The sequence below is a fragment of the Kurthia massiliensis genome, from assembly GCF_000285555.1.
Classification (GTDB): Bacteria; Bacillota; Bacilli; order Bacillales_A; family Planococcaceae; genus Kurthia; species Kurthia massiliensis.
This window is the reverse complement of the sequence record NZ_HE610998.1, coordinates 222392-277545: the sequence shown is the minus strand read 5'-3', so window position 1 is coordinate 277545 and position 55154 is coordinate 222392. Positions and strand designations below refer to the sequence as shown.

At 38.8% G+C, this 55154-nt stretch carries 67 protein-coding genes, 1 tRNA gene and 2 riboswitches; of the genes, 24 read left to right on the top strand and 44 right to left on the bottom strand.

The genetic code is table 11. The annotated features are described in order from the left end of the window. Positions 1-288: 288 nt before the first annotated feature. Positions 289-954: a hypothetical protein gene (locus KMHG_RS09085; protein ID WP_010288888.1), complete on the top strand. Its 666-nt coding sequence runs from the start codon at positions 289-291 to the stop codon at positions 952-954. Positions 955-985: 31 nt separating this feature from the next. On the opposite strand, the gene KMHG_RS09080 is transcribed toward KMHG_RS09085, so the two are convergent. Beyond that, on the bottom strand, positions 986-1372 hold the full coding sequence (locus KMHG_RS09080) for a hypothetical protein (protein ID WP_010288887.1): 387 nt from the start codon (positions 1370-1372) through the stop codon (positions 986-988). A gap of 236 nt (positions 1373-1608) precedes the next feature. Between KMHG_RS09080 and KMHG_RS09075 the strand changes: the two genes are divergently transcribed. After that, positions 1609-2424: a YitT family protein gene (locus tag KMHG_RS09075; RefSeq protein ID WP_010288886.1), complete on the top strand. Its 816-nt coding sequence runs from the start codon at positions 1609-1611 to the stop codon at positions 2422-2424. An 18-nt stretch (positions 2425-2442) separates the two neighbouring features. Here the strand turns inward: KMHG_RS09075 and KMHG_RS09070 are convergent, their stop codons facing one another. The 9 genes from KMHG_RS09070 to KMHG_RS09030 all read right to left on the bottom strand — a co-directional run bounded on the left by KMHG_RS09070 (position 2443) and on the right by KMHG_RS09030 (position 12886). Further along, positions 2443-3465, bottom strand: coding sequence for a 5-methylcytosine restriction system specificity protein McrC (locus KMHG_RS09070; RefSeq protein WP_010288884.1), 1023 nt, complete (start codon positions 3463-3465; stop codon positions 2443-2445). Beyond that, positions 3452-4798, bottom strand: coding sequence for an AAA family ATPase (locus tag KMHG_RS19075; RefSeq protein ID WP_010288882.1), 1347 nt, complete (start codon positions 4796-4798; stop codon positions 3452-3454). The genes KMHG_RS09070 and KMHG_RS19075 overlap by 14 nt, the downstream gene beginning before the upstream one ends. Positions 4799-4846: 48 nt before the next feature. After that, entirely contained in the window at positions 4847-5566 is a 720-nt protein-coding gene (locus KMHG_RS09060; protein ID WP_010288880.1) for a TspO-related membrane protein, read from the bottom strand. An 81-nt stretch (positions 5567-5647) separates the two neighbouring features. Further along, entirely contained in the window at positions 5648-6403 is a 756-nt protein-coding gene (gene sigB / locus KMHG_RS09055) for an RNA polymerase sigma factor SigB (protein WP_010288878.1), read from the bottom strand. Between the two features lie 242 nt (positions 6404-6645). Then, positions 6646-7791 carry an iron-containing alcohol dehydrogenase family protein gene (locus KMHG_RS09050; RefSeq protein WP_010288877.1) on the bottom strand — a complete coding sequence of 382 codons (1146 nt, stop codon included), beginning with the start codon at positions 7789-7791 and terminating at the stop codon, positions 6646-6648. 43 nt (positions 7792-7834) lie between these two features. Next, on the bottom strand, positions 7835-8893 hold the full coding sequence (locus tag KMHG_RS09045; RefSeq protein WP_010288876.1) for an LLM class flavin-dependent oxidoreductase: 1059 nt from the start codon (positions 8891-8893) through the stop codon (positions 7835-7837). Between the two features lie 243 nt (positions 8894-9136). Beyond that, entirely contained in the window at positions 9137-10534 is a 1398-nt protein-coding gene (locus tag KMHG_RS18385; RefSeq protein WP_010288875.1) for a GGDEF domain-containing protein, read from the bottom strand. Positions 10535-10538: 4 nt separating this feature from the next. Further along, positions 10539-11891, bottom strand: coding sequence for a GGDEF domain-containing protein (locus KMHG_RS18380; protein ID WP_010288872.1), 1353 nt, complete (start codon positions 11889-11891; stop codon positions 10539-10541). 95 nt (positions 11892-11986) lie between these two features. Continuing rightward, the gene (locus KMHG_RS09030; protein WP_010288870.1) at positions 11987-12886 is read right to left on the bottom strand and encodes a DMT family transporter; all 900 of its coding nucleotides are present in this window, start codon (positions 12884-12886) and stop codon (positions 11987-11989) included. Between the two features lie 121 nt (positions 12887-13007). Between KMHG_RS09030 and KMHG_RS09025 the strand changes: the two genes are divergently transcribed. Beyond that, complete coding sequence (locus KMHG_RS09025; RefSeq protein ID WP_010288868.1) at positions 13008-13898, top strand: LysR family transcriptional regulator; 891 nt, start codon at positions 13008-13010, stop codon at positions 13896-13898. Between the two features lie 115 nt (positions 13899-14013). Here the strand turns inward: KMHG_RS09025 and KMHG_RS09020 are convergent, their stop codons facing one another. Both KMHG_RS09020 and KMHG_RS09015 read right to left on the bottom strand, forming a co-directional pair. Further along, complete coding sequence (locus KMHG_RS09020; RefSeq protein WP_010288866.1) at positions 14014-14298, bottom strand: hypothetical protein; 285 nt, start codon at positions 14296-14298, stop codon at positions 14014-14016. A gap of 40 nt (positions 14299-14338) precedes the next feature. After that, entirely contained in the window at positions 14339-14617 is a 279-nt protein-coding gene (locus tag KMHG_RS09015; RefSeq protein WP_010288865.1) for a DUF3784 domain-containing protein, read from the bottom strand. Between the two features lie 47 nt (positions 14618-14664). Between KMHG_RS09015 and KMHG_RS09010 the strand changes: the two genes are divergently transcribed. After that, positions 14665-14880: a helix-turn-helix domain-containing protein gene (locus KMHG_RS09010; protein ID WP_010288864.1), complete on the top strand. Its 216-nt coding sequence runs from the start codon at positions 14665-14667 to the stop codon at positions 14878-14880. A 7-nt stretch (positions 14881-14887) separates the two neighbouring features. Here the strand turns inward: KMHG_RS09010 and KMHG_RS09005 are convergent, their stop codons facing one another. Beyond that, positions 14888-15247: a hypothetical protein gene (locus KMHG_RS09005; protein ID WP_154647368.1), complete on the bottom strand. Its 360-nt coding sequence runs from the start codon at positions 15245-15247 to the stop codon at positions 14888-14890. Positions 15248-15467: 220 nt separating this feature from the next. On the opposite strand from KMHG_RS09005, the gene KMHG_RS09000 reads away from it, so the two are divergent. Next, positions 15468-15656 (top strand): hypothetical protein, encoded by a 189-nt coding sequence (locus KMHG_RS09000; RefSeq protein ID WP_026022053.1) that lies wholly within the window; start codon positions 15468-15470, stop codon positions 15654-15656. A 339-nt stretch (positions 15657-15995) separates the two neighbouring features. Then, complete coding sequence (locus tag KMHG_RS08995) at positions 15996-16520, top strand: hypothetical protein (RefSeq protein WP_010288854.1); 525 nt, start codon at positions 15996-15998, stop codon at positions 16518-16520. Positions 16521-16735: 215 nt separating this feature from the next. Here KMHG_RS08995 and KMHG_RS17600 read toward each other — a convergent pair whose 3' ends face one another. From KMHG_RS17600 to KMHG_RS08980, 3 genes are all read right to left on the bottom strand, one after another. Continuing rightward, the gene (locus tag KMHG_RS17600; protein ID WP_010288846.1) at positions 16736-17185 is read right to left on the bottom strand and encodes a hypothetical protein; all 450 of its coding nucleotides are present in this window, start codon (positions 17183-17185) and stop codon (positions 16736-16738) included. Between the two features lie 67 nt (positions 17186-17252). Then, complete coding sequence (locus KMHG_RS08985; RefSeq protein ID WP_010288844.1) at positions 17253-17507, bottom strand: hypothetical protein; 255 nt, start codon at positions 17505-17507, stop codon at positions 17253-17255. Between the two features lie 52 nt (positions 17508-17559). Continuing rightward, complete coding sequence (locus tag KMHG_RS08980) at positions 17560-18315, bottom strand: M23 family metallopeptidase (protein ID WP_010288843.1); 756 nt, start codon at positions 18313-18315, stop codon at positions 17560-17562. Positions 18316-18433: 118 nt separating this feature from the next. Here KMHG_RS08980 and KMHG_RS08975 point away from each other — a divergent pair, with 118 nt between their 5' ends. Beyond that, positions 18434-18694: a hypothetical protein gene (locus KMHG_RS08975; RefSeq protein WP_010288841.1), complete on the top strand. Its 261-nt coding sequence runs from the start codon at positions 18434-18436 to the stop codon at positions 18692-18694. Here the strand turns inward: KMHG_RS08975 and KMHG_RS08970 are convergent. The 4 genes from KMHG_RS08970 to KMHG_RS08955 form a co-directional block, all read right to left on the bottom strand. Further along, a complete protein-coding gene (locus tag KMHG_RS08970; RefSeq protein WP_010288840.1) occupies positions 18691-19377 on the bottom strand; it encodes a DNA alkylation repair protein in 687 nt (228 codons plus the stop codon). The two genes, KMHG_RS08975 and KMHG_RS08970, sit on opposite strands and share 4 nt — an antisense overlap. A gap of 78 nt (positions 19378-19455) precedes the next feature. Then, positions 19456-19740 (bottom strand): YjcQ family protein, encoded by a 285-nt coding sequence (locus KMHG_RS08965; RefSeq protein WP_010288839.1) that lies wholly within the window; start codon positions 19738-19740, stop codon positions 19456-19458. Between the two features lie 148 nt (positions 19741-19888). After that, a complete protein-coding gene (locus tag KMHG_RS08960; RefSeq protein WP_147608142.1) occupies positions 19889-20179 on the bottom strand; it encodes a hypothetical protein in 291 nt (96 codons plus the stop codon). An 819-nt stretch (positions 20180-20998) separates the two neighbouring features. Next, positions 20999-21072: transfer RNA gene (locus tag KMHG_RS08955), tRNA-Arg, on the bottom strand. 232 nt (positions 21073-21304) lie between these two features. Here KMHG_RS08955 and KMHG_RS08950 point away from each other — a divergent pair. Beyond that, on the top strand, positions 21305-21742 hold the full coding sequence (locus KMHG_RS08950; RefSeq protein WP_010288837.1) for a MarR family winged helix-turn-helix transcriptional regulator: 438 nt from the start codon (positions 21305-21307) through the stop codon (positions 21740-21742). Next, positions 21739-22941, top strand: a complete 1203-nt coding sequence (locus KMHG_RS08945; protein ID WP_010288836.1) for an MFS transporter — start codon at positions 21739-21741, stop codon at positions 22939-22941. Before KMHG_RS08950 ends, KMHG_RS08945 begins: the two co-directional genes overlap by 4 nt. A 40-nt stretch (positions 22942-22981) precedes the next feature. Here the strand turns inward: KMHG_RS08945 and KMHG_RS08940 are convergent, their stop codons facing one another. Together KMHG_RS08940 and KMHG_RS08935 are read right to left on the bottom strand one after the other, a co-directional pair. Continuing rightward, on the bottom strand, positions 22982-23173 hold the full coding sequence (locus KMHG_RS08940) for a DUF4017 family protein (protein ID WP_010288834.1): 192 nt from the start codon (positions 23171-23173) through the stop codon (positions 22982-22984). Positions 23174-23189: 16 nt separating this feature from the next. Continuing rightward, entirely contained in the window at positions 23190-24683 is a 1494-nt protein-coding gene (locus KMHG_RS08935) for a class I adenylate-forming enzyme family protein (RefSeq protein ID WP_010288832.1), read from the bottom strand. A 107-nt stretch (positions 24684-24790) separates the two neighbouring features. Here KMHG_RS08935 and KMHG_RS08930 point away from each other — a divergent pair, with 107 nt between their 5' ends. Beyond that, positions 24791-25294, top strand: a complete 504-nt coding sequence (locus KMHG_RS08930; RefSeq protein ID WP_010288830.1) for a GNAT family N-acetyltransferase — start codon at positions 24791-24793, stop codon at positions 25292-25294. A gap of 34 nt (positions 25295-25328) precedes the next feature. Here the strand turns inward: KMHG_RS08930 and KMHG_RS08925 are convergent, their stop codons facing one another. From KMHG_RS08925 to KMHG_RS08905, 4 genes are all read right to left on the bottom strand, one after another. Then, positions 25329-25817 (bottom strand): LURP-one-related/scramblase family protein, encoded by a 489-nt coding sequence (locus KMHG_RS08925; protein ID WP_010288828.1) that lies wholly within the window; start codon positions 25815-25817, stop codon positions 25329-25331. Positions 25818-26471: 654 nt separating this feature from the next. Continuing rightward, entirely contained in the window at positions 26472-26756 is a 285-nt protein-coding gene (locus tag KMHG_RS08915) for a hypothetical protein (protein WP_010288826.1), read from the bottom strand. 12 nt (positions 26757-26768) lie between these two features. Further along, the gene (locus KMHG_RS08910; protein WP_010288824.1) at positions 26769-27398 is read right to left on the bottom strand and encodes a FusB/FusC family EF-G-binding protein; all 630 of its coding nucleotides are present in this window, start codon (positions 27396-27398) and stop codon (positions 26769-26771) included. Positions 27399-27472: 74 nt separating this feature from the next. Further along, on the bottom strand, positions 27473-27850 hold the full coding sequence (locus tag KMHG_RS08905; protein ID WP_010288823.1) for a hypothetical protein: 378 nt from the start codon (positions 27848-27850) through the stop codon (positions 27473-27475). Positions 27851-27995: 145 nt separating this feature from the next. Between KMHG_RS08905 and KMHG_RS08900 the strand changes: the two genes are divergently transcribed. After that, a complete protein-coding gene (locus KMHG_RS08900) occupies positions 27996-28367 on the top strand; it encodes a DMT family transporter (RefSeq protein ID WP_010288822.1) in 372 nt (123 codons plus the stop codon). A gap of 30 nt (positions 28368-28397) precedes the next feature. Here KMHG_RS08900 and ribH read toward each other — a convergent pair whose 3' ends face one another. The 5 genes from ribH to KMHG_RS17590 all read right to left on the bottom strand — a co-directional run bounded on the left by ribH (position 28398) and on the right by KMHG_RS17590 (position 32553). Next, positions 28398-28865, bottom strand: coding sequence for a 6,7-dimethyl-8-ribityllumazine synthase (ribH, locus tag KMHG_RS08895; protein ID WP_010288820.1), 468 nt, complete (start codon positions 28863-28865; stop codon positions 28398-28400). Further along, positions 28858-29481, bottom strand: a complete 624-nt coding sequence (ribB, locus tag KMHG_RS17595; protein WP_010288819.1) for a 3,4-dihydroxy-2-butanone-4-phosphate synthase — start codon at positions 29479-29481, stop codon at positions 28858-28860. The genes ribH and ribB overlap by 8 nt, the downstream gene beginning before the upstream one ends. Before the next feature lie 12 nt (positions 29482-29493). After that, positions 29494-30123 carry a riboflavin synthase gene (gene ribE, locus KMHG_RS08885; protein ID WP_010288818.1) on the bottom strand — a complete coding sequence of 210 codons (630 nt, stop codon included), beginning with the start codon at positions 30121-30123 and terminating at the stop codon, positions 29494-29496. Between the two features lie 158 nt (positions 30124-30281). Continuing rightward, positions 30282-30397: riboswitch (FMN riboswitch) on the bottom strand. Positions 30398-30525: 128 nt separating this feature from the next. Beyond that, a riboswitch (FMN riboswitch) is annotated at positions 30526-30643 on the bottom strand. A gap of 340 nt (positions 30644-30983) precedes the next feature. Further along, positions 30984-31487: a GNAT family N-acetyltransferase gene (locus tag KMHG_RS08880; protein ID WP_010288817.1), complete on the bottom strand. Its 504-nt coding sequence runs from the start codon at positions 31485-31487 to the stop codon at positions 30984-30986. A 223-nt stretch (positions 31488-31710) separates the two neighbouring features. Then, positions 31711-32553: a C39 family peptidase gene (locus KMHG_RS17590; RefSeq protein ID WP_010288816.1), complete on the bottom strand. Its 843-nt coding sequence runs from the start codon at positions 32551-32553 to the stop codon at positions 31711-31713. Between the two features lie 174 nt (positions 32554-32727). On the opposite strand from KMHG_RS17590, the gene KMHG_RS08870 reads away from it, so the two are divergent. The 3 genes from KMHG_RS08870 (at position 32728) to KMHG_RS19690 (ending at position 35566) form a co-directional block, all read left to right on the top strand. After that, entirely contained in the window at positions 32728-32988 is a 261-nt protein-coding gene (locus tag KMHG_RS08870; protein ID WP_010288815.1) for a GlsB/YeaQ/YmgE family stress response membrane protein, read from the top strand. A gap of 135 nt (positions 32989-33123) precedes the next feature. Continuing rightward, a complete protein-coding gene (locus tag KMHG_RS08865; RefSeq protein ID WP_010288814.1) occupies positions 33124-34566 on the top strand; it encodes an NAD-dependent succinate-semialdehyde dehydrogenase in 1443 nt (480 codons plus the stop codon). A gap of 253 nt (positions 34567-34819) precedes the next feature. Then, positions 34820-35566 carry a C40 family peptidase gene (locus KMHG_RS19690; protein WP_010288812.1) on the top strand — a complete coding sequence of 249 codons (747 nt, stop codon included), beginning with the start codon at positions 34820-34822 and terminating at the stop codon, positions 35564-35566. A gap of 218 nt (positions 35567-35784) precedes the next feature. On the opposite strand, the gene KMHG_RS08855 is transcribed toward KMHG_RS19690, so the two are convergent. After that, positions 35785-36411, bottom strand: a complete 627-nt coding sequence (locus KMHG_RS08855) for a PepSY domain-containing protein (RefSeq protein ID WP_010288811.1) — start codon at positions 36409-36411, stop codon at positions 35785-35787. A gap of 229 nt (positions 36412-36640) precedes the next feature. On the opposite strand from KMHG_RS08855, the gene KMHG_RS08850 reads away from it, so the two are divergent. Beyond that, on the top strand, positions 36641-37345 hold the full coding sequence (locus KMHG_RS08850; RefSeq protein ID WP_238984684.1) for a YwaF family protein: 705 nt from the start codon (positions 36641-36643) through the stop codon (positions 37343-37345). A gap of 93 nt (positions 37346-37438) precedes the next feature. Here KMHG_RS08850 and KMHG_RS08845 read toward each other — a convergent pair whose 3' ends face one another. Beyond that, positions 37439-37933, bottom strand: a complete 495-nt coding sequence (locus tag KMHG_RS08845; protein WP_010288809.1) for a GerMN domain-containing protein — start codon at positions 37931-37933, stop codon at positions 37439-37441. A gap of 88 nt (positions 37934-38021) precedes the next feature. On the opposite strand from KMHG_RS08845, the gene KMHG_RS08840 reads away from it, so the two are divergent. Beyond that, positions 38022-38651 carry a hypothetical protein gene (locus tag KMHG_RS08840; RefSeq protein WP_010288808.1) on the top strand — a complete coding sequence of 210 codons (630 nt, stop codon included), beginning with the start codon at positions 38022-38024 and terminating at the stop codon, positions 38649-38651. Positions 38652-38685: 34 nt separating this feature from the next. Here KMHG_RS08840 and KMHG_RS08835 read toward each other — a convergent pair whose 3' ends face one another. Then, positions 38686-39573 (bottom strand): substrate-binding domain-containing protein, encoded by an 888-nt coding sequence (locus tag KMHG_RS08835; RefSeq protein WP_010288807.1) that lies wholly within the window; start codon positions 39571-39573, stop codon positions 38686-38688. 101 nt (positions 39574-39674) lie between these two features. Here KMHG_RS08835 and modA point away from each other — a divergent pair, with 101 nt between their 5' ends. Both modA and modB read left to right on the top strand, forming a co-directional pair. Further along, positions 39675-40466, top strand: coding sequence for a molybdate ABC transporter substrate-binding protein (modA, locus tag KMHG_RS08830; RefSeq protein WP_010288806.1), 792 nt, complete (start codon positions 39675-39677; stop codon positions 40464-40466). Continuing rightward, positions 40467-41132, top strand: coding sequence for a molybdate ABC transporter permease subunit (modB, locus tag KMHG_RS08825; RefSeq protein WP_010288805.1), 666 nt, complete (start codon positions 40467-40469; stop codon positions 41130-41132). Positions 41133-41185: 53 nt separating this feature from the next. On the opposite strand, the gene moaD is transcribed toward modB, so the two are convergent. Genes moaD through KMHG_RS08800 form a run of 5 tightly spaced genes read right to left on the bottom strand, consistent with a single transcriptional unit; the run spans position 41186 to position 44675 of the window. Continuing rightward, on the bottom strand, positions 41186-41419 hold the full coding sequence (moaD, locus tag KMHG_RS08820; RefSeq protein WP_010288803.1) for a molybdopterin converting factor subunit 1: 234 nt from the start codon (positions 41417-41419) through the stop codon (positions 41186-41188). After that, a complete protein-coding gene (locus KMHG_RS08815; RefSeq protein WP_010288802.1) occupies positions 41412-41879 on the bottom strand; it encodes a molybdenum cofactor biosynthesis protein MoaE in 468 nt (155 codons plus the stop codon). Before KMHG_RS08815 ends, moaD begins: the two co-directional genes overlap by 8 nt. Positions 41880-41881: 2 nt before the next feature. Then, the gene (mobB, locus tag KMHG_RS08810; protein WP_390618907.1) at positions 41882-42394 is read right to left on the bottom strand and encodes a molybdopterin-guanine dinucleotide biosynthesis protein B; all 513 of its coding nucleotides are present in this window, start codon (positions 42392-42394) and stop codon (positions 41882-41884) included. Beyond that, on the bottom strand, positions 42358-43647 hold the full coding sequence (locus tag KMHG_RS08805) for a molybdopterin molybdotransferase MoeA (protein ID WP_010288795.1): 1290 nt from the start codon (positions 43645-43647) through the stop codon (positions 42358-42360). The genes mobB and KMHG_RS08805 overlap by 37 nt, the downstream gene beginning before the upstream one ends. A gap of 11 nt (positions 43648-43658) precedes the next feature. Beyond that, complete coding sequence (locus tag KMHG_RS08800; protein ID WP_010288794.1) at positions 43659-44675, bottom strand: thiazole biosynthesis adenylyltransferase ThiF; 1017 nt, start codon at positions 44673-44675, stop codon at positions 43659-43661. Between the two features lie 152 nt (positions 44676-44827). On the opposite strand from KMHG_RS08800, the gene KMHG_RS08795 reads away from it, so the two are divergent. From KMHG_RS08795 to moaC, 3 genes are read left to right on the top strand one after another with little or no spacing between them, the layout of a single operon-like run. Beyond that, positions 44828-45322 (top strand): MogA/MoaB family molybdenum cofactor biosynthesis protein, encoded by a 495-nt coding sequence (locus KMHG_RS08795; RefSeq protein WP_010288793.1) that lies wholly within the window; start codon positions 44828-44830, stop codon positions 45320-45322. Further along, complete coding sequence (gene mobA / locus KMHG_RS08790) at positions 45319-45885, top strand: molybdenum cofactor guanylyltransferase (RefSeq protein WP_010288791.1); 567 nt, start codon at positions 45319-45321, stop codon at positions 45883-45885. The genes KMHG_RS08795 and mobA overlap by 4 nt, the downstream gene beginning before the upstream one ends. After that, complete coding sequence (gene moaC, locus KMHG_RS08785) at positions 45885-46373, top strand: cyclic pyranopterin monophosphate synthase MoaC (RefSeq protein ID WP_010288789.1); 489 nt, start codon at positions 45885-45887, stop codon at positions 46371-46373. The genes mobA and moaC overlap by 1 nt, the downstream gene beginning before the upstream one ends. Before the next feature lie 102 nt (positions 46374-46475). On the opposite strand, the gene KMHG_RS08780 is transcribed toward moaC, so the two are convergent. The 4 genes from KMHG_RS08780 to KMHG_RS08765 are packed head-to-tail and all read right to left on the bottom strand — an operon-like array spanning position 46476 to position 49485. Then, positions 46476-47252, bottom strand: a complete 777-nt coding sequence (locus KMHG_RS08780) for a formate/nitrite transporter family protein (RefSeq protein ID WP_010288788.1) — start codon at positions 47250-47252, stop codon at positions 46476-46478. 43 nt (positions 47253-47295) lie between these two features. Further along, complete coding sequence (moaA, locus tag KMHG_RS08775) at positions 47296-48309, bottom strand: GTP 3',8-cyclase MoaA (RefSeq protein ID WP_010288787.1); 1014 nt, start codon at positions 48307-48309, stop codon at positions 47296-47298. 26 nt (positions 48310-48335) lie between these two features. Beyond that, positions 48336-49127 carry a formate dehydrogenase accessory sulfurtransferase FdhD gene (gene fdhD, locus KMHG_RS08770; RefSeq protein WP_010288786.1) on the bottom strand — a complete coding sequence of 264 codons (792 nt, stop codon included), beginning with the start codon at positions 49125-49127 and terminating at the stop codon, positions 48336-48338. A 10-nt stretch (positions 49128-49137) separates the two neighbouring features. After that, on the bottom strand, positions 49138-49485 hold the full coding sequence (locus KMHG_RS08765) for a Na-translocating system protein MpsC family protein (RefSeq protein ID WP_010288785.1): 348 nt from the start codon (positions 49483-49485) through the stop codon (positions 49138-49140). A 587-nt stretch (positions 49486-50072) separates the two neighbouring features. On the opposite strand from KMHG_RS08765, the gene fdhF reads away from it, so the two are divergent. From fdhF to KMHG_RS08750, 3 genes are read left to right on the top strand one after another with little or no spacing between them, the layout of a single operon-like run. Next, complete coding sequence (gene fdhF / locus KMHG_RS08760) at positions 50073-53012, top strand: formate dehydrogenase subunit alpha (RefSeq protein ID WP_010288784.1); 2940 nt, start codon at positions 50073-50075, stop codon at positions 53010-53012. A 5-nt stretch (positions 53013-53017) separates the two neighbouring features. Continuing rightward, positions 53018-53497 (top strand): helical membrane plugin domain-containing protein, encoded by a 480-nt coding sequence (locus KMHG_RS08755; protein WP_010288783.1) that lies wholly within the window; start codon positions 53018-53020, stop codon positions 53495-53497. A gap of 12 nt (positions 53498-53509) precedes the next feature. Beyond that, positions 53510-54556 (top strand): Mrp/NBP35 family ATP-binding protein, encoded by a 1047-nt coding sequence (locus KMHG_RS08750; protein ID WP_010288780.1) that lies wholly within the window; start codon positions 53510-53512, stop codon positions 54554-54556. A gap of 130 nt (positions 54557-54686) precedes the next feature. On the opposite strand, the gene KMHG_RS08745 is transcribed toward KMHG_RS08750, so the two are convergent. Continuing rightward, complete coding sequence (locus KMHG_RS08745) at positions 54687-54974, bottom strand: hypothetical protein (RefSeq protein WP_010288779.1); 288 nt, start codon at positions 54972-54974, stop codon at positions 54687-54689. Positions 54975-55154 lie beyond the last annotated feature (180 nt).

The following is a 55154-nucleotide window of genomic DNA, read 5'->3' as shown; positions in this document are numbered from 1 at the left end:
ATCAAAGGTCTCTATCTTTTTACGAAGATAGGGACTTTTTTACTTACTAAAACTTTTAATATACAATGCGCATATTTATTCATTCTTTATTAACAATTATTTCTCATTCATACATATATACGCTGTCATAGGCTATTTTTTCATATTACGTAATCCCTGATTAAACGACATTGTGTCGTCTTTTCACTCTTAAATTAGTAAAAATAACCTTTTTTATGATGTTTTATATATTGCGACGAAAGTTTCATATATAATGAACTGAATATTTAGAAAAATAGAGGTGAAGAAATGAAAAGTATCAAACAAAAGGTTTTAGTCGTATTACTGAGCGTGACCGTTGCATTTACGTTATTAACGGGATTTTCAATGTATATATTGAATAGCATTACCGATTCTTACAATGAAGTGATCGATCAACAAGGCAAAGCGCGCAACAACGTCCAAGTCGTCGTGAGCGAGAGTGTGAAACAATCGCTCGCTGTACGCGGATTAATCGTGTCAACAAAGCTAGAAAATGAAAAGCAATTTAACACATCGAAAGAAGAAATCGATAAACGTTTAAATGAAACATTAACACTCATATCAACGAGCAGTGACCAACAAACGTTACAAAAACTTTTAGCACTCAACATGTCATTTAAAGAGCAGTTCGATAAGATGAATACCGTTGCTAAAAATGGCGGGACATCTGAAGAACTGATGAATATTTGGCAAAATGATGTTTACGCTGTTGGGCAAGAAATGATGAAAACAGCGCAAACATTTTCGACGCAATTAGATGAAAAAATGACCGAAACGTCGGCTGCGAATAAAGCATCTGCGCATCGTGCATTTACGTTTATGGCGATTATTTCAGCAATTTTAATTGTCATTGTAGTACTCGTAAGTTTAAAATTTAATACATTGAAAAAAGCAGAGATCCTATATAGGGTTGAACTGCCCCCCAATTGTTAGACACAATCTAACAATTGGAGGTGTGGTTTTTTTATAACTCATCGGTCCAACCGATATGTTTAATATTCGCAAAACAGCGTATATGAAAAATATCTTCCGCGCGAATATGTTGTAGTTTCATCCCTTTTTCCGTCGGCCATGTTCGTACAAACAACATTTTCCCTGGAATGTCCATCTGCGCACCATTCGTCAATGTAATGGACCATATTGGCAAACATTTTCGATATGCAGCGACTTCGTCTACTAAAATAACGATTTCTTCACTATAATAAATAACTGCATAACGATTGGCTTTTAATACGCGACAAATTTCTCCACGTAACGCTTCCGTATCACCTCGGTTTATTATCAATATTTTTTGATAAGTCGGTTGCGCGTCATAACAACAATTTACTTCATACATTTTAATATGTGCCACATTGAACACCACTTTCAGTTTTTTATTTATCACATGTAATTTAAGTAACTATTTTTTTATTTTTATACACATATAGTATAATTTTCATTATATGAAAAAAATTCATGCAAATTAAACCTTTTAATTATACATTTGTACACTTTTTTTTATAAAATAGGAATAAGAAAATATATCGAAAAAGGAGAACTTATGTCAGAAAAAAAGAAAAAAAATTCCGACCACTTTTTAACGGCTTTATGGTCGTGCTCGGTGCGTTAATTGCAGCATACGGCTTAGAAGCGATTTTAATTCCGAATAACGTATCCGATGGTGGCGTTACCGGCATTAGCATCGTCATCTCACAACTATTTGGTTTACCACTTGGTGTGTTAATCGCCATTATTAACATTCCGTTCATTTGGCTCGGTTATAAACAAATTGGTAAAAGTTTCGCCATCTATTCTATTCTCGGTATCGCTGCTTTAGCAATTGGTACAATGACTCTACACCATGTACATACAATTATCGAAGGTGATACACTACTTATTACAGTAGTCGGTGGTATTATTTTAGGTTTTGGTATGGGTCTTGCCCTTCGTAACGGTGGTGCGTTAGACGGTATCGATATGCTAGCTGTATTGTTAGCGCGTAAATTACCATTCGGTACGAGTGACTTAATTTTATTTTTAAATATGTTCGTCTTCATTCTCGTATCGACAGTATTCGGTTTAGAAGGTGCGATCCTTTCTGGTTTAGCATACTTCATCGCTTCGAAAGTGATTCATATCGTTGAAGAAGGTTTAAGCGGTTCTAAAACGTACAAAATTATTACGAAAGATCCGGAAACGCTCGTTGAAACGATTCGTGATCGTCTCGGTCGTAGTGCAACACTTGCAGACGTATACGGTGGTTATTCAAACGAAAAATTCCGTGAAGTCACTTGTGTCATTAACCGTTTAGAAGATACAAAAATTAAAACAATTATTTTTGAAATTGACCCGAAAGCATTCGTAACTGTGTACGATACAGCCGAAGTTAAAGGCGGGAATTTTACAAAAAAAGATATTCACTAATCAAAAAATGGATCGTGCTTATGCACGGTCCATTTTTTCGTGAAATAACGTGAGTAATCGGTTTTCAATTGATGTCCAATGCGCAGCTAAATCAACCGTCGCAATCGTTATATCATAATCGTCTATTTGAAGCTTAAGCGTTAACGGTTCTGTCACTTGTGGATACAACAGCATACCACACATGATCGGACGTTTTTGCGCATTTGATAAATAACTATACAATTGATACAAATGCGGCGAACGAATTTTATCTACAGAAAAGTTTTGTTGAAACGTCTGCTCATAATATTTCGTATCGATAATCATTTTCATGTCATCGTTCGTAATTGACATATCCGTATACATCTTCGGCATTAGCGATGCATTACCTTCGTATACTTCTTTTACATTCCAACGAATATACTCGCGAGAAACGTGATAACGTTTTAAATGAAGTTTATAAAAATTTCGGACAAAACTTTCAAATAGTGCGTGCATTTGCGTGCGCTCAAAATCGATAAATTGCAATTTTCCACTACGTTCATCGATCATCGCGTACGTACAAATGAGCTGACAAATCGATAGCGCTGTGCGATAGCGTTCATTGTATTTATGAAAATGTAGCTGTTGAAAATGCTGTGGCGTCACGTCAATTCGTTGTACTTGACGAAAATAACGCATATACCCTTTTAGCCGTTGTACCGTATCAGGCGATAACGTCGCATCTTGAATGAGCCGATGCAAGGTATATCGAATAATTTGGTTATACAATTGATCAATCGAAAATTCATCATATGCGCTAACGACAGTTGGTTTCCCTGCGTAACGCATCGTTTCTTTCATCTGAATGCGTCCATGCGGCATCGACGTTGCTTCGACATTCGATACGTACGTTTTATAAAGTCCTCGTTTCGTAATCGGTTTTAACGCACGCGCTAACGCTCTAGCAAACCATTCAACTAACGTCGTACGCCCCGATAAATGGACTCGTTTCTCCCCAATCGGTGGTAACACCCCGACACTATAGCTCAACATATAATAAATGTTTTCAATCGGAATCATGCGACACCTCATACATGAGCTTTGAGATTTCAGTTTCAGCGAGCATTGGCTCATCGTACCAATATTCTTTCAATAGCGGGGCAATTTCAAACTGAATTACGCGCGTATACCACTTCACCGGATCCCCTATCGGCTGCGTAAAATAACTATGGCCGATTAAAAAGCCGGTACCTAAGTTTGGATCTTCCGCGATCACTGCATTTAATGTCGTCATTTTCTCAATCATAAAATCGACGAGCAATACAGGTACTTCTGCATCTAACAAATGTTGACGGAACTTGTCATTAAACATCGGTTTCAGAGAGACAAACGCAAATCGTCGGCGCAATGCATAATCGACAAATGCGAGTGAACGATCCGCCGTATTCATTAATCCAATCACGTATACATTGTCTGGAATATAAAATCGCGTCGTCGGATCATACGCTAATGGCATCGCAAAGTCAACGCCACGCTTATCCGCTTCTAACAACGTTAACAACTCTCCGAAAATTTTACTTACATTGCCGCGGTTCATTTCATCAATGATGAAATAATAGTGATGTGTCGGGTCTGCTTGCGCCCGTTTACAAAATTGATAAAAACGGCCGTTCTGTAGACGGAACCCTCCATTTGGATCTGGACGGTATCCTTGTATAAAATCGTCGTAACTATACGACTGATGAAATTGTACCGTTTCAATAAATTCAGGTTCGATATAATCCATTTGTAAATAGGCGAGTTTTCGCGCGATAAAGCTTTTACCGACGCCCGGTGGTCCTTCGATAACGATATTCTTTTTATATGCTAATGCATCTTCCATTTCTGTCAGCATATCTTCATCGATAAACAATTGCTCAATGATTTGCGGACGATCAACCATTAACTGAGCTTGAAATGGTGTATAGGCAATATCATTTGACGTCAAAAATTGTGTGTATTCAATATCGTTAAACGTATAGCAATCTAATGTTTCTGGTGCATCTATCGGCGTTAAAAATTGTTCAATCGCTGTATGCACAACAGTGAAATGGTGTTCAAACCAAATGAGTGGTCGCTGCTGCGTCGCCGTTAAAACAATTTTTTCATCGCGCGATGCATTAATTGCTGCTAAGTCTTCTTTCGTTGCGACACGTTGAATGCGCGAAAGTATACGTGGCGCTCCGTCATACCAGTAGAGCGCATATACGTTGTCCGCTGCTAATTGTTCTTCTAAAAACTGTTTCACGATCGGGAGTTGATCTCCTTCATCGGTAAACCAATATTTATCAAAAGAACCATCTTCATTGTTGTGCTCAAAATGCATGTAAGCAAGCGGATTTTCATCAAAATCAAAACGAACGACTAACGCCATATTGCAAATCTCCTTTAAATCTTAATACTGCTATTGTACCATCAAATATTACAGCACACCGCGGACATTTCGACGTTTTAAAAAGCCGATAATAATCGCTACGACGATAATGATGATGAGAATTGTCGTGGCGACAATAATCGCTTGTGAACTGTTCGATACGATAATACCTGTGAATGCCCAGACAACGACAAGTGGGAAGAAAATATCGCGTGAAATGAAGCGGGCACCGAGCGCGATAAACGTCGCAACAACCATTAATAAAATCGTGCCGTATACTTCTGAAATACCGAGTGAAATGCCATCGTTTTTCATCGTAAAACTAAAGTTGGCAATTGTGGCAACCGCAATCCAACTTAAATAAACAGAGAACGGTAAACGCTCTGCTACGTGCCAGTTCCCTTTCGGATACGTTAAATAAAGTGCAATCAATGTGAGTAGCAACAACACCATAACGACTGTTGATGTCCAGAAAAACTCGTAATGGTATGTTAAAAGCCATAACGCATTCAAAATAGATGATGCCGAAAATAGAACTGCTTGTGTTTTCGTCGTATCTTTACGAATCCATTGCATCACAAGCCAAATAAGAACGAGCGCGTATATGAGCCCCCAAATCGAAAAAACATATCCTGCTGGTGTAAATAAAACGTTCAATGAATTTGAAATTTCACCTGTACGTTGCCCATTAATCGGTAAAATATTGGCCAATGCATTTGTAACAATCATGATGATAAATGTTACAGTCATCCATACATATTTATTCATATCAATCTCCTCCTTTTAAAGTTCTTACCCTGTTATACAAAAAAATAAAAGAGGTATCTCGCCACGATACCTCTACGCTCACTATGCAAATACAGCTGTCTTTAATTTATCAATTGCCGTGCGCTTGATACGTGATACGTGCATTTGAGAAATTCCTAGCTGTGCGCCAATTTCAATTTGTGTCATATTCAACAAAAACGTAAATTCAATGACGTCTCGTTCGCGTTCATCTAAGACGTGAATACAAGATTTTACAGCCATTAATTGCTCAACTTGTTCAAAACGTTGGTCGACATCACCAATCATATCTAAAAATGTTCGTTCTTTTTCTTCGTGCTCAGCTTCCATCGGCACGTCTAACGATAACGTATTATAACTCGTCATCATTTCCATTGTTTCTAACACTTCTTCTACGCTAAAATCTACGCGCGCCGCAATTTCTGGAATCGTCGGCGACCGTTGCAATTCTGTCGTTAATTCATTGACGACGCGTTTAATACGTGGCCCTAATTCCTTCACCCTTCTCGGTACGTGTACATCCCATGTCGTATCGCGAATATAGCGTTTAATTTCCCCTAAAATCGTCGGAATCGCAAATGCTTCAAAGCTTTGCTGAATCGAGATATCAAATCGTTGAATCGCTTTTAAAAGCCCTATCACGCCTACTTGAAATAAGTCCTCTTGATGCGTGTAATTGTTCGCATACTTGTTTGTGATCGAATAAATTAAATGCTTATAATTTAATACGAGCTCTGTTTGGGCATGTTCATCGCGATTACATTGACATTGCTGAATCCATTGTTGTACTTGCGTCTTTGATGCATACTTTGTTGTCATCGATATACACCTACTTTGTTAGTTTTCCATAACCCCAATTAATCGCAATCACAATTGACACTCTTCTAAATTTCTACCCATTCGGTGTAAAAAGAAATCTTTATTTACCTAAAATAGGGTAATAGTTCCAATTCATAGTATATGTATGTTGGTCCTTCTTTCTAATCAGCAGTCCGTCCATACATAAAAAAGAACGCACGGCCAAAAACACGCCTTTTCTGTATGAAAAAGCGTGTTGCCTACTAAATAGATTGTGTTGATCTCGAAATCGTTTCATAAAAAGCACGTAAAGACGCTTTCGTGAAGTCGACAGGATTATTTTGCATATTGCCGGTAAAGCTTTCATCGACAATTGCCTGTAATTGTTCGTCAGTCTCCACACCAATTTCTTCCCATGTATGACGTAATCCGAGATGTCGTTTTAATTGCTCAATTGCCTCTGCTACATGGGCAGCATCTTCAAAGCCTAGTTGACGTGAAATATCGTGTAAACGTTCTGTATCTTCGCTGTGCGTGGCATTATACACCCAAAACTTCGGCAATGTGAACGCACATGCTTCACCGTGTGGGACGTTTAACTGCTCTGTTAATGGATACGAACACGCATGCGCCGCTGCTGTGCCCGTTAAATTAAACGCCATACCCGCAGATACAGACGCTTCCGCCATTTTCGTACGCACCGCTAAATTGTCTGGTTCATCATAAGCTTTCGTTAAATACGTAAACACTAATTTTGCGGCATGTAATGCAAATAAATCCGTAAATGGTTGATGATGTTTACTGTAAAGTGCTTCTAATGCATGTGCTAGCACATCAATGCCACTCGTCGCCGTGACATTTTTCGTACAACTTAACGTTAATACCGGATCTACTAATGCAGTCGTTGCATACAATAGCGGGCTATTCAGCGGCGCTTTGCGACCAGATACGGTATCCGTTAATACCGACACTTTCGTAATTTCACTTGCCGTACCAGCCGTCGTCGGAATCGCGATAATCGGTAATCCTTTTGCTGTCGGTAGTGCTGTGCCATCAAAATATTGTTGTACTTGAATCTTTGTTGGCGCTAAAAGTACAGCTACCTTTGCCGCATCTAACACACTACCGCCACCAAGCGCTACCGCAAAATCATAATTACCTGAACGCAACATGTCAACACAATGTTGTGTGTTGTCGACCGTTGGATTCGGTTGAATATCGTAAAAGACGTCTATTAACGTCGGGTTTTGTTGTTGTAGTGTAGCAACGATACCATGTTGGATCATTGATTTTGTTGAAATGATTAATCCTTTTTTGCCGTTAAATGATTGAATCATCGTCGGTAATTGCGTTAATACACCTTCTCCAAAAACGACGGGTACCGATTGATGAAATGTAAATGTTGTCATTGTTGTTCACCTCTAGTAGTTATCATACGCATTGTAGCATACGTTACACGTGTACTTCGTTAAATTGTGGCATTACCAGTTCACCGAAGCGCGTTGCTTCTTCTGCATGTGGGAAACCTGATAATACAAAATGCGTAATACCAACATCTACATAGTCTTGTAGCGCTTCTTTCACTTGCGCTGGCGTGCCAACGATCGCTGTACCTGCACCTTTACGTACTTTTCCGATACCAGTCCAGCTATATTTATCAAAACGATCTGTCGTCGAAGCAATGTCTGTCATACGTTGCTGTGCAGTAGAATCGCTACCCTCTTTTAACGATTGAATCGACTGTTGCACGTTTTGATCGATTTTACTAATAATGTTGTGCGCCGCTTCCCATGCTTCCTCTTCTGTTTCACGTACGACGATGTGCAAACGAATGCCATATTCTAATGTACGGCCGCGTTGTGTAGCACGTGCTTTCACATCTTCAATTTGCGCTTTAATTTGCGCAACAGGTTCTCCCCATTGTAAAAACACGTCCGCATGTTCGGCGGCGATATCTTTCGCAATGTCAGATGAACCACCGAAGTAAATCGGAATACCCGCTTCTTGTTTAACCGGTGGGAATAATTTGGCATTCGTCGTTTCGAAAAACTTCCCTTTATGTGTGACACTATCTTGTTCCCACGTTTTTTTAATGACGTCTAAAAATTCTCCTGTACGTTCATAGCGTTCATCATGCGCCGTGTAATCACCGTCTTGTGCAAGTTCTGTTTGCGAACCGCCTGTCACGACATTCACAAGTAAGCGACCGTTCGAAAATTGATCTAATGTCGTCGCAATTTTTGACGCCACAGTCGGTGCGATAAAGCCCGGACGGAATGCGACAAGTGGGCGGATTTTTTTCGTATGGTGAACGATTGCTGAACCAACTAACCATGAATCTAAATACGGAACACCTGTTGGAATTAAAATCCCTTCAAACCCTGCATCTTCTGCCGCCTGTGCCACTTTCGTAATGTTTTCTAAATTTGCCTCACGCTCTGGTTTTGCTGTACCTAAATGTTCTCCGTCGCCACTCGTTGGGGCGAACCAATAAAAATGTACGTTTGTCATCTATAATTCCTCCTATGAAATCGGCATATGTGTCTCGTTTTGTATGTGATATTGCGGAGCTCTTTTCGTTTATAAACAAAAAGAGCCCTTCATGACATTACGTGTCATCAAGAGCTCTGGTTATCCAGTCACTACATATTTCTTATGTAGTCTACGATAAAACATTCAATACCTATTAGTCAAGTAGGAATAATAAATATTTTCAGAATAGTCTTATTTTTATTTTATAAGTGTTGTCATCTATTAACCGAATGTTAGTTTATTTTCTGCGATATACAATTGATGACGCCCTTGTGCTTTTGCGACGTATAATGCTTGATCGGCCCGTTCAAACAATTGCTCAAACGTTTCATCATGACGAATTGCAAGGCCCATCGAAGTCGTAAATGTAATAGGATGGTCATCATAGCTCATAAACATTTGATGAATCGACGCGTACATCTTTTTCATTTGCGTAGCGATGTCTGTAATCGTATTATCTAATAAAATCATAAACTCATCTCCGCCGTATCGTACAATCGTTACCCCTTCTGTAGAGGATGATTGCAATGACTTCGCTAACAGCATAATCGCGGCATCGCCACACGCATGACCATATGTATCATTCATTTTTTTCATACGATCAATGTCTAAAATGGCGCATGCAACGATTGATGTTTTATTTGCTTCTTCATAATAGCGGCGATTGTAAACGCCTGTTAATGAATCGATATACGCCATCGTTTGCCAGTTTTCAATTTCTTGTTGAACTAAATAAGCAGCATATTTTTCTTCGCTCGTTTGCCAAATACCTTCTTCGATATCTTTAATTTGGCGCAATAAAATTTCGAACGTAAAGTCATCTAACCCAACGCGCTTCGCATCTGACAATGCTTCTTTATATACCATTTTTAGCGTATCCGTCATGCCTTCTGCTTTCAGTTCAGCAAAGCGTTGACGTGTAAAAGCTTTATATTCCTCAAAGCGTTTATCTGCCAATGCCTCATAACTCGCAATCGCCGCCAAATTGTAAACGGCTGATTTTTCTTTATATGCATGAACATGCTTGCGGAAAATATTTGCCCAAATCGCTAATTGTGCTCGGTCCCCAACATCTAAAAATAGTCGACAAAAATTCGTGACTAAAAAGCGATATGAGTTAAAACCTTGCTTCAAATACGATTCGATAAATGGAATATCGAGCACTGCTAACAAAGCTTCGTGTACTTCGTCTAATGCCCAACCAAAATCACGATAATAAACCGTTCGCTCATACACCCAATTGGAATAATGCGTAAATCTACGTGGGTCAGACGTTTCAAAATGTTGTAAAATCTCAAAATAGCGATTGTTTTCAAGCTTTTTCACTTCTGGCGCACCGTAATAAAAGCTCGTTGCGGATTTTAACATTTGCACGCGTAACCGAACAGCTAACGTCTCGACGAATGGTTCAAGTTGATCGAACAAATCCATATATTCTAACGCTAAGTACCCTCGGCCAATATCAACAGCGGTGCTATTTAAAGCAATCAATAACAATAGCTGTTCCTCTCCTGAAAGTGTACTCGCGTGATTCATATAATAGTCTCGTTGCTCTAACCATAAATCCATACTTTCCACACAACCATCGATTTCATAATATTTTCGAATGATTTCATTCATCTCATCACCTACTTTTCACTAATTGATTTCGGCCGTTACGCTTCGCCATATATAATGCTTTATCCGCACGTTTTAACAACGTATCGAGCGTATCTTCATCATTTTTCACAGCGTAACCCATCGACAAGTGAACGGTTAAGCCCCCTTTACCTGTATCGATATATAACGTTTTCATCGATGTAAATAACTGATCAATAAACAGTTCTGCTTGTTGCGGCTCGGTTTCTAATAATAAGTTAAATTCATCTCCGCCATAACGTACTGCTTTAACGTAGTTTGGGCAAAATGCTTGTAAAATGTGGCCGATTTTTTGTAACACCGCATCCCCAGCTTTATGACCGTATGTATCATTAATTTGTTTGAAACGATCGATATCAAAGAAAGCGACGCTTAATTGCGTAGGCATTTGATAATCATATAAATAACGTCGATTGTACAATCCTGTTAACTGATCATGAATTGCTGCTTTTTTCAAATTGACGTAGCCACGCGTTTCTTTCGACAGTTTTTCTTTTTGTGTTAAAATCCCTTGTGTTTGATACACTTCCAACAAACGTTCGGCCAATTCGATGCCAAGTTGGGTACGATTTGCTGCTTGTGCGTACGCGATCTGTTTTTGAAGCAATTGAATCATTTGACGATGTTCATCTCGTTGCGTACGTACTTGCAATTCTGCGTCAATCATCTCTAAAAACAACGGTTCATTTTCTGACACGAGTGCGACATAACGGTTCATCTCATAATAAATTTCATGAAACGACTGCACGACTGGCGCATGCATATGCTGTTTAAAAAATGCGACGATCACTTTTAATTGCTCATATTGACCACAGAAGAAGTACGTTTCTGCCGCGCTTGGGAATAGCGTGCGCATCGATACAGGCGCTTCGTTCAAAATGTCATCAAATGGTGGCATGTATGCATTGACGACGTCTAACGCCGCTTCATAACGCTTTTTACTTAATAAATAATATAAGTAATTACCGGTCGTATCGCAAAGATGAGAGAGCTTACCGGTTTGCTTAGCATATTGGAAAACGTGTGCAAACAACGTGTCGACGTCTGTACCATCGTTACGAGCTGCGACAATCGCCCGCTTCATCGCAGTATAATACAATGCTTCTGGCGTTTGTAATTGTTGCGCTAATTGGTTGAGCAGTTCTAAATGTTCATAAGCAGCGTCGAATAATCCTAAGTTCACTTGACAATTTGTCATATAATTTAACAAATCAAAATGTTGCGCGGTCGTTAAATGACGAGACTTATGTAATAAATCTCGAAATTCATGGAGGCTTGCTTCAAATTCTCCACGTTCAAATAGTTGAACGGCTTGTGTATAATGCGACGTATAAGTCATCGTAACGTTCCTTCCTTTATTTTTTACTATAATAATATTTTACCAAAAAAGACGATTATCAAACAAAAAACCCGCCCTATAGGACGAGTTTCTCGTTATGAAGTATGTTCGATTTGTGACACCGTCTTCAATAATCGAATATCTAATTTCGATATGACGACTCCTGCTAACATAAAGCACGCACCAACGTAACCTTGCAGCGTTAATACTTCATGGAAGAAAATAAATGTAAAAATAATCGTGAATACAGGTTCTAATGAAAAAATAAGCCCTGTACGCGTCGGTGTCGTATATTGTTGTGCCACTGTTTGTCCGATAAACCCACAAGCACTACATAAAATGCCGAGCGCAAGTACCGACCACCACGCTGTTGGTGTATGCGGTAAATGTGGTGTTTCTAATATATACGAGCAAACGATTGCAAATACAGCAGTATAACCGAGCTGCCAAATACCGAGTGTGAGCGCATCTGTCTGCGTCGCAACACGATCTGTTACTAAAATATAAATTGCATATAATAACGCGCCAATCATAATAAGCAAATCACCGCGTTGAATTTCAAAACCGTGCGTCATCGTCATACAGCAAATTCCGATAAATGACAGCGCAACACCGATCGTCACGTTTCGTGCTAATTTTTGTTTGTACAATACCGCGAGCAATAATGGGACGAACACAACTGCTAAACTAAATAAAAATCCTGCGTTTGAAGCAGACGTTGATTGAATGCCTACCGTCACAACCGCTAAAGCTGCAAATAACAATACCCCGAGTATCGCACCATGTTTCAGCATGAGCCACGTCGTTTTCAACATTCGTTTGTAAAAAATCAGTCCTGCTAGTATAAATGCAATCCCAAAACGTAACGCAATTAAATTGTATGCTTCAATATCATCAAGCCCTAGTTTAATGAATAAATAAGATGCTCCCCAAAATAGTGTCACGACAAGCATAATGATATCGCCGCGCCACGTTCCCCCTTTTGTCTTACTCATAAAGTCTCTCACCAAGCCTTCCAAAATAACTTAAGTCCCATTATAATAGCTATATTCACTTTAGAAAATTGAATGTTTTTAAACGTTTACATGAAAAAAATGCAACTAAGGAGAAATCGTTATGTCTTTAGCAAAATTCGAAATATTTAGCACAATTGTTGCACTTGGCAGTTTCGCAAAAGCGAGTGAAAAACTCGGTTTAACCCAGTCAGCCGTCAGTCATGCCATTGCCAGTTTAGAGCGCGAATATGGTTTTTCATTACTAACGCGCGGCCGCTCTGGCATTCATTTAACGACGAACGGCGAGCGCGTTTTAAGTTATATGAATGCGATGTTAAAAATCGAAAAAGAAATGCAACAAGAAATTGCCCAACTAAATGGTTTAGTCGTCGGAGAAGTGCGTATCGGGACGTTCTCGAGCGTCTCAGCGCAATGGCTCCCAGAAATCTTGCAACATTTTAAGTCTCAATATCCGCACATCGACATTCAACTTTTTGAAGGCGATTACGATGATATTGAGTCATGGATTGCCAGTGGTTACGTCGATTTCGGTTTCGTATCGCTACCGACGTCGTATCAATTTGAAGTGAAACCGTTGAAGAAAGATCGAATGGTTTGTCTCGTAGAACAACATCACCCACTCGCACAGCTCGACAACGTTCATTGGAAAGCGATGGAACAATATCCATTTATCCGCGCGAAAAAAGGCAGTGATAACGATTTAAAACGTATTTTAAAAGCACATCATATCGATTTAAACGTTCGATTTGAACTGTTTGATGACCAAGCGATTTTTTCAATGGTGTCTCACGATATCGGCATTAGCGTTCTTTCAGAATTGGCTGTTTATCGCGTTCCCGACAATATCCGCATCGTTCATTTACAACCTGAAGAATATCGTACGATCGGGATTGCTGCACAGTCATTTAGCACGCTTGCACCTGCGACGAAAAAGCTCATCGATTATTTAACAGCCTACGTCGAACGAACAACGCAAAAAGAAGCGCATTAAAAAAGAGGAGACTAATAATAGCCTCCTCTGAAATGTCTGGTATATTAAGAACATTTTATAGAATTTCTTTCATTATACGTGAACATGCGACCGCTTGCAATGTATATTTCGCGAATCACATGCTATTCATTTGCGCAAATAACGTCATCGCAGCTGAAATCATACCTGTTACGAGTACAAGTATTAAGTAACCGACCGTTTCACCCGTTGTTGTGAGACGTTTGATGCGAAAATAAAGAATGAGGAAACAAGCACCGATCAATGCGGCAAATGTACAAAGCGTTAGCACTGTCGTGACAATCATTTGACCACTCGCTAACTTCGACATAACATACATATTTGAAAAGGCAAAGACGAGCCCGAGGACGCTCAATGTATAAACATATAAACCGTACGCCACTGCGTCACCCCCTAGCAGTCTTTACCCGCTACCGTTATGATTAACGCACCATTTTCGTATTGATATATAATACAGTTAACAGTAGTATGAAGACGCATGGGATCATGACATTTTCAACTGGCTGCACACCGAGCACACCCGTTGTAATGAGTACAACGGCAACTGCTAACATCATCGTGCTAATTAACGTAGCAGCTTTTTCAGGCTCTTTTGCCCGATGAATAATGACGCCAGCTAACAGTTGCCACATTTTTTTAACACCGATCAAATAGCCACATATTAGCAATATTACACCCATGATCATTAATTCGACTGTCATACATTCACCTCATGTATATAAAATTTATCGACAAAGGACGTGTTGAAATGGCCATCGTCATTCATTTAGAACGATTACTCGTAGATCATGATATGAAATTAAATGAGCTATCGGAAAAAGTAGGAATTTCCAATGTGAATTTGTCTCACTTAAAAACGGGAAAATCAAAAGCGATTCGTTTTTCTACATTAGAGGCAATTTGTAAAGCACTCAATTGCCAACCTGGTGATTTATTATCTTATATTGAAGATGACGAACAGTAAACGCTTGTTACGACGATACACCGACAGGCATACTATCCGTTTCTTTTAATGCAATACTAAAATACGGCTTTAACTGAATGTCAACAACTTGAATTTTTTGTTCATGTTGGACGACGAGTTGAAGTCTTTTTTCATTTGCCCCATTTTCAACAATATCGACGTGATGAATATGTTGAAATTCGAATAAGCCAATTGTACGCGTATCTTTTTCAACGCGAATATTAATCATTTTTTCACTTGAAGAAAGCGTAAAAGCATATAATTCTTCCCCACGTTTAAATTGATAAACGAAAGCATTTCCTTTTTTCGTCAGTTGGGGTGTTGTAGCAAATAGTGTTTGGAATTGTTGAACATTTGAAAACATCATGATTACCTCATCAATTTTTAGGCCACGATATCTTCCTCATTATTAAATATTTACGCTCATCATGACGTATTTTTCTATTTTCAGCATTTAATTATCTGTATTACATCATTTTTGCAAAAATTGTTTCATTTTCAAAAGATATTATCATATTTTCATAAATATAGTATAATTCTGATGTTATGTATTAAAAATACACTTTTTTAATATGAGGAGAATCTACGTGTTTTACATTACAAGTGGCTTTCAACTGTGCTTTTTATTCGCGATCGCCGCATTCACCATATATGCTGCTTTTGAAGAACGCTCCATTTTATGGACGCTTGCTGCATTTATTTGCAGCGCCTTTTTCTTAGGAGGCCTCATCACATGGTTTAGCTGGATCTTCAAAGCGATTAGTCATATTTTTTAACGTTACGATGAATCTATTCGTAACGTTTTTTTAGGTTTGTGTATAAAGATATAAATATTTTGCAAATGATACACATCTATAATTTTAATTTACCATTTATTACATATACAAAAAAGAGATGTACCCTTTTATTTCGAGGAAAAAAGCGCGATTTTCCAATATGTTCACAAAAATTTTTCACCTACTTTGCATTTTTAACGCTCACTGAAAAGATGTATACTTCATTTGTAAATTCCCTGGAAAACATCGTCTATAAACGTTGATACGCCGCTGTTTTTTTGCCTTTGCTTATAATTAAAGTTATAATAATAAAATAACGTACCTTACAGGAGGATATATATGAACATTTCTATTTACGCAACCGTGGATTTCTGGCCAAAAGGAAACGCGATTAGCGATAAAGAATTGTATACACATTTCTTTGATTTTACAAATACAGAAGAATTAAAAAAGCACGTAGATGCGGATGGTTTACTAGCACCTTTAAACGGTTTTATGAGCCTAGAGTATAATGGCGCGATTTTATTCCAAAAATTATTTTCTTCACTTGAAAATGTTTGGGACGCACATAAAAGCGCATTAGAACAATATTTAATTGAAGGCTCTGCAATCGTTGAAGATCCTGAAATGCCAGGCGTTACTGCTTACACATTAACAAACCACTTAGCAAACGACCAATTGATTATGGTAACAGAACCTTCATCAAAACAAACGTTAGCGATATCAAAAGCTGATTTTTTCGATACGATGAAACAAGCGTTATCTGATTTTATAAACGCACAAATTGCGATTACAACAGATGAAGACTTACGCGACATGTTACAAGAACAGCTAGATGAAGTTGCAGCATTAACAGCAGAATAATCGATTTAAAAAACTAGGCCAAAGCCTTAGTTAATCAAAAGAGGCTGGGACATAAGTGTAAAAACATCATCTCAAATGAGCATAAGAAAAACCGGAATCGCGCTGTGGCGCGGTTCCGGTTTTTTGTTGCGAACGTTAAAAAAGGAAAATGAAATGTTTTGTCCCAGCCTCTTTTTATCTGTTAGCGAATGTAATTTTTACTTATTAACTTTTGTTTAATCAAATGTTAACGTCGGAATGTGTTCCGCAAACTGTTGTAGTTCATCTGGTGTAATCGTTAAATGACAATGCGCGTCATGGCTACTCGTTGCTAACCACGCTTCGCCACGTTCTTTAAAGAAAGCTAAGTCTTCTGGTAATGCAGGTTGTTGCCAATCATATAGCGCAGTTGCTGCTTCTTTCAATACGTCATGCGCATGGTCATCTGCGACGTAATAATACACGTCTGCTGTGCCTTCATTTAAGACGGTACTTGCCCATTCAGATGATGCTACTTTACGCATTAATGACGGTTCTAAATCTGCTAACACTTGCTTTGCACGATCCGATAAATTTAATTCGTCACGAACGACTAAATGAAATCGTGCGCTTTTTTGAAATGCTAAATCAATCAATTGTGCGTACGCTTCACCTGTCGGATTGTTATGTACTTCTAGTTCTAACATACACTCCCTCACTTTCTTATTTTTCTGACTTTTATTATAACATGTCGTCACATATGAAAACAGCTGACTATTGTACCGTCAGCTGTTTTACATCCGCATGGCAATTTGAGAAAATTTTCTCTAATGTAAGCCCCATAATTTCCGCTTCTGTCAAAAGTGATGTCGTACATGATGTATGCGTTCGCTCAATGTTCATATCACCGATCATTTCGATTAACACATAACCTGTATCACAAGACTTCATACAGTAGTTCGCATTTTGAAATGAAAAACAAATCGCGCGACCTTCTTTTAATTGCTTTTTTAATTGTTGAATATCCATTTTCATCACCCCTTATTAACCTTTAACCGAATTTTCATCATTCTAATCAATGCTATTTAAAGAAATTCAAAACGAGTCGTGGCACATACAGTAACAACTCCCCTAATTCGATAAAAAGAGAAGCAAGAGACTCACCTTGTTCTACTTTTTCAAGCTTAGACTTATGTGAGTTGCTCACGATATCGCCTTTGACGAGCGCTTCAAATCGTTGGAATTGAAGCGGCAACACTTCATATACAATGCTTGGTATCGTATCTAGCACTTGAAATTTTAGCGTTTCAGATGTATCGATATAGCCTAAGAAGGCCCGTTTTCGCACTTTCGTACCGACCGCGACTGTCGGTGTGAAATGTTGAATATAGCTATATTCATCCCCTCGGTGTCGAATAATAACGCCATCGTTTGAAACGTATTCTACAATACCACTCGCTGGTGCAATAATTGGCGTCGATGCATCTTTCTCTACGGGCTTAAACGTATAATAATGTTCCGCTTGCTGCACTGTCCACGTATTTTCAAACGGCAATATGTATCGATTTTTCGTCATACGGTCTGCTATAAATGACGTCATTTGAAATTTAACAATTTCGTGTTGTACGACGTGCAAATCGATCATATAACGGCCGAAATCGTCTCGCCATTGTAATTGGTTGTCTCCTAAATATCTCGTATGCATGTCTTTCATATGTAGTTGAAATAGTTTTAATGGCTTCCGAATATTTTCATATGGTAATTGCGTTCGAAGCGCTGGCGAAAAATAGCCATACAGTGCTTCAAACTGTCCTTGTTGAAACAAAATCGCCTTCATCGTGATCACCTCTCTTTATATACGTCCACTCCTTGGAAAAGTTTCACAATTCGTACTATTTTTTAAGTCTTTGTTTTATAATAAAGTTATATTTATCGGAGAAAGGTGTGAATGAGAGATGATACTAATATTTAGCATTGTCATAAGCGTAATATTATTTTCGTTCATTGGCTACGATTTACGTCATCATACTTCTAGAAAACGTCCACGTCTAATCGCCGTGAGCAGTTTCATCGTTGGCTTCATCAGCATGCTCATTCCCTTTTTTAATGCGCAATGGTTTCAATGTATGCTCTTCGGTTTGCCACTTGCGACGCTAAGTATTATTTCAATCATTCGCGTACAGCTGACACCAAACGTAAAAAAAGACGCACATTAAGGCGTCTTTTTTCGTTTCATTGCACGAATTCGGTCTTTCGTTTCCTTCGAAACGCGGAGTGATTCTGTAATTTTAGACAATGCTTTGTTATACGTCCAATCATCTAAATGATTGTTGTGCAAATAAGGCATCGTTTCAATTGGCTTGCGAATAAAGCAAATGGAAACTGCCCACGCGACACCCATTTTCACATAATAATCGTCATGCTTCAAATGGTCTAGTACCGCCAACGCTTTCTCCAAATATGTATCGTTCACGAAATAATTTAAAATCATGACCGCCGCAAAGCGTTGTTCATACGGTTGATCACTTGCAGCATATCGTTCTACAAGCGACCAATACAATGCTTGATGTTTTTTCGCATCTTTCAACACTGAGCAAAAACCATCACATACAGACCAGTTGCGGATTTTTGGGACAAAGGCTGTTACATATGGGATACGTTCTTCTGGACGTACTTTCATCGTCCCAATGACGAACCCTTCTAGTTGGGTTTCTTCGAAATAGCGATTTTCGACAGTTTTTAAAAATGCGATAGGGTCTTGTTTAATAATTTCTTTCGCCATTAAGCGTAACGCTGGTATGCGTACACCAATGATATGTGGCTCATTCGGTACGAGCTTGCGCATAAACAATTCATATTGTGGATCTTTTCGTGCAAATAATTGTTGTTCAATCGACATCTGTTTTCCCTCCGTTGCTTCCTTATTATAAAACGAAACAACAAAAAGCGCGATGCTCGTTCGCACCGCGCACATTATTTATAATTCAAGCCATTGTTTTCTATCTAATACGTCTCGATACGGCATAATCCATTCGAAATGTTCTGCCAAAAATTTCATACCAGTGTACGTAATTTCAGCTTTTTGTAAATCAACGCCACTTTCTGGAGCCAAATGAATACCACTAATATAGCCATCTTTTTGTAATCGGTAAACGAATTGCTGAAAAGCTGAACGGTCTAACCCATAATCTTCTGCACAAATTTTAAAGTTTTTTCGCTCTAATTCTTTCAGAAAGCTATATTGTAAACGTTCTTGATTCATAAAAATCCCTCCATGCGTATCCATTAGGATTGCCAAAATTTAGCTGTTTATTTACATAAACGACTTTGCTATATATTTCCCGCAACAACATAGATTAAAACCAAATGAAAAGATGATACGTAATACTGCACATATCACGTATCATCTTCTATTGAAATCGTTTTAAAAGCTTGATTTTTTTACAGCATAATTCAATTTGGTGTTTGACGTCAGCAGCATCTTCACGCATATGTGTTAACATTTGCTGAAGCTCGTTATAACGTTCTCTTACATCATTCGGCATTTCTTGCGATGTTTCACCGATTTCTGTAATATCTCGCTCAAATTGATCGATATCATCTTTATAAGCTTGCCATTTTTCCATATGGATAATGACAGTATGCTCATACGTTTGAAGCATATCGCTTAAACAAATATCTCCAGTGTTAAACTCCATCATCGTTCTCCCCTAATTACTCAATTCATGATAGTGTAACGTTATCGTATCAATTTTCATTACCCTGTTTTTCTTCGATTAGTCTCACCTTTAGAAAGTAAAGCATTTCCCCTATAAAAAATCCTACTATCCTACTATACTTTAATATATCAAATATTTCTCTTAGAAACAATTTTTTTATTATAATATTTCTGATAGTTTATAAAAATTTTTTATTTTATAACATAAATTTATTAATGAAAATTTTTTCAATACTTTTATCATATAGTAAATATGTAAGAAATGCTACTATTAAATAATGGAAACAAATAGCTTAAACGATGCAATTATCCATTCGTACGTATTCATAAATAAGAGTATTATGAACGAATAATTTAGAGATCAATGATTGATATCTTGCACAATTTTATCGTTCATACGATAAAAAAGACTTGTATGATGTCGCAGAAGATTGTTTATGTTTATATGTATATGAAATAAGCGTCCAATAAATCGCATAAAATTACTATTTTTTATTTTATGACTTTATTTCTTTTTTACACGTATTTTTTCACCTGATATCCTACTCAAACATGGAATGATAAAATACACATTGTTGTTTAATACTTTCTTCCCCCTTATGAAAATAACTAGCTTTTCTCGTGTGTAAATATCATATTTATTCACAAGTTTATATAAAAATTATATCGTGATACACGTATTTTTTTCGTCACTCTACATAAAGGGCGCTTAAGAGCATATTATTTTTATAAATAGGAGCGCATAAAAAAACACTATTCTCGTATATGTATGAGAATAGTGTTTTTGTCGTTTTTAATTAAACATCCCAGACAGGAATTGAACCTGCGACCTACTCCTTAGGAGGGAGTTGCTCTATCCTACTGAGCTACTGGGATATAATGATGTTATTATAGCATTATTGTAAGAAAATAAAAAGAGTGATTAGGCGAATAACTACTATTAAATAGGACCTATTTTGCTCGCCTGCGCTTCTAAAAAGCATTCTTTTCACTTCTCTAACTTCTCAAATATCGAGAAACCCTTATTGACAAATTGGAAATAATCTTATAACATAGGAAAAGTTCTAAAAAAAATAGTTAACAACATTAACTAATTTGGAGGCCTTTTATGGAATTATATCGCAAGCTTTATCGAGAGCTCGTCCTAACGACGCGCCCGTTCGAAATGCAACTTAACGAAATTTTGCAAGAGCAAGGCATTCATCGATCAGATTGGTCAGTACTTTATTATTTAATTCATGACCCGCATCTTGCTGCTGCGGACATTGCAAAATGTTTAGGGATTGAAAAACCGAACGTGACACGTACGATTAAAAATCTTATGAGTATGAACTATGTGAAAGTTACCCCTTCTAAAGAAGATGGACGTAAAAAAGATATTATGGTAACGCAAAAAGGGCATGAAATGTACGAGGAAGTGCGTATATATGTCGATTTATTTGAACGTGAAACGATGCAAGGGCTATCAGAGGAGCAGCAGTTTCAGTTTCTTGATACATTAACCCATATACAACAAAACTTAATAGAGAGAGCAAAGAAAAAATGAGTCAAAGTCAATTAAAAGAAAAGCTTTGGACAAAAGACTTTATTTTAGTGTCGATTACAAACTTCTTTATCATTTTAATTTTCTATTTACTAATGGTAACAATCGGTTCATTCGCATTAAAAGAATACCATGCATCAACGAGTCAAGCAGGTCTTGTAACAGGTATTTACATTGTCGGGGCCTTACTCGGTCGGTTATTTACAGGCCGTATTATTAATCAAGTCGGTTCTAAAAAGATTTTAATCATCGGTATGATTTTATTTATTTTAACAATTGGTCTTTATTTCATTCACGCAGGTATTAGTTTATTACTAACAAGTCGGTTCTTAAATGGAATTGCTGCTGGGATTGCTTCTACTGCAACGAGTACTATTGTCGCTCAAACATTGCCAATGTCTCGTAAAGGGGAAGGAATCGGTTACTTCAGTATGAGTACAACACTCGGTACGGCAATCGGCCCATTCTTCGGTATTTTATTAGGTCGTTTAACGACATATAATAACATTTTCTTATTCTGTATCGCATTAGCGATGATTGGCTTCCTTATCACTTTTGTCATTAGCGCACCGCAAAAAGCGAAAGCCCCTACGACAAAACAAAAATTCAGCTTTAAACAATATATTGAACCAAACGCTTTATCAATGGCACTTGTAACATTTTTAATGTCTTTAGGATATGCGGCCATTTTATCTTTCATGACGACATTCGCAGAGGAACGTCATTTAATTAGCGCTGCAAGTTTCTTCTTCTTAGTATATGCCGTAGCGATTTTAGTAACACGTCCATTTAGCGGTCGTTTAATGGATACGAAAGGTTCAAACGCTGTCATGATTCCTTGTTTCGTGCTGTTCGCACTCGGTTTATTTTTAGTGAGTGGCGCACATTCTGGTTTCATCTTACTAGCAGCTGCCGCAATCATCGGTGCTGGCTATGGTAACTTACAATCAGGTGCACAAGCAATATCAATTAAAGTAACACCACCTGAACGTGCCGGTCTTGCGACATCAACATTCTTTATCGCATTAGATGCTGGTCTTGGTTTCGGTCCTTACATTTTAGGGTTCTTAGAGCCGATCATCGGTTTCGGCCAAATGTACATTTGGTTAGCGATTTTAATCGTGTTAACATTAGTAATTTATTTCTTACTACACGGTCATCGCGACAAAGAGCTAATCGCAAAAGCACGTCCACAAGCATAAAAAAAGAGTGTCCTACAACATGTGTAAGGCACTCTTTTTTTTAAGCACTACGTTGTTTTCGCTTATGCCAGAAAAACATTACTGCGAATACGAGCAACGCTGCTGGAATCGCTACAAATTGCGCTAAATATAGCTTCCAACTGAGTACATCATATTCTTCTGATGCGGGTGATAGCGCACCAATAATACAAAGGACAACATATACGACCACTGCAGGTAACCACCATTTCATTTTCCTCACCCCATACTTAATCATTTTTTAATTCTTGTTTCAACACTTTTCCAGAAATATTGCGTGGCAATACGTCTAATCGTTCATAGCGTCGCGGTACTTTATATGTCGCTAAATATTCGTTTGCGTAATCGCCCAAAACCGTTGCATCAATATGGTTATCAGCGGCATAAAACGCTTTCACAATTTCCCCGAATTCTGGGTGTGGCACACCAACGACCGCTACTTCATGAATGCCATCCATTTGAATTAAAATTTCTTCTACTTCTCTGGAATAAACGATTTGCCCAGCTGTAATAATAATATCATTTTTACGGTCGACAATCCATACGAAGCCATCATCGTCCCGCTTCGCTAAATCACCTGTTTTCAACCAACCATTGTCAAAAATATGATCATTTTCTTCGTCTGCATTGATATAGCCGACCATATTCGTCGCACCTTTTATCCAAATTTCACCAACTTCTCCTGGCTGTGTATCCAATCCTTGCTCGTTAACGACTCTTAGTTCACTCCCATACGGGGCATGGTTTCCAATACTCCCTGCACCGTGATCATGAACATCGGGGAATAAGATTGAGCCACTCGGTCCTGTTTCTGTCAGACCGTAAAAACCGACGAGTCGTTGTGTATTCATTTTATCCATGACGAATTGTACTTCTTCTCTAGACATTGGCGCACCACCGTACACCCACCAAATCATCGTCGATAAATCCGTATACGGTAATTTTTCAGAACGTGCCAACATTAAATAATAAAATGGCACACCGAAAAAATGTGTTGTCCGTTCATGTTGAATGAGCGCTAGCATTTTCACTGCTGAAAACTCTTGCATAATCACGACTGGCGCGCCAATCATCATTGACGAAATGAAAAACAAATGGAGTGATGCGGCATGGCTCATCGGCATCGCAATAATCGGTTTACTGTCTGGTTTTAATTCCATTTCGATTGCGACCATATGGGTCATCGCCAATAAGCTACGGTAATTAAACAACACGCCTTTCGGTTGGCTCGTTGTCCCAGACGTATATAAAATACTCGCCAAATCATCTTCGTTCAACGATGGCAATGCTTGGCGGCTTCCTTGTTGATGAGACATTAAATAACGCATACTTTCAAAGTGACCTGCTTTGTCGCCAGTCTTCAAACAAATGACACCGTTAATTTCCCCAACAATTGGGTATAGTAAGTCATGAACGATGAGCGCTTTTGCCTGACTATGGGCGATAATATGCTCGATTTCATATTTTGTAGCATGCGCGCTAATCGGAATGACAATACTGCCTGCACGCTGTATCGCAAAATAGCTAACCGCAAACTCAATTGAATTAGGCATAAACAATACGACCGGATCTCGATAACCGATACCTAAAGCTGCAAGGCTGTGCGCTAAGTTTGTCACATACTCGTCCAGTGCCGCATAAGTGAGGCGTTGATCTTCATAAATCAAAGCCTCATGCGTAGGATATTTTCGTGCGTTGCGAGCTAAAATCTCTGACGTATTCACTGATATCCTCTCCTTTTTCGAACTATAGTTTATATTTTACCCGAATCTTCTAATAGTTATTCGGTGACACAATATGTATAATAAAATGCAACGAAGGGGGTTTTACTATGAATATTCGTTTAGCTACAGTAGGCGATGCACCTGAAATGCTTGCGCTACATCGTGACATTTTACAAAAACCGTATTATTTCGTCACACGCTTAAATGAGTTTGATCGCACACTAGAAGAACAAATTGCTTGGATTGAAGAAAAACAAACAAATGAGCGAGAAGTTGTATTTGTTGCTGAAGAAGATGATAAAGTCGTCGGCTGGCTTTATTTCCAATCATCACAACGCGTATTACTCCAACATGTCGGTACGATTGGAATGATGGTCGACGAAAAATATCGCCATCAAGGCATCGGCATTGCGCTATTAAAATATTTACTTAAATGGGCGCGCAAAAATCCTTTAATTGAAAAAGTGTCACTTAGTGTTTTTTCTATTAATGAACCGGCCATTGCTTTATATAAAAAGGCTGGCTTTTTAGAAGAAGGACGCAAAGTAAAAGAATTCAAAATTGATGACGATCAATATATCGACGACATTTTGATGTATAAATTCGTTTAAAAAAAGGTGAAGCACATTTGTGCCTCACCTTTTCTTACGTATTAGACGCTGCTGCATCGTCTGATTTCACACAGTCAATAGCGACGACAAGAGCGATTATCATAATTTCAAATGATGGTTCATGAATTGAAATTTCGTAACTGTCTCCCCATGATAACCACTTTTTGTGTACTTCACCAACTTGTTCGCCTTGATAAAATACTGTAAAGTCCATGTCCCACCAATTGCCACGCATCTCGATGTCTGTATCAACGATCGTATAGCGAGACTTGAACATCGAAAACTCTTTTTTGATCGTCAACACTTCTTTTCCGTTTACGTCCACATGAAATTTCGGCAATAAACTTAGCACCTTTTTCGTAATGTGTGCTACTTCTTCACGTGACGCATTTAAGATTGTAAATGTTTTCGGAATTTTTAAAAAGCTTCCTTCTACGAAATATACATCTTTTTCTGACATATCTTTTACCGTAAATTTACCACTTAAGCTGAATAGATTTTGCTTCATATATAATCGATTCATACATCCACCCCTTTTTTGCTATCATAACATGCCTTTATATGATGATTATATCAAACTAGGGTGCAATCGATCATTTACTTGCAACAGCATCTTTCTTTTCACTTGAAATGACACAAATGACCGTTTTAAAGGCACTTGATCTAATATGTAATAAATATCTCCACGCCAGCTGCTTACGACGCAAAAAGTATGTATGCCGATATAAACGTGGTCGATGATTTTATACGTTTCTCCTTGCTCGCTTACTTCTCCACAGAGAAAAATTTTACAGTGATATTCATGGTTAACAGTCATGAAGGAAAAGTTATCAAAGCTTGATAGCGCCGAATCGTCATAACAAATTTCCACTGTTGCAGTTTCCAAATTTTTCAATACAATTCTACTCATCACAATGGCTGGCTCTATTATTTCTATTCTATACACGTGTTCAATCCTTTATGTTTAAAGTTAATACGCATAAAAATCCGTAAATACGTATATAAAATAGTATGCCAAAAAAATATATATCGATCATGAGGAAAACGATAGAAATCTTAATTAACCCCTTTCTTTTCCAAATATTTTTTAGCCTAATTTAATTAATAACGTCATTTCTAATCTGTTTTTTACATATAAATACCTAAAAAAAGCTGCGCAATATCGCGCAGCTTCCAATTATGACACTGGCCAAATAAACATGACAATGAGCCACCCTGATACGAGCACACTGATTAAAATCATGAGCCATTTATATTGTACATCGTAAAAAAATTGACGTGTAAAGCGTATCGCCTCTAGTAAAAACAGAAACAGCAAGCCAAAAATAATAAACTTCGCTGTACTCACTTCAAGGACGATATCCTCTTTTGAGACCGTCAACATTAACATGAAAAATGCTAAACAAACGAGTCCAAAAAGCGTAATGGCTGCTCGTACGTAGCGCCATGTTTTATCATTCATATAAATCCTCCGTTACACTAAATTACGATCAATAAATGATACGAGTTTTTCATAGTCTGTTAGTTTTGCGTTACATTTTTCAACGTCATCACAAATGTAATTACTATATGAAGTAAAGGAATCTGCATTTCGTTTCACGGTCGCAGTGAATAAATGTACATTTGTATGTTGCTGGCAAATCGCACAAATTCCTCTCGTCGCATGCTGCGGATCTGTCACGCCACGTAACGCTTTAAATTGTCCATCTTCATCAATAACGATATATTGACGATGCGTTCCCGGATCACGCCATGACAAATAACTAATACTTTGCCAATCAATTGATTCGAGATTTGGTAATTTTAATTTTTTATCTTTACGGAATAATTTTTGTAATCCTTTTTCAGATACTGCTTTAAAAGGAATCGTATACGCTTTTAAACTATCTAAAAATAAATCAGCATCAATGCGATCTTGAATATTGCCTATTGCTGTTAAAATCGCTTCATCTGTCGTAATTTGCTCACGAATTTCTGCAATCGCGATGTCTTTCACAGCGCGAACGACGTCTTGATCTTTTGAATTAATACGTGCATTTAACAGTTTATTGACTTGCTGTGCAATAAACCGAACGTTTGCAACGGTTAAAAATGGTGTTGTCATATTTCTCCCTCAATTCCTAGACTATAGTTTTACATTATAACAAAAAAAGAGCAGCATATGCTACTCTAGAAGCATTAGTCGTACGTGTCGCCCCAGTCTTCGTCCCGTAAAAAGGATTCGGCCATACTGCGCTTTTCACGCACGAATGCATAAATTGTTCGTAAAAACATGTCCATTAAATTCGGACCAAGTACATCGTTAAACCATAAATAAACTTCGTAATCTGTGGTGCCATATGGTGTCGCATTTACAAAAAATGTCGCATCGCGCTCTTTGTTATGAATAATATCTATATCAAATTGCGTAATAAAATAATTTTCCGTCGGAATCCCTAAACTCGTTAAATCAATTTCTACTTCGGTTGACCAAGTGTCGTAATTTTCACCGATTTCTCGGTTCATTAAACACACTTCTGTATTTTCAAGCAAATGCTGTAGTGAATAATTTTCCATATGACATGCCCCCATTTCATTCGATATTGGTTTCATTATACATGATAGAAAAAAATTTACATAATAGAACCCTTCGGTAGTACAACGAGGTCAATAAAGTCTGAATTTTCCAACTTATATAGAAATGTGTTGCCGGAGAAGCGTTATGAATCAAATGTTAGTAGGAACATTGTTTTTGACAATTGCTTCAAGTATTTGGGGCGGTATGTATGTCGTCGTTAAAATTATCGTCGATATCGTACCCCCCATTGAACTCATCTTTTTACGATATGCCATCGCATTGCTCATCATTGGTTTATATATGAAGCAATCATTTCGTATTCAAAAACGCGATTGCGGCATTATTTTTCTTTTTCCAACCAGTTGTCGTTGTATTCCTCGGAGGACTATTGCTTGGGGAACAGCTCGGTCTCTCTTTTTGGATTGGTACTTAAAAAATAATACACAAAAAGGACGATTTTTATACATCGCCCTTTTTGTGTTTCTTCTATTATATAGGTATACCGTTCATCATTAACCGAATATTCCGTCTTTTATACCTACATCATTATTTTAAAAGTGCTGTTAAATTTGCCATTTCAATTGCTGAAATCGCTGCGTCATAACCTTTGTTACCCGCTTTTGTACCAGAGCGTTCAATCGCTTGTTCGATTGATTCTGTCGTAACGATACCGAAAATCACTGGCACACCTGTTTGTAACCCAACTTGTGCAATGCCTTTCGCTGCTTCGTTACATACGTAATCATAATGTGTCGTTGAACCACGAATGACTGTACCTAAGCCGATGACAGCATCGTACTCGCCTTTTTCTGCTAATTTTTTCGCGATAAACGGTACTTCAAATGCGCCTGGCACCCATACGATATCGATATTTGTATCGTCTACACCGTGACGTAGTAATCCGTCTTTTGCACCATCTAATAATTTTGCATTAATAAATTCATTGAAACGACCGACAACGATTGCCACTTTTAATCCTGTACCTACTAATTGTGCTTCGATTGTTTTACCCATTTGAAACCATCTCCTTTTGTTGTTGTACGTAGTTTACTAATTGTTCAATTGAAATTAACGGGCAGTTCATATCTGCTGCCATATGTTCTAGTTCTGGTAGTCTCGCCATATGCCCATCAGCGCTCATAATTTCACAAATAATACCCGCTTCTTTATGACCTGCTAGCTTCGCAAGTTCGACAGCTGCTTCCGTATGTCCACGACGTTCACATACACCGCCATCTTTTGCTACGAGTGGGAACACATGTCCAGGACGACGAAAATGTGCTGGTGCTGCATCTTTTGCCACCATTTTTTGAATTGTCAATGCGCGTTCATAAGCGCTAATGCCCGTCGTCGTATCGACGTGGTCAATACTAACGGTAAATGCCGTGCCATGATTATCCGTATTATGTGCTGTCATTGGCGGTAAGTCTAATGCTGTCGCAATATTTTGAGAAATCGGCGTGCAAATAAGTCCTTTCCCATGTGTGGCCATTGCATTAATAACTTCAGGTGTCACGACGTCCGCTAATGCGACGAAATCTCCTTCATTTTCACGATCTTCATCATCTACAACGATGATCATTTGGCCGCGTTTTAATTGTTCGATTGCTTGTTCAATTGTATGTAGCATGCCCTTTCCCTCCTAGTAACCGTGTTGCGCTAGAAAATCGCGCGACAACGTTTGTTTCGTTGCTGTTAGCTTTTCAACGTATTTGGCAATCACATCATTTTCAATGTTGACGATTGCACCTTCTCGCTTTTTACTAAATATCGTTTCCGCATACGTATGTGGAATGAGTGATACGGTAATGCCATCATTTCGTACTTCAAAAATCGTTAAGCTCGTACCATCAATCGTAATCGATCCACGTTCGATGCAATAACGTAAAAGGGAATCATCCATTCGCAAATCTATATATACCGCATTTGAAAGCGGACGTTTTTTCGCGATGACCGCTGTCCCATCTACGTGACCCGAAACGATATGCCCGCCGAAGCGACCATTGTTGAGCATCGCACGTTCTAAGTTCACACTATCACCAGTTGAAAGTTGTGCTAAACTCGTTGCTTGAAACGTTTCAGGCATCACATCTGCAGTAAAACTTGTTGCTGTAAATGCTGTAACGGTTAAACATACACCATTAACGGCAATACTATCACCGATTTTCACATCTGCTAATACGACATTCGCTTGAATCACTAACGCAAGCGCTTGATGTTGTCTGGCAATTTTTTGTACAGTACCTACTTCTTCGATAATTCCTGTAAACATCTTTTCATTCTCCTTTCCAACATTGGTGGATAAATGAATGAGGGCTTCTACGCACAAACTTTAGGGCAAATAAAAAGGACTCTAAAAGTAGCAAGTGCTCTTCGAGAATCCTGTTTTATGCGTCGACAAATAAGCATACAGCCGTACACTTTTTTTGCGCATTTCTTCTCTCATCCAGACTATACTGTCGGCCCTGGATTTCCACCAGATCCTGCTCGAAAGCTCGCGGGCTGTAACCGCCGATTGGGAATTTCACCCTACCCCGAAGAATGCTATGTAGTTGTCAAAAAAAAATCCCGTTTATCACTTTGATAACGGGGCTTCTAATTTACGGTTTGCCAAATAAACGATTGCGCGCATATTTGTCTTAAAAAAAGACATACTACACCATCGTTTTGACACCGAATCCTTCTCTCATCCAGACTATACTGTCGGCCCTGGATTTCCACCAGATCCTGCTCCGAAAAGCTCGCGGGCTATAACCGCCGATTGGGAATTTCACCCTACCCCGAAGGACGTATTCATTTATGCAATCGATTGTATCACGCTATTTTCGATTTGCATACCCCAAATAAAAAAACAGATAATTTAAGTCTTTGTTATTTTGCGCCTAAATATTATATTCATAATCTTTTTTATGTATAGTTTTCACAAAAAAAGGAGATTATTTATGTAGTAATATGCGATAAAATCAAATTTTCTTTACTATTTAATTTATTTTTAGAATTAGTTAAATTATAATAACATCATAATATATACTCGATTTACACCTTGAAAAAATGTTTATTTTTTACATTTATTTTATCGTTACCGCATTAAAAAAAGTGACTGTTGACGTATAAACAATCACTTTTTTATCGTTATAATTTATAAATACATACTTCTTGGCCATTTAACACATCTTCTTGTACTAAGTGCATACCAATCGTTTCTGCGATGCGCTTAGAAGGTGCATTACCTGGTTGAATAATCGCGATTAACTCTGTTAAATGCATCTCTTCTTGCGCATATTGTTTAATCGCTTCTGCAGCTTCTGTTGCAAATCCTTGACCCCAGTAAGCTTTCGCAATCCAATAACCGATTTCATAATGTGATTCTCCATTAATGACTTGCGGTACGATTCCTGCATGTCCAATTGGTTCACCTGTTTTACGATTTTCGATAATTTTTAAACCTGTCTCTTCATTTTCACGGTAATGAGTATAAATCCACTTTAAAAATTGTTCGACTTCGGCATCGTTGCGTGTTTGTCCGTCTCCGATATAACGCATCATATCTTTTGATTGAAGCAGCCCTTTTAAAAAGTAAAAATCTGCATTCGTGTAATTTCGAAAACGTAAGCGCTTTGTTTGTAAATGGAACATCGTGTCCCCCACTTTCTGTAACAATTTTGCATGAACGCTTACAAAACTTGATAGCGTTTCAATACTATCCTTTAGTAATGAGCTTACTTTTATTGTACCCTTTTTAACCTAAAAAAGCTGTTTATTTTTGACATACTTACGTCATTTTATGCAAATCCGTGACTGTTTGCGATGTTTTCACGAAAAAACCACCGATTCCTATTTCGTAATCGGTGGTCGTTTATTAACGTACGGCAATGGCATATTTATTCGTATAATAAGCATCTTCAAGTTGCTGTTTCGGCACCCAATACGTTTGACGTTCATCTGCTGGGTCATGCACACGATAAGCTTCTTTTACACTATCATACCCTGTCAGAAGCACGACATGTAAATTGCTGACGACAGTCGTCGGTTTCTTTTTACCAAGATCAAACGTTTCATAACGCGGCGTCGCAAAGCGAAGTGTTCCCCAAACGACGACCGGATGCCCGTTGATTAGTTCTCGCTGTAGTGCTTTTAAAGGTGCGCCAGAAATATCGACAACACACTGGCTATATTGTTTTCTCGCGTAGGCGGCTAATGGCTTTGGAAAAATCGTTTGATAATACCCACTCATTTTATAATAAGGCGTTCCGACAAAACCTTTTTGTGGATCACGTTCTGCTTTTGGCATATCATCTAACATACGTTTTAACGAAACATCTGTATAACCTTTATAACGGAGTGCCATTAATAGCGAAGCGCCCTCACAGCCAAATGGTGCATCAAGTGGACTGTATTGATTTAAATATGGAACATCTAATTCCACGTGCGCATAATGACGCGGTGCTGCGGCGATATCTACTTTCGGTACCCAACCTTCAGTCCCTGCATAATTTACATAATAATGCGCCGCTTCATAATCCGTCGCTGTTAACTTCGTATGCGCTGGAATGACCGCCAACGTTTTTCCTTGATACGGTTTACTTTGTAACGTTGTGCGTGTTGTCGTAAACAACGACTGATGTTGTCCCTCTTTATAACGATATGATAAAACGGCTAATGCAGATGCTGCAGCAATCGGTAACCAATTCTGTTGTGCCATAAAATCCCTCCCACACTTTTCTTTCATTATAGAAAATTAATAGAACGATGACAATTAAATCCATTCGATGTAATTTCAAAATAGTTCGTTAAACGAAAAAACTTTATTGAAATATGTTTAAAATGAATTCAGTTGGGAATATATTAACCATAACGATATAAAGGAGGTTTTACCATGTTTAGCTTTATTTGGTATATTATTATTGGTGGTATTCTAGGATGGTTAGGCGGACTTATTCTTGGTAAAGACATTCCTGGTGGCGTTATCGGTAATATTATTGCTGGTATCATTGGTGCATGGATTGGTGGCGCACTACTTGGCTCTTGGGGTCCAAAAGTGAGCGACTTCTACATCTTACCTACACTACTAGGTACAATCATCTTAATTTTAATCGTCAGCTTCATTATGAAAGCAATGGGCGGTAAAAAAGCATAATTATATTGAAAAAGGGCTTCCCTTCATAAAGAAGCCCTTTTTCTTATGTTAAAATAATATATAGGGCTTTCTACTATTTATTCAAACCAGTTTATGGTAAAACTATATTATAGAAAGTTTGAAGGAGGAATAAACATGGATTTTCCAGAAGTGAATAACAAGCTATTTATTAATGGTGAATGGGTCGACGGCAGCAAAGACGAAGTAGCGGTCATCAACCCTTCTACTGGTGAAGAAATTGCGAAAATTGCACAAGGTACTGAAAAAGAAACAGCAGATGCCATTGCATACGCAGCTGGTGCTTTTGCTGAGTGGTCAACAACAGATCCGAAAGAACGTGCACGTATTTTACACAAAATTGGCGATTTAATTGAAGATAACTTAGATCGTCTTGCACTTATTATGACACTCGAGCAAGGTAAACCGCTTTCGCAATCAAAAGTAGAAGTACAATCTTCGGCGGATTCATTCCATTGGAGTGCAGAAGAAGCACGTCGCCTATATGGTCGTGCTATTCCAGCACCGAATGAGCACCACTTCATTACAGTGTATCAACCACTTGGTGTTGTCGGCGCAATTACGCCATGGAACTTCCCATCAAACATGATTGCACGTAAAATTGCACCTGCGCTTGCAGCAGGCTGTACAGTCGTTTTAAAACCAGCGAGTGCAACACCATTCTCTGCCCTTGCCCTTGCAGAATTATTCGTTGAAGCTGGTTTACCAAAAGGTGTTGCCAACATCGTAATGGGTAAATCAAGCGACATCGGTAAAGAATTAACGACGAACGAAACGGTGAAAAAAATTACGTTCACAGGTTCGACAGAAGTCGGTCAATTATTAAACGAACAAGCCGCAAATTCATTGAAAAAAGTATCAATGGAATTAGGTGGCCACGCGCCATTTATCGTCTTTGATGATGCGGATATCGATCAAGCGGTTTCAAACCTTGTCACAGCCAAATTCCGTAACAACGGTCAAGTTTGTACGTGTCCAAACCGTATTTACGTTCAAAAAGGTATCAAACAACAATTTACAGAAAAATTGTTAGTCGCGATGAAAGATGTAGAAGTCGGTCTTGGTATCGAGGATAAAACGGTCGGCCCACTTATTAATGAAGAAGCGCGCGAACATATCGAAGCACAATTAAAAGATGCGACAGATAAAGGCGCGACAATTTTACACGGTGGTAAGCGTCCAGAAGACGAAAAATTTGCGAATGGCCCATTCTTTGAACCGACTGTCATTGATGGCATTACACCAGAGATGGATATTTATTACGTCGAAACATTCGGTCCAGTCATTCCATTGATTGAATTTGAAACGGATGACGAAGTAGCAGAAGCAGCAAATGATACAGAGTTTGGTCTTGCTTCATATTTCTTCACAAAAAACATCGGCCGTATTTCTCGCTTCTCTGCAGCACTTGAATACGGTATGGTCGGCGTCAACTCAATGGCGATTTCTCAAGTTGAAACACCATTTGGCGGCGTGAAGCATTCTGGTTTTGGTCGTGAAAACGGTACAGAAGGTATTCACGAATACGTTTACGCAAAATCTGTTTGCATTCACGACTAACGGATTCCTTAAAACGCTATCTCTTATCGAGGTAGCGTTTTTTCTTATGCTTATATATCAAATATATGATTGTCTATAACAAAAATATCGCATTTTAGCGTCAAAATGATGACATTTTTGCAAAAATGTCAAGAACATTAAATACGGTCGCTTTTTGTCATTATTTTAAAATCATCTTATCATGTAACTGTGATGTCGCCGCGTTATGATGTCGTTGTAGCAAAAAAACAACACAAAAGGAGTGTTTCATTTCATGAACACAACGACAAAAATCTTTTCTTCATTAGCACTAACGACAATGCTTTTCTCAGCCACAGCGGGATCTGCCTCAGCAATGGCAAACGATGGCGGCCAAGGTCAAGCACCTAAACAAACGAGCGTATCAAAAAGCACAAATACATATACTGTGCAACGCGGAGATACTTTAAGCAGTATCGCTAGCAAGTACGGTACTTCTTACCAACAATTAATGAGCATCAACGGTTTAAGCTCTATAACAATTTATGCAGGTCAATCATTAAAAGTAAGCGGTAGCGCAAAAGTGACAAAAACAGCGGCACCGACGACTCAAGCTTCTACAACACCTCAATACAAACGTAGTACGTCTACTTCATCAACGACGACAACTACTTCTTCATCTGCTTCATATAGCAGTGTCGCACAAGCAGCACTTGCACAAGTAGGCGTTCCTTACAAATGGGGCGGTAAAACACCTGCTGGTTTCGACTGCTCTGGTTTAGTATATTATGCAATGCAAAAAGCTGGTAAGTCAGTAGGCTATGCAACATCTGCTGGTTACTATAGCATGGGTACTTCTGTGTCAACACCACAAGTAGGTGACCTAGTATTCTTCCAAAACACATATAAATCAGGTATTTCTCACGTCGGTATTTATATCGGTAACGGACAAATGGTAAGTGCTGCTTCAGGTGGCGTTCAAATTGATGCTGTTCAAGGCGCTTATTGGAAAAACCACTTCGTTGGATACAAACGTTTCTAATAAATATATTTTTAAGACCTCACTCTTTGTGAGTTCTTATTTTTATACAAACATACAATTATCATTTTATCCAAATAAGGCATAAACAATTTTGGATAGTTGCCATAAAAATAATCAGGCATAGAAGCGTCGAACAAAATGCCAACGACAAAAAAACCTTCATGATGTGCGTAACATCATGAAGGTTTTTTCTTATGAACGAATGCTTATCTTTTTAACTAATCGTCTACTTCAACAGCGATTTTGTCGCCCGTTTTCGCATCGATTGTCACTTCAACTTCTTTTTGGCCATCTTCTAAATTCACTTGATATTGTGCTTGGCCTTTTTCATGATCTAAACTCCAACTTGATGGTGTTAAACCGTTCGCTTCGCTTTGAGATTGCGCTGTATCAATCGCCTTTTCTGCGGTTACGTAGTCATCTAACGTCAGTTTTTGCTCATCGTCGTTCATATCGCGTTTTTCTTCTTTTTGCTCGACGACTTTATTGTTTTCATCGATTTTCACTTCGTATTCTTTTTTCGCATCAATTCCTTTAATTTCATAGAAAAATTGACCATTGTCTTCATCTAATTCAATGGAAGAAATATCTGCATTTTGATACGTTGCTTCAAACGTTTTTTTCGCTTCTTCTAATGATAGCGGTGCATCTACTACAGAGCGCACGTTATTTTGTGTTGTCGTATCGCTATTCGAATCTGTATTTGTTGAACTATTATTGCTATCGTTACTATTTTCTACTGGCGCATTTGATGATTCGTTCGTGTTATCACTATCATCACCACATGCTGCTAACGATAAACTTAACATTGCTGTTAATCCAATAGCTGCCCATTTTCTTTTCATCTTACAAAACACCCTCTCACAAAATGTTATATATATGCTATACCCATAATGACTGTTGACTAATACTAACTTATCGGACTTTCTTGCAATTGCAACGATGTTCATAGATTTTATGAAATTATTTTTAGTCCATATATGAATGACACGTGTAGAAAATTTCATTGAAAAACTTGTCAAATAATGTTTGAAACGTGCTAACCTAAGAAAGCAACAACCTTTTTTGATTGGAGTGAATATATTGGGATTTGAATTATATGGCCCATATCATATTGGATGGCTCATTGCGACTGTGATTGTTGTCTGTGTGGTTTGTGCGTATTATCGACGTGCAACAATCAAAAATAGACAGCGTACAAAGTGGATACTCACTTTGAGTATTGTAATTGGTGAGCTCATTAAAGACATATACATAGCCGTTACGAGCACGATTTCAGTAGAAGAATTACCGTTATCATTATGCGGACTCGCTATGTTTGCATTGCTTATTTATAGCGGTAAACCAAATGAAGTACTCGGCAATATACTATACTGTTTATTTTTGCCAGGCGCGATTTCCGCGATGCTTTTTTGTAACTGGACAGATCGACCGATTGATAGCTTTTTAAGTTTATTTAGTTTCTTTTATCATATTGTATTAATTGTTTATATTACGATGATTTTAGCAGCGAAAGAATTTACATTACACCCACGCCATTTATGGGCATCTGTCCTATTTTTACTTATTAGTGCCCCACTGATTTATCGTTTTAACAAATATTACGATACAAACTTTATGTTTTTAAATACACCTTCTCCTGGCTCACCACTTGTACCATTAGAAAATATTTTCGGAAATCCAGGTTACATTTTTGGGCTAGTGCTTGTATTAATAGGTGTATGGATTATTTTTTATATCCCATTTTTCGTCCGAAAAATAATGCCACAAAAAAAGTAGCATCATCGCTACTTTTTTGTGGCATTTTATAATTTTTGAACTTGTTGAGCCATTGCTTTATATAAGTTATCATGTGCATCCAATATTCTACTTTTAAGATTTATCAAATTTAAAGTCATCTCTTGTATAATCATCAAAACGCATATGGTCCATTTCTTGTTTTTCACCTTCAATGCGCAATTGCAATTGCTCTAATTCAGGCATATTTTGAAAGAATGTTTTGCCAATCATTTCGACGCTATAAGCTGCGCCTGCAGAACCTTGGAAAATATTCGTCTGCATCACTTCTTGATTAAAATTAACGGTTGCGACTGTGCCATCTTCTGACACACTACTTTCCTTAACATATGGCGCCATCTCTAATTTTTTTAATAAAAATTGTGACAATGACTGTTCTTCGTTCGTATGATACGTCACACGATCACCTGGCAGTGCCCCTGTCGCATCATCTGTCATATCGTTATATAAAACAACCGTTTGTTCATGCGATGCTTCCTGACTCGTTTCATGTCCTTCATGTTCCGACGTTTGTTGCCCACATGCTGCAAGGACAAGTGCACTTGCTAATAAAAATGTTATTCTTTTCATGACTGACCACCTATTTCCATATTTTTTCCATTATATAATTCCTATTGAAAAATTGCTATAATAAATGCAATTGAAATGGAGTGTTAACATGATTTTTGAACAACGCGGTAGTACGTGTGGACTTTATGCATTAATGAACGGTTTTGCGCAGTCATACACTTTTCATGAACAAACTGTCCACACTTGCATTGCCCAGCTCGTCCAACAAAATAGTTTTTTAAGCGATTGTGCATCACCGACGACATTGCTCGGTGAATTTTTTGACGCTACATTGTTTGAAACGTTTTTAAACAACAATGCCGAAGAAATGATGTCTGCTTTATCGATTCCATCTTTCCAAGCGCGTATCGTACCATTCGGTCAATTCGACGATGCTGCCTTTTATATTGTGCCTGGCATTTGTCAGAAAAGATGGTATGAATCGAAAAAAGATTCTGTACTACATTGGCTGACGGTCATGCCAAATTTGCAAACGTATAATAGCGCCTACGGTACGACCGAACAAATGACAATAGAAACATTAACGACATTTCATGAACGTCTACAAGGGCATCATTTTTCATGGATGCGTTGGCGACGCAAAAATAATAGTACGATCCAAGATGAAATGCTCGATATTCCGGTCGGTCGACAATTAAGAACACTTTCAACGAAACATCCACAATTTCAATTAGAAATTGATTTTCACCCTGGACAAATGATTGCCATTTATATGTAATAAGGAGGCTGCCGATTGGCAACCTCCTTTTTCTTTATAATGTTTCAAAAACGACTGTCCCCATTTGCGATACGTCATATCCTCCGATATTTTTCACTTCTTGTTGGTATTGGTCATCATTTAAAATGTCTTTTACCGCTTCTATTAATCGTTCATTTTCTTCTGTTTTTAATAAAACGATATCATAGTGTTCTTCAATGATTGGTACAAAATCAACGTCAACTAACTGCGCTGTTTTTTCAATGCCAATGCCTACATCTGCTGCACCACTTGCGACAGCGGAAGCAACACTTAAATGGTCTTTTTCTTCATGTTCATATCCTTGAATCGCTACAGGAGAAATGCCATGAATGCGCAACATTTCATCTAGTAACGTACGAATACCGGAACCTTTTTCACGATTGATGAGACGTACATCTCCCTTTAAATCTTTAAAATGACGAATATTTCGTGGATTCCCTTTCGCCACATAAAAACCAGCACAGCGTTTTAGCAAGCGTATTAAACAATAACGATGACTGACGAATACTTTTTTAATATAAGGTAAGTTATACGCCGCTGTATCACCATCATACATATGTAAGCTCGCAATATCGCTATTTCCTTGATACATTGCTAACAAACCATTAAAACTACCTTCATGAGAACGTAACACCTTGTAGCCTAATCGCTTCTCAATATATTTTCCTAATAAATCTAACGCAAAATCTTGTCCGCTAATAATAATCGTTTTTTGTTCATCATTCGTTTTCATACGATGACGAGCGATATAAGCATCAAAATCAGTTGCTGCTAAGCGCATTTGGCGTCCTACTTTAAACACCGGCAACTCCCCTTTTTTAACGAGGTCATAGATGGTTAACTTCGATACTTTTAATAATTTCGCAACTTCTTCTATTGTATATGATGTTTCTAGATGCATTAGAAACCCCCCTTTTTTAAAATTAATTGGCATTTTCGTTATAACTATTTATAATAAGTAATGTCTTGTTATAATTCATTATAACGAAAGAGGTACTTTATATGAAAAAAATGTTTACAATTGTTAGTTCATTGATGCTCGCAGGAGGATTATTAGCTGGTTGTGGCAATGATGATCAAAAACAAACGACATCATCTCCAAAACAAGTCGAATTAACGATTTCTGCTGCTGCTAGTTTGCAAGATGCATTAACAGCGCTTGCGAAAGATTATGAAGCAGCACATAAAGACATTCACATTACTTACAACTTTGGTGGTTCTGGCGCCTTACAGCAACAAATTGCTCAAGGGGCCCCAGTAGACTTATTCTTCTCAGCCTCTGAAGAAAACTACGACGCATTAGTAGAAGATGGTGAGATTGATAAAAAAGATGGCACCGATCTTTTACAAAATTCGTTAGTACTTGTCACACCTAATCAAAATGCAAAACAAATTGAATCATTCGAAGATTTAACGAAAGCAGATAAAGTAGCACTCGGTACACCTGAATCTGTACCAGCAGGTGAATATGGTATCGAAACATTAAAATCAATTGACGTATGGACGAAAATTCAATCTCATGTCGTCTACGGTAAAGATGTACGCCAAGTATTAACATATGCAGAAACAGGGAATGTAGATGCTGGTATTGTTTACAAAACAGATGCCTTAACATCTGACAAAGTAAAAGTAGTAGCAACAGCAGATGAACAAACGCACGCGCCTATTATTTATCCTGTCGGTATTTTAAAAGATAGTCAACACCGAACTGAAGCAAAAGCGTTCTATCAATTTTTACAAAGTGATGACGCTATGAAAGTATTTAAGGATTACGGTTTTAAAGGAGCACAATAAATGCTAACTGACTTTTGGACTCCCATTCGCCTCTCGATTGAAATTGCCGCTACAGCAGGTTTTTTAGCAATCGTACTCGGTGTATTTTTCGGGAAATTCATGGCAAAGCGAACGTTTCGAGGTAAAGTGTTCATCGAAACATTGATGCTATTACCACTCGTCTTACCGCCTACTGTCATCGGCTTTTTACTCATTATTATTTTCGGTAAAAATAGTTTTATCGGTGAGTGGATCACGTGGCTCATTGGGCAACCGCTTATGTTTACATTTTGGGCTGCAGTCATTGCATCTACTGTTGTCGCATTTCCACTCATGTATCAAACAGCGCGAACAGGTTTTGAAGCAGTCGATGAAGACATTGAAAATGCGGCACGTGTCGATGGTGCCAGTGAGTGGCAAGTGCTCTGGCGCATTTCTATTCCGATGGCGATGACCTCTATTATTGCAGGTGGTATTTTAAGTTTAGCACGTGCGCTCGGTGAATTCGGTGCGACGTTAATGTTTGCCGGCAATTTACCAGGTGTTACGCAAACGACACCACTTGCCATTTATACAGCGATTGATGCAGGCAATATGTCACTCGCATGGTCGTGGGTCGCTGTCATGGTCCTATTATCTTTTATCATGCTATTAGGCGTTCATTTTATCCAACGCCAACCTTCATAACGATACAAAAAACGAGAAACCGCCCGTTGCGATTTCTCGTTTTTTTATTTGTATTAACCCCCACTAATCGGTGGGATGAACGCTACGTGATCGCCCGCATGAACTGTTGTATGGTCCATCGCAAACTCTTCGTTCACAGCACTCATGACGGTTTCTAACGATAACGTCGGATAACGTGCCATTAACCACGCTTTAATATCTGCGACTGTCATTGCTTCTGCATCAATTTGCAGCTGATCTTGCCCGATCGTTTCACGTAAATGCGCGAACAATAATACGTTAATCATGTAAATCCTCCTTCGGTGCTCCTGTTGGATATGGTACGTTTTCTAATTGATTGCCAATCCATTCTGTACCATCTTCCCAATGTTCTTTTTTCCAAATCGGTACAATTTGTTTAATACGGTTAATGGCAAATTCATTCGCTTCATACGCAATTTTACGGTGTGGAGACGATACAGCAATAACGACCGCAATATCACTAATGTCTAGTTTCCCAACGCGATGTGTAATCGCTAATTTTGTTTCAGGCCACTTTTCAAGCATTTCACGTTCGATTTGCTCAAACATTTTAATCGCCATTGCAGGGTACGCTTCATATTGTAATGACAATGTTTTTTTACCTTTTGTCATTTCTCGCACCGTACCGATAAAAACGGTAATCGCACCGGCGTTACGGCTTACGACTTTTTCCGTCACTTCATCGACGATAATTGGTGTCTCACTAATTTTAAAACGTTCTGTCATAATTATGCCTTCTCTCTTAATAAATATTCGATATATTGTTGTTCATCTGCTAAGTCAAATACAGGAATGTCTCGGAAAAAAATATCTGGAAAATCAGGCCAACGAATGGCCGCAACGACATGTTCTAATTGCATTAGTTTTAAATCACTTACCGACTTAAGCAGCACAACTTTCGGATATTCTGCTGTTTTATAACCTTCTACAATTATACAATTAACCAACATCGTTTCATATAAGGCGATGAGCTTTGAAAGTTCAAATGCATCATCTGTCAGCTGTAATTGAACGACACCTTCACCTTCTACTGCCGCAACGACTGCACCGGCTTGTGCGTGACGTGTACTATCTTTCCCAACATTCGTTTGTGGTACACCACCATGTCCGTGATGCTTAATTGCACCGACACGGTAGCCTTTTTCAGTTGCCGCATGAATTAGTTTTTCTGCGAGCGTCGTCTTGCCACTATTTTGAAAGCCGACTATCTGTATGATGGTACGATGTTGTCCCAAGGCCATTCACTTCCACATGTATCCTCTAGTAATAAAACGTCAACTTGCATGTTTTGCTCATATCCACGTGTCCCGCCAGGTAAGACGATAAACGCATTCGCTGTTGCAAGCGATGATACCGCACTAGATTTATCAAAACCAGACGGTACCGCTACGAGCTGCCCATCATTAAATGATACGGTCGCACGGATAAAGCGCGTAAATGGATTCGCTTTTTTAAAGTCAACGCCAAGGACTGCTTTTTCACGACGAAGATGCGGACGCTTTTTACCGAACATTGCGTTAATGGCTGGATGTGTATACAGTTCAAAGCCGACGTAACATGCTGAAGGATTACCTGATAAACCGAATAATAATTGACCATTGCACTGTGCGACGGTTGTCACGCTACCTGGGCGTTGTGCCACTTTATTAAATAACACTTCTGCGCCAATTGCGTCATAAATTTGTGGTAAGTAGTCAAAGTCCCCAACTGAGACGCCACCTGTCGTAATGAGCATATCGACTTCTGTCATCGCTCGTTTCACCGCTTCGATACATACATCTAAATCATCACTGAGCTTTCCATAATATTTCGCCTCAGCACCGGCACGTTCAATTTGTGCAATCATCATATACGCGTTGCTATTGCGAATTTTCCCAGGTGCTAATGTTTCGTGTGGCTCTAGTAACTCGCTACCTGTTGCGATGACACCGATGACCGGCTTTTTAAATACAGGCACATTCGCATAACCAAACGTTGCTAGTAATGCAGCGACGCCTGGATTAATATAGCTACCTTTTTCGATCAACACAGCACCTTGCTTCATATCTTCGCCGCGGTAAGAAATATTCGTGCCAGACGCAAATGAACGTTTAATCGACATAAATGTTTTTTCGTCTTGCTCAAATGATTTTGTGAGCTCTAACATCACAACCGCATCACAGCCTGCAGGGATCGGTGCACCAGTCATAATGCGTACTGCTTGACCTTGCTGTACGACGTCGTTAAATACAAATCCTGCACCGATTGTACCGACGACTTCAAATGCAACTGGATTGTCTGCTGATGCCGCTTCGCTATCGATTGCACGAATGGCAAACCCATCGTACGGTGAGCGGTCAAATGCCGGCACGTCTTGGTCCGCAACGACGTCTACTGCCACATAGCGGTCGTAGCACTTATCAACTGCCACTTCTTCTATTTTTCCTACGTTCGCATATTTCATAACACGCTGTACAGCTTCCCCTACAGCGATTGGTGTTCTTTTCTCTAACATCAAATCACTCCTTAACCTAATAAACGATAATATAAATTTTTAGCATATTGAATATCATGTGTACCGTGCACGAGTACGCGACCGTCTTTAAAAATGACGAGGCGTTCTGTTGGCAATTGGCATGATAATAAAAATGGATTATGTTGTACGTCACCATGCACTGATAACGTTTGTGCAAGTTGCGCTAAATCATAATCTCTCGCTGTAGCTGGACGAATTTGTACAGCATCTCGTCCACATAGCACCGCTGTTTTCGTTTGATTGTCATACGATAAATGTGGATAGATAGGTGCTTCGCCACATGACGGGCAACTTGGATTTTTCGCTGCACCGATTTTCATTTCGAAGTGGCTATTTTGCCATACATCGAATGTCAAAAATGTACCACGTAACGCATCAGTATTACCTGTTAATAATTTAAATGCTTCCGCGACTTCGTACGCTGCTGTAATTTGTACGGCTGGGCTAATAATACCCGCCGTATCACATGTCATACCCGTATTCGGTACAGCATTTAGCAAGCAATGTAAGCAAGGTGTATCGCCAGGCAAAATTGTATACGTTGCACCGTAGCTACCAACGCATGAACCGTAAATCCATGGAATTTGATATTTTTGCGCAATGTCATTCATCACAAAACGTGTATCAAAATTGTCCGTACCATCAATCATCAAGTCGATATCTTGCGCAAGATCTGTTAACAGTGTAACGTCTGCATCTACAATGCGCGCGTCAATATCGACGTCGCTATTAATACATGCGAATCGCTTTTGCGCCGCAATCGCTTTCGGTATTTTTTGTGCCGCATCTTGCTCTGTGTACAATTGCTGGCGTTGTAAATTACTCATTTCCACGTAATCTCGATCGACAATCGTTAATTTGCCGACACCCGCGCGGACAAGTGCTTCACCAACAGCACTGCCAAGCGCCCCTGCACCGACAACGAGTACATGTTTTTTTCGTAATAATTGTTGTCCTTCTTGTCCAATCGGGGTAAATAATTGTTGTCTTGAATATCGCTCCGTCATCGGGACAATCCCTTCTCTCTGTAAAAATTTATAATTGACGTTTGCTGTTATAGCATTATAATAAAAGCATTGCTTTTTTATCGACATACATTTTCGATAAATGTCGTGCATTTCCTAGCGAATTTCGCACAATAGCTAAAGGAGGCTGTGTGATGCACCCAACACACCAACATGAAACTGTGCGTGCTGCCGTATTAACGGTCAGCGATACGCGTACATTGGACACTGATAAAGGTGGCCAAAAAGTACAATATTTTTTAAGTGAGGCACAATTTGAAATTGCAGCCTACACGATTTTAAAAGATGATGTTGATATGCTTCGTCATCAGCTTACCGCATGGTGTGCTGATGATGCTATCAATACGATTATTTTAACGGGCGGTACCGGTTTTACGAAACGTGACGTCACATATGATGCCGTTCAATCTATCCTCGAAAAAGAGATGACAGGCTTTGGCGAACTGTTCCGCATGTTAAGTTATGACGATATCGGCGCGCGCGCCATGTTTAGTCGTGCCATTGCTGGTTCTGTCGGTGAGACAGCGATTTATGCCCTCCCTGGTTCGACAAATGCCGTTGCACTTGGCATGGAAAAATTAATTATTCCGACGGTACAACATTTTTTAGGGGAGCTGAAACGAACATGATCACAGGCGTCTTACTCGCAGGTGGCAAATCGTCTCGTTTTGGGCGTCCAAAAATGTTTGAAACGTGGCAAAATGCGCCACTTTACGCCGTCGGTCTCAACAGTTTCAGAGAACTAAATTATCCAATTGTCATTTCGACAAACGAGCAATTAGTCTCTAAATTTAATGAGCTTGATGTTAAATTTATAACAGACGACAAATTGTATGAAGGCCCGCTTTATGCACTTTGTAGCGTCATGCAGCAAATTGAATCTGACTGGTATTTCATGATTGCAGCGGATATGCCTTATATAAATGCTGCCTTTATGGAAACGTTAGCGACACATGTTTCAGACGATGTAGACGCTATTATTCCGACAGCAGACGGCAAGTTGCAACCACTTGCAGCCCTTTATCATCGACGCGCACTTCCGCAAGCAATGGCGGCGATTGACAGTCATCGACGCAGTATGAAAGCATTGCTTGAGGAAGTCCGCGTGTCATTCGTTGAAATGAATGACACGAAGACATTTAAAAATATTAACTACGTTGAGGATTGGCCTCAACATGAAGGAGACGCATAATGAGCGAATTTTCACATTGGAACGAAGCCGGCCGTCCAAAAATGGTCGACATTTCAGACAAAAACCCAACAAGCCGTACTGCCATTGCGCGCAGCACCATCGTTTTATCAAACGAACTATACGCAGCCATTGAAGATGGCAATATTAAAAAAGGTGACCCAACGCAAGTAGCCCAAATTGCTGGTATTATGGGGGCGAAAAAAACAGCGGATATTATTCCGATGTGTCACCCAATCATGCTACAAGGTACGGACTTTGCGTTTCATTACGAGCAGATCGAAGGCGGCTATGAGCTACACATCGAAGCGACTGTCAAATGCGATGGCAAAACAGGCGTGGAGATGGAAGCATTAACGGCGGTATCGATTGCGGCACTTACTTTTTACGATATGTGTAAAGCTGTCGACAAGTCGATGATGATTAAAAACACATATCTTGTGAAAAAAACAGGCGGCAAAAGCGGCACGTTTATCAATGACAAAATATAGTAAGAAAGGCGCGGTACATACTGCGCTTTTTTTATATCGAACAAAAATGGAATCGCGCCTTATCGCACGATTCCATTTTTTAATTTAGACGAATGTCTTAAATTATTTTGCAGCTTTGTTTTTGAATGCAACAAAGTATGCTAAACCTACGAACACAGCACCACCGATAACGTTACCGATGAATGCGCCACTGATGTTGTAGAAGAAATCGCCCCAAGTTACGTCAGCACCAGCGAAAATACCAGCTGGGATTACGAACATGTTAGCAACAACGTGTTGGAAACCAATTGTTACGAATGCAGTTACAGGGAACCAAATACCTAAGATTTTACCTACGAAATCTTGTGCACCCATGCATAACCATACAGCTAAACATACTAACCAGTTACAACCTACACCAGAAACAACGATTTGCATAAATGAAGCGTCAACTTTTGAAGTTGCCACTGCCATTGTTTTTTCTGCGAAAGCACCTTCTGTAAGACCTACGTAGTGACCGAAGAAGTAAGCAATGAATAATGCACCTACTAAGTTTGCTAATGTAACGATAATCCAGTTAGATACTAATTTACCAAAACCAATTTTACGTGAGAATAATGCCATTGCGACTGTCATCATGTTACCTGTAATTAAATCAGCGCCTGCTAATAATACTAAAATAAGACCTAATGGGAACATTGTTGCACCGATAAATGTACCGAAGCTACCCCATTCAGCGGGCATCGTGCCCATAATACGAATGTCTAATAAGAAACCTAATGCGATGAACGCGCCACCGAAAAAGCCTAAAATAAGCATTTTCATTAAGCTAGCGTTCGCTTTTGCCGCACCTGTGTTTATTGCGATATCTTTAATTTCTTCTGGTTTATAAAAAGCCATGATAATTCTTAAATCTCCCTTAATTCATACGAGTTACAACGTACTAGCCGCCAATATGCGACATTTCAATGCGCCCTTTTCGACGACTAGCTGTTTGTTCTGTCCGCTCATCTGAATAACGATCTGTACGATTTTCCCACACAGCAGCAATTTGTGCCGCAACATCATCATCACTTAAATCAGATCGCAATAATGAACGTAAATCTGTACCTTCCGTTGCGAAAAGGCATGTGTACATTTTGCCTTCAGCAGAAATACGTGCACGAGAACAATTACCACAAAACGAATCGGTTACAGATGAAATGACACCAACTTCGCCATCACCATCTTCATAAGCAAAACGTGTTGCAACTTCACCTTTATAGTTTGGCGCGACGGGTTTTACAGGAACAATTTTTGACACTTCTTCAACGATTGATTTTTTCGATACAACGTCGTCTAAGCGCCAACCATTGGAACTGCCGACATCCATATACTCAATAAAGCGTAAAATATGTTTTTTCTCTTTGAAATATTGCGCCATCGGTAAAATATCTTCTGTATTTTTGCCTTTTTGCACAACCATATTCACTTTGACATATAGTCCTGCCTCTGCTGCTGCCTCAATACCTGCTAGCACTGTTTTAACTTTGCCTCGTCGACCGTTCATTGCGAAAAATCGCTCATCGTCTAGAGAATCTAGGCTCACTGACACACGGTCAAGTCCTGCTTCTTTCAATGGACGCGCATATTTTTTTAGTAACGACCCGTTCGTCGTCATTGCAATATCTTCTACACCTTCAATATTGCGAATCATGCGTACTAATACCGGTAAATCACGGCGCATTAAGGGCTCACCACCTGTAATGCGAATTTTTTTGACGCCAAATGACACAAAAATTTTCACAAGACGTTCGATTTCTTCAAAGCTTAAAATTTTATCATTCGGTAGGAACGCAAAATCAGGTCCGAAAATCTCTTCTGGCATACAATAACTGCAGCGAAAATTACAGCGATCCGTAACTGAAATACGTAAATCGCGTAATGGACGCTTTAATTGGTCATAAATTGGGTTCATCTTCACACCTCCTCGTTTTCAGTAATTTAGTCTAATTCGACACGTCTTTCATGCGTATAGACGTTCATTGCATTGTTACGGATAAAACCAATTGTCGTAATACCGAGTTGGTCAGCTAAACTAAGTGCTAGCTCAGTAGGTGCAGACTTCGATAAAACGATTTCACAGCCGATTTTTGATACTTTCATTAAGATTTCTGATGAAATACGTCCACTAAAAACGAGAATTTTATCTTCAATCGAAATGTCATTGCGCATGCAATAGCCATAAATTTTATCAAGCGCATTGTGACGCCCGATATCCATACGGCTGACGATGATACCATTTTTATCACACAGTGCAGCATTATGCACGCCACCTGTTTCTTTAAATGTTACAGCGCCTTCTTGCATCGTACGCATCAAACGGTAACAATCTTCTGGGGAAACGGTTACGTTGATTTCATCCATTTGTTTTGCTGCTAAAGCATCGTTTGCGAAAACGAAACCTTGGCGGCTCATACCACAGCATGATGTAATATAGCGTTTATTTTGGACTTGTTGTGCAAGCGGATTAATCTTTTTCGTTTCAATATGCACAAGCCCGTCCTTTTCTTGATACCACATACGGTCAATATCTTCGAAAGAACGAATAATACGCTCAGAGGCTAAATAACCTACAACCATGTCTTCAACATATTCTGGTGTACAAACCATCGTAACAAATTCTTGTTGATTAATTTTCACGGTAACAGGATGTTCTGTCACAATCGAATCTTCAATCATACGTTTTTCATTACCTTCAATGCGTAAGACCGATCGTTTAATTTGCGTATTCATAAGCCCCCTCCTACTCTTCTATATTTTTTTCAAATATAAATACAGAGACGGCCATATCCTCCTCTAATTTAATATCGGAAAATAAATGTAAAAGTTTGGCACCCATTAGTTCTTCCATACCATCTGGTGTTTTTTTAGAATATAAATCTTGAATCATTGCTGTACGCGCTTCATGGACAATTTTTGCACCATCAATGGTACCTGCGATAAATTTTTCTGTCGGTGTAATATTCCCATAAAGCGTTGATACTGCTAAGTTTTCTACAAATACAGTATGAATGCGTTCGGGGCCTTTTCCGAACAAATCTTTTCTTAACTTGCGAATGATGTCATTGAACTCATGCACTTTTTTTGACATTTTCTAGCCTCCCTTATATTTACATTTTATAAATGCTAGTCGGTGGTGACCCTCACAAGTTGATAACTATAGCTCAACTTTTCAAAAATGAAAAGACCTTTTTTAAATGAAAATGATGATCATATTTTTTTATAAATACCCTTGTCACATTATATCGAGTCATGATACGATAAATCTTGCATTAAAAATGATTTCAGTATTTTCTTCTATCGTTTAGCGGTGACGCTATGCGATTGGTTAATGTATTGTGATTATTTTTATACTTAAAATTAAATGTAGGATTGGCCTTTTAAGCAAGTAACTGCTAAAAATCTATTCCACCATGAAATAAAGTACTCAGGCAAAACGGAGAAAAGTTGCCTCGGTCTTTTCATGGTGGTTTTTTTGTTTTTATAAGAGGAACTTCTCTAATTCCTTATTATCTTATTATAAGGCTAGAGGATAACGATTCAACTAATTTGATACTTGTATTATGAATTTTCAGTACATTGACGTCGAATTTATAACAAGACACTCAAATACGTTCAAGTATTTGTAAACATTCGTCGCTTTTATGTTGAACATTCATACGAGGAGGAGGAATTTCTTTGACGGAGATCAAAATCAATGGCGTGCCTTATGACGTAAAAGAAGGCGCGACAATCCTTGATACGATTAACGCCAACAACATTGAACACCCACAAGTGTGTCATGTTGAAGCTGTCGACCCTATCCGTACATGTGATACATGTATTGTAGAAATCGATGGTAAACTTGTACGCTCATGTTCTACAAAAGCTGTAGCAGGCATGGACGTACAACTTGCTTCTGATAAGGCGAAGGAAGCACAAACGGAAGCAATGGACCGTTTGTTAGAAAACCACATGCTTTACTGTACAGTATGTGATAACAACAATGGTAACTGTACGTTACATAACACTGTTGACATGATGGGCATTGAACATCAAAAATACGAATACAAACCGAAAGTTGACCCAACAGAAGTCGACATGTCTCACCCATTCTACCGCTACGATCCAAACCAATGTATCGCATGTGGTCAATGTGTAGAAGTATGTCAAAACTTACAAGTTAACGAAACGTTATCACTTGATTGGGAAGCAGAACGTCCTCGCATTAAATGGGATGACGGCGTTGCAATCAACGATTCTTCATGTGTAAGCTGTGGTCAATGTGTCACTGTTTGTCCATGTAATGCATTAATGGAAAAATCAATGCTTGGTCAAGCTGGTTTCATGACTGGTATGAAGCAAGACATGTTAGATCCAATGATTGATTTAATTAAAGATGTAGAGCCTGGTTACAGCGGTATCCTAGCAATCTCTGAAATTGAATCTGCGATGCGTAGCGAACGTACGAAGAAAACAAAAACAGTATGTACTTTCTGTGGTGTCGGTTGTTCATTCGAAGTTTGGACAAAAGGTCGTCACATCTTAAAAGTACAACCATCTGAAGGTCCTGTAAACGCAATTTCAACTTGTGTGAAAGGTAAATTCGGTTGGGACTTCGTAAATTCAGAAGACCGTATTACAAAACCATTAATCCGTAAAGGTGATGAGTTTGTAGAAGCATCTTGGGACGAAGCATTAGATTTAGTCGCTTCTAAATTAGGCGGTATTCAAAAAGAGCACGGCCCTGGTTCAGTCGGCTTCATCTCTTCTTCTAAAATTACAAACGAAGAAAACTATCTTATTCAAAAAATGGCACGTCAATTATTCAACACAAATGACGTCGATAACTGTTCACGTTACTGCCAATCTCCAGCGACAGACGGTTTAAGCCGTACAGTTGGTATCGGTGGTGACGCAGGTACAATTAAAGATATCGCAAAAGCTGGTCTTGTTATCATCATCGGTGCAAACCCTGCTGAAGGTCACCCAGTACTTGCAACACGTGTTAAACGTGCACACAAATTACACGGTCAAAAATTAATCGTTGCCGATATCCGTAAAAATGAAATGGCTGAACGCTCAGACATTCACATTCGCCCTCAACAAGGTACGGACCAAGTATGGTTAATGGCTGTTACAAAATACATGATCGACCAAGGTTGGCACGATCAAAAATTCATTGACGATAACGTGAATGATTACGAAGCATTCAAAAAAGTATTAGAAAAATACACACTTGAATATGCTGAAAAAGAAACAAAAATCCCAGCTGCTACATTAATCAACATCGCTGAAATGATTCGCGACGCTGATGGTACATGTGTACTTTGGGGTATGGGTGTTACGCAAAATACAGGTGGTTCTTACACATCTGCTGCGATCTCTAACCTATTATTAGCGACTGGTAACTACCGTCGTCCAGGCGCTGGTGCTTATCCATTACGTGGTCACAACAACGTACAAGGCGCTTGTGACATGGGTACATTACCAAACTTACTTCCTGGCTACCAAAAGGTAACCGATGACGCCGCTCGTGCGAAATTCGAACAAGCTTACGGTGCAACCATCCCATCAACACCAGGCCGTACAAACATGGCAATGCTTGATGCGATTATGGAAAACAAAATGAAAGCGATGTACATCGTCGGTGAAGATATGGCATTAGTTGATGCGAACGCTAACCACGTTGACGAAGTATTATCAAACTTAGAATTCTGTGTTGTAGAAGACGTATTTTTATCTCGTACTGCGCAATATGCAGACGTTATTTTACCAGCTTCTCCTTCATTAGAAAAAGAAGGTACTTTCACAAACACTGAGCGTCGTGTTCAACGTTTATATGAAGTATTACCACCACTTGGTGAATCTCGTCCAGACTGGCGCATCCTACAAGATGTTGCAAATCGCTTAGGCGGTAACTGGAACTACGAACACCCAGGTGACATTTATGCTGAAATGGCAAGCTTAACACCAATCTTTGCACAAAACAGCTATGACTATATGGAAGGTTGGAACAGTTTCGTATGGGGTGACCCTATCAATGGTGCTAATACACCATTATTATTCTTAGATGGTTTCAACTTCCCTGACAAACGTGCTCGTTTCGCATTAAATGACTGGGCGCCAGTTGTTGAATACGATTGCCAGTACGACTGCCATATTAACAATGGTCGTATGTTAGAACACTTCCACGAAGGTAACATGACAAACAAATCAACAGGTATCCAATTAAAAGTACCTGAAATCTTCGTCGAAGTATCACCAGAACTTGCAAAAGAACGTAATATTGAAACAGGTGCTCTACTTCGCTTAGTATCTCCATACGGCGCATTAAAAGTACCAGCTTTAGTGACAGATCGTGTTCAAGGTAACGAATTATTCTTACCAATGAACTCAACTGATAAAGAATCTTCTATTAACTTCTTAACAGGTCCTCAAGGTGATGCGAATACTTCTACACCGGCTTATAAACAAACAAAAATCCGCGTAGAAGTATTAAAACGCAAAGGTAAAAATCCATTACCAGCGTCTAACCCACGTAATAAAAAACGTCACCCACAAAATGGTGTAGAAGTACAACGTAAATGGGATCGCCCAGGCTACGTGCACTTAACGACGGAACGAGAAGGAGTGTAGTTTAGATGGCAGCTCCAATTACGAAAATTAAAAAAGAAGTACTCACTGACGAACAAATCGCTGAACAAAAGCTAGAACAGTTAAAATCATTAGTCGCTGATAACGAGTCAGTGATTAACGAGTTAATGACAATTATGGCTGAGTTAAACGATGTCGGTGCACTTGAAGCCGTTACAAAAATGCTTCAAGCTAAAGAAAAAATCGCGCATATCGCGCTTGGTCAAGTAACACGTGAGCCTGTTACAAACATGATCAATGTATTAATGGGTGCAGCTGGCGCTTTAACTTCTATGGATGCTGGCATGGTTGCTAAATTAATGACAAGCCTAAACAGTGGTATGGATGAAGCGAAGGTTGCCCTACAAACAGAAGACAAAATGAGTATCTTCAAGCTAATGAAAGCGATGAATGATCCTGATGTCAACCGTGCAATGAACTTTGGTGTCCACTTCTTAAAAGGCCTTGGTAAAGGATTAAAAGATTAGGAGAACCCTATTATGCTAACAGTAGAAAAAGTTTTACAAGCACTATCACACGTTGAAGACCCTGAACTCCATAAAAGTCTTACAGAATTAAACATGATTCGTAATGTCAAAATCGATGGTACGCACATCTCACTCACAATTGTTTTGACGATTTCTGGCTGTCCCCTAAAAGCTAAAATCAAACAAGACGTTGAAGCGGCCTTAAAAGATATTGAAGCAACAGACATTACGATTCAATTCGGTTCAATGACTGATGAAGAACGCAGAACCCTAACTGCCTCTTTAAAACAGCAAAACACAACAGATGAAGGTATGCCGAAAATGCTTCGCCCAGATTCAGGCGTACGCTTCATCGCCGTTACAAGTGGAAAAGGTGGCGTCGGTAAATCTACAGTTACAATCAACCTTGCAGTCGCGCTTGCACGCCAAGGCAAACGCGTCGGTATCGTTGATGCGGATATTTACGGCTACAGTATCCCAGCTATGATGCACATTCAAGAACAACCAACGATGATTGACCAAATGGCAGTACCTGTTACCGCAGAAGGTGTCAAAGTCATGTCGATGGGATTCTTCTCAAAAGATAATCAACCGGTGATGTGGCGCGGCCCAATGTTAAACAAATGGATCCGCAACTTCTTAGTGAATACTCACTGGGGCGATCTTGATTATGTGCTATTAGATTTACCACCAGGCACTGGTGATGTTGCCATTGATGTCGCAGCGATGATCCCCCAAGCCCAAGAAATCATCGTTACAACGCCGCACAATGCAGCAAGCCATGTAGCCTCTCGTGCAGGTGTTATGGCACGTCATACGAAACACCAAATTTTAGGTGTTGTCGAAAATATGGCGTTCTTTGAAACCCCAACAGGTGAACGCAGTTATTTATTCGGGAAAGGTGGTGGCGACGCACTTGCAGGGGCGCTCGCTACAGAGGTCATCGCACAAATTCCATTTGCGCAACCCGATGAAAATACCGGTTCATCTGTCTACGATGAAGATTCAGTGTTAGGTGAGGCTTTCACTCACTTAGCAGAAGATTTGATTTATCAATAATTAACAATATCCATACTTCCATTTATATCTAAGTATTTACCCAAAATTCATCTATATATTATAAAGAACGTGAAAAAAGACTGTTTATCAGCTTGTTGCAGCAAGTTGATAGACAGTCTTTTTATATTGTTTAATAGCCCGCTTTTTTGAGCGTTTGCATGAAATAAAAACGATACGTATTCGTCACGAACGTTTTTAAATCTAGGCCGACATCTAATTGGTACTTTGTGAAAATAAAGAAGAAACGTTTGTCCCAACGTTCACGGAGAAGGTCACCTGCTTCAGTGCCATACTTTTGTTCGAACTCTTCAATTAAAGGTTCAATCATCGTAATGCAATAATTTTTCAGTCCTTCTAATGCATCTGCATCTTTATCACGTTGGAAACATTCCAACCATTCTCGAATTTGTGCATCCATTATTTAAAATCCTCCGATTATTTTGAGTTTCTTCCTATTATATATAGACCCAAAAATTCATCCGCATTTAGTGTAGCTTTTTTTTTGAGCGTTGTCCATTGGAAAGACGCAAAAAAAGGAGGCTGGGACAAAACATTTCATTTTCCTTTTTAGCGTTCGCAACAAAAAACCGGAACCGCG

What these genes read in the sequence shown, in the direction of transcription:
- KMHG_RS09085 (WP_010288888.1), top strand. Translation starts at nt 289, where the DNA reads ATGAAAAGTATCAAACAAAAGGTTTTAGTCGTATTACTGAGCGTGACC.
- KMHG_RS09075 (WP_010288886.1), top strand. Translation starts at nt 1,609, where the DNA reads ATGGTCGTGCTCGGTGCGTTAATTGCAGCATACGGCTTAGAAGCGATT.
- KMHG_RS09070 (WP_010288884.1), bottom strand. Translation starts at nt 3,465, where the DNA reads ATGATTCCGATTGAAAACATTTATTATATGTTGAGCTATAGTGTCGGG.
- KMHG_RS19075 (WP_010288882.1), bottom strand. Translation starts at nt 4,798, where the DNA reads ATGGCGTTAGTCGTTCGTTTTGATTTTGATGAAAATCCGCTTGCTTAC.
- KMHG_RS09060 (WP_010288880.1), bottom strand. Translation starts at nt 5,566, where the DNA reads ATGAATAAATATGTATGGATGACTGTAACATTTATCATCATGATTGTT.
- sigB (WP_010288878.1), bottom strand. Translation starts at nt 6,403, where the DNA reads ATGACAACAAAGTATGCATCAAAGACGCAAGTACAACAATGGATTCAG.
- KMHG_RS09050 (WP_010288877.1), bottom strand. Translation starts at nt 7,791, where the DNA reads ATGACAACATTTACATTTCATCAATCGGTACCCGTCGTTTTTGGAGAA.
- KMHG_RS09045 (WP_010288876.1), bottom strand. Translation starts at nt 8,893, where the DNA reads ATGACAAACGTACATTTTTATTGGTTCGCCCCAACGAGTGGCGACGGA.
- KMHG_RS18385 (WP_010288875.1), bottom strand. Translation starts at nt 10,534, where the DNA reads ATGAATGAAATCATTCGAAAATATTATGAAATCGATGGTTGTGTGGAA.
- KMHG_RS18380 (WP_010288872.1), bottom strand. Translation starts at nt 11,891, where the DNA reads ATGACTTATACGTCGCATTATACACAAGCCGTTCAACTATTTGAACGT.
- KMHG_RS09030 (WP_010288870.1), bottom strand. Translation starts at nt 12,886, where the DNA reads ATGAGTAAGACAAAAGGGGGAACGTGGCGCGGCGATATCATTATGCTT.
- KMHG_RS09025 (WP_010288868.1), top strand. Translation starts at nt 13,008, where the DNA reads ATGTCTTTAGCAAAATTCGAAATATTTAGCACAATTGTTGCACTTGGC.
- KMHG_RS09015 (WP_010288865.1), bottom strand. Translation starts at nt 14,617, where the DNA reads ATGACAGTCGAATTAATGATCATGGGTGTAATATTGCTAATATGTGGC.
- KMHG_RS09010 (WP_010288864.1), top strand. Translation starts at nt 14,665, where the DNA reads ATGGCCATCGTCATTCATTTAGAACGATTACTCGTAGATCATGATATG.
- KMHG_RS09005 (WP_154647368.1), bottom strand. Translation starts at nt 15,247, where the DNA reads ATGATGTTTTCAAATGTTCAACAATTCCAAACACTATTTGCTACAACA.
- KMHG_RS08995 (WP_010288854.1), top strand. Translation starts at nt 15,996, where the DNA reads ATGAACATTTCTATTTACGCAACCGTGGATTTCTGGCCAAAAGGAAAC.
- KMHG_RS17600 (WP_010288846.1), bottom strand. Translation starts at nt 17,185, where the DNA reads ATGTTAGAACTAGAAGTACATAACAATCCGACAGGTGAAGCGTACGCA.
- KMHG_RS08985 (WP_010288844.1), bottom strand. Translation starts at nt 17,507, where the DNA reads ATGGATATTCAACAATTAAAAAAGCAATTAAAAGAAGGTCGCGCGATT.
- KMHG_RS08980 (WP_010288843.1), bottom strand. Translation starts at nt 18,315, where the DNA reads ATGAAGGCGATTTTGTTTCAACAAGGACAGTTTGAAGCACTGTATGGC.
- KMHG_RS08975 (WP_010288841.1), top strand. Translation starts at nt 18,434, where the DNA reads ATGATACTAATATTTAGCATTGTCATAAGCGTAATATTATTTTCGTTC.
- KMHG_RS08970 (WP_010288840.1), bottom strand. Translation starts at nt 19,377, where the DNA reads ATGTCGATTGAACAACAATTATTTGCACGAAAAGATCCACAATATGAA.
- KMHG_RS08965 (WP_010288839.1), bottom strand. Translation starts at nt 19,740, where the DNA reads ATGAATCAAGAACGTTTACAATATAGCTTTCTGAAAGAATTAGAGCGA.
- KMHG_RS08960 (WP_147608142.1), bottom strand. Translation starts at nt 20,179, where the DNA reads ATGATGGAGTTTAACACTGGAGATATTTGTTTAAGCGATATGCTTCAA.
- KMHG_RS08950 (WP_010288837.1), top strand. Translation starts at nt 21,305, where the DNA reads ATGGAATTATATCGCAAGCTTTATCGAGAGCTCGTCCTAACGACGCGC.
- KMHG_RS08945 (WP_010288836.1), top strand. Translation starts at nt 21,739, where the DNA reads ATGAGTCAAAGTCAATTAAAAGAAAAGCTTTGGACAAAAGACTTTATT.
- KMHG_RS08940 (WP_010288834.1), bottom strand. Translation starts at nt 23,173, where the DNA reads ATGAAATGGTGGTTACCTGCAGTGGTCGTATATGTTGTCCTTTGTATT.
- KMHG_RS08930 (WP_010288830.1), top strand. Translation starts at nt 24,791, where the DNA reads ATGAATATTCGTTTAGCTACAGTAGGCGATGCACCTGAAATGCTTGCG.
- KMHG_RS08925 (WP_010288828.1), bottom strand. Translation starts at nt 25,817, where the DNA reads ATGAATCGATTATATATGAAGCAAAATCTATTCAGCTTAAGTGGTAAA.
- KMHG_RS08915 (WP_010288826.1), bottom strand. Translation starts at nt 26,756, where the DNA reads ATGAATGATAAAACATGGCGCTACGTACGAGCAGCCATTACGCTTTTT.
- KMHG_RS08910 (WP_010288824.1), bottom strand. Translation starts at nt 27,398, where the DNA reads ATGACAACACCATTTTTAACCGTTGCAAACGTTCGGTTTATTGCACAG.
- KMHG_RS08905 (WP_010288823.1), bottom strand. Translation starts at nt 27,850, where the DNA reads ATGGAAAATTATTCACTACAGCATTTGCTTGAAAATACAGAAGTGTGT.
- KMHG_RS08900 (WP_010288822.1), top strand. Translation starts at nt 27,996, where the DNA reads ATGAATCAAATGTTAGTAGGAACATTGTTTTTGACAATTGCTTCAAGT.
- ribH (WP_010288820.1), bottom strand. Translation starts at nt 28,865, where the DNA reads ATGGGTAAAACAATCGAAGCACAATTAGTAGGTACAGGATTAAAAGTG.
- ribB (WP_010288819.1), bottom strand. Translation starts at nt 29,481, where the DNA reads ATGCTACATACAATTGAACAAGCAATCGAACAATTAAAACGCGGCCAA.
- ribE (WP_010288818.1), bottom strand. Translation starts at nt 30,123, where the DNA reads ATGTTTACAGGAATTATCGAAGAAGTAGGTACTGTACAAAAAATTGCC.
- KMHG_RS08880 (WP_010288817.1), bottom strand. Translation starts at nt 31,487, where the DNA reads ATGTTCCATTTACAAACAAAGCGCTTACGTTTTCGAAATTACACGAAT.
- KMHG_RS17590 (WP_010288816.1), bottom strand. Translation starts at nt 32,553, where the DNA reads ATGGCACAACAGAATTGGTTACCGATTGCTGCAGCATCTGCATTAGCC.
- KMHG_RS08870 (WP_010288815.1), top strand. Translation starts at nt 32,728, where the DNA reads ATGTTTAGCTTTATTTGGTATATTATTATTGGTGGTATTCTAGGATGG.
- KMHG_RS08865 (WP_010288814.1), top strand. Translation starts at nt 33,124, where the DNA reads ATGGATTTTCCAGAAGTGAATAACAAGCTATTTATTAATGGTGAATGG.
- KMHG_RS19690 (WP_010288812.1), top strand. Translation starts at nt 34,820, where the DNA reads ATGAACACAACGACAAAAATCTTTTCTTCATTAGCACTAACGACAATG.
- KMHG_RS08855 (WP_010288811.1), bottom strand. Translation starts at nt 36,411, where the DNA reads ATGAAAAGAAAATGGGCAGCTATTGGATTAACAGCAATGTTAAGTTTA.
- KMHG_RS08845 (WP_010288809.1), bottom strand. Translation starts at nt 37,933, where the DNA reads ATGAAAAGAATAACATTTTTATTAGCAAGTGCACTTGTCCTTGCAGCA.
- KMHG_RS08840 (WP_010288808.1), top strand. Translation starts at nt 38,022, where the DNA reads ATGATTTTTGAACAACGCGGTAGTACGTGTGGACTTTATGCATTAATG.
- KMHG_RS08835 (WP_010288807.1), bottom strand. Translation starts at nt 39,573, where the DNA reads ATGCATCTAGAAACATCATATACAATAGAAGAAGTTGCGAAATTATTA.
- modA (WP_010288806.1), top strand. Translation starts at nt 39,675, where the DNA reads ATGAAAAAAATGTTTACAATTGTTAGTTCATTGATGCTCGCAGGAGGA.
- modB (WP_010288805.1), top strand. Translation starts at nt 40,467, where the DNA reads ATGCTAACTGACTTTTGGACTCCCATTCGCCTCTCGATTGAAATTGCC.
- moaD (WP_010288803.1), bottom strand. Translation starts at nt 41,419, where the DNA reads ATGATTAACGTATTATTGTTCGCGCATTTACGTGAAACGATCGGGCAA.
- KMHG_RS08815 (WP_010288802.1), bottom strand. Translation starts at nt 41,879, where the DNA reads ATGACAGAACGTTTTAAAATTAGTGAGACACCAATTATCGTCGATGAA.
- mobB (WP_390618907.1), bottom strand. Translation starts at nt 42,394, where the DNA reads ATGGCCTTGGGACAACATCGTACCATCATACAGATAGTCGGCTTTCAA.
- KMHG_RS08805 (WP_010288795.1), bottom strand. Translation starts at nt 43,647, where the DNA reads ATGTTAGAGAAAAGAACACCAATCGCTGTAGGGGAAGCTGTACAGCGT.
- KMHG_RS08800 (WP_010288794.1), bottom strand. Translation starts at nt 44,675, where the DNA reads ATGACGGAGCGATATTCAAGACAACAATTATTTACCCCGATTGGACAA.
- KMHG_RS08795 (WP_010288793.1), top strand. Translation starts at nt 44,828, where the DNA reads ATGCACCCAACACACCAACATGAAACTGTGCGTGCTGCCGTATTAACG.
- mobA (WP_010288791.1), top strand. Translation starts at nt 45,319, where the DNA reads ATGATCACAGGCGTCTTACTCGCAGGTGGCAAATCGTCTCGTTTTGGG.
- moaC (WP_010288789.1), top strand. Translation starts at nt 45,885, where the DNA reads ATGAGCGAATTTTCACATTGGAACGAAGCCGGCCGTCCAAAAATGGTC.
- KMHG_RS08780 (WP_010288788.1), bottom strand. Translation starts at nt 47,252, where the DNA reads ATGGCTTTTTATAAACCAGAAGAAATTAAAGATATCGCAATAAACACA.
- moaA (WP_010288787.1), bottom strand. Translation starts at nt 48,309, where the DNA reads ATGAACCCAATTTATGACCAATTAAAGCGTCCATTACGCGATTTACGT.
- fdhD (WP_010288786.1), bottom strand. Translation starts at nt 49,127, where the DNA reads ATGAATACGCAAATTAAACGATCGGTCTTACGCATTGAAGGTAATGAA.
- KMHG_RS08765 (WP_010288785.1), bottom strand. Translation starts at nt 49,485, where the DNA reads ATGTCAAAAAAAGTGCATGAGTTCAATGACATCATTCGCAAGTTAAGA.
- KMHG_RS08755 (WP_010288783.1), top strand. Translation starts at nt 53,018, where the DNA reads ATGGCAGCTCCAATTACGAAAATTAAAAAAGAAGTACTCACTGACGAA.
- KMHG_RS08750 (WP_010288780.1), top strand. Translation starts at nt 53,510, where the DNA reads ATGCTAACAGTAGAAAAAGTTTTACAAGCACTATCACACGTTGAAGAC.
- KMHG_RS08745 (WP_010288779.1), bottom strand. Translation starts at nt 54,974, where the DNA reads ATGGATGCACAAATTCGAGAATGGTTGGAATGTTTCCAACGTGATAAA.